The following is a 53,248-nucleotide window of genomic DNA, read 5'->3' on the forward strand; positions in this document are numbered from 1 at the left end:
GAGGGTTACCGACAACCACACCGTAGGAACCTTTATTGTGAAAGTCTCTCACTTGCATTTGTTTAAACTTGATCACATCGCCTAATCCTGCCTCACGTGCATTTCCCTTGGCTAATTCAACAGAGCGATGGTCGATGTCAGAACCAACGATGTCAAGCGATTGGTCGTAATTCGCTAAATCTTCAACTTCTTGTCGTGCCTCATCCCAACGATCTTTTCCGATCCAATCCCATTGTTCAGAAGCGAAATCCCGGTTAAAACCCGGTGCAATATTTTGACCAATCATCGCTGCTTCAATGGCAATCGTACCTGACCCACAAAATGGATCAGCAAAAGGACGCTCAGGATGCCATGTCGTCAATTGAATCATCGCTGCCGCAAGCGTTTCCTTTAACGGTGCTGCATTATGTAAAGCACGATAACCACGCTTATGTAGTCCTTCTCCACTCGTATCAATAGTCAATGTCGCCATGTCCTTTAATAAAGCAACCTCAATCCGATAAAGTGGCCCGTCCTCTACAAACCATTCTTTCTTATAACGTATTTTTAAACTTTCTACGACTGCTTTTTTAACAATTGCTTGACAATCAGAAACACTAAATAACGTTGACTTCACCGATCGTCCAAGCACAGGAAACTCCGCATCGGGCGGTAATAAATCTGCCCACGGAAGTGCCTTTGTCTTTTCAAATAGCTCATCAAACGTTGTTGCTTTAAATGACCCGACTTGAATTTTTACCCGATCAGCTGTGCGAAGCCATAAATTTGCACGCGGAATGGCTGATACGTCAGCCGTAAAGACAACACGTCCATTTTCCACCTTTACATCTTCAAAACCTAGATTCCGAACTTCTCGTGCAACAACTGCTTCTAATCCCATCGTTGCTGTTGCAATTAATGTGACTTTCTCCATCCCATACACCTCTCCTAACTGCCGAAACTACAGCCACTGTCCATCATTTAAATAAACGATCACAGAAAATAAAATGGCACCTACACCTATAGTAGAACTTAGCAAAATGACAGCAATACGTAATTGTGCTGACGCATAGTACAAATAAATCATCGTAATATAAGCGATCAGCGCAAATATAAGCAACAAACCCCCATCAAATAAAGCGCCTTGCACTGCAAATGCAACGACATTCAATAAAAAAAGAACGACCCCCACCCAGTATAGCATAAATGAACGTTTCATTTGCTTCGCCTCCTATGTTTATCATTAGCGGGATGCGCATATCTTAAACAAATTAAAGGCTTACCAAAATAAAAAACCCTCATGAAAGGGTTTTTCGTCGCTTGTAACGCCATCTTGCATCCAATCGATAAGCCATGTTCTGTTCCATCGTACTACAAACGGGGATGAGCCTCGTACTCAGGTGGTAACCATCTATCTACAATGAAACATAGTTGTTTCATCATTCATCTTGCTCTGTTCATTTCCAGGCAAGACAATGCCCCTACCATTGTTTGGGTTGCTCGCTCGAGGGGTTTACCGCGTTCCACTCTACTCGTTTCCAAGCAGACTACGTCACTGTGGCACTTTCAAAGCGTGTATGCCGTATCTTAAAAGACTTAGGCAAAACGCTTGCCGTTAGCCAGACATGCTGACTACTCTAGCTTATGAATTCGCTAGACACGAACACTACAAGCATCGCAGCTTGTGCGAGTATGGACTTTCCTCTACGCTTTTGGCGCAGCGATTACCTGAAAGGATGACTCGTTAAAGCGATCTTGTAATTATAACATAAAATTTCGCCTCCAGCAAGATGCGAGAAGCATCTTTGAGTGCTCATACGCCTTCCTCGTTAAATCGCCTCAATGGCTCGCGTAAAGCCAGTTTTGCCAGCGCATCTGCTTTTTTGTTCTGCTTACTTGGAATCCACTTAATAAAAAAAAGCTCACACTGATCGACTTGCTTCAAAATCACTTGCAAGTGTGTGCTGAAATGTTTATTTTTCACATAACGCTTTTCAACACTATCACAAACCAATTTAGCATCTGTACAAACACTTACTTGACGCCAGCCGTGATGGAGACAAGTTAACAACCCAATACGTAGTGCCATAAACTCTGCTTCATGGTTACTTGCGCTACCAATAAAATATCGGTCTTCCTTTGTTGTACCGTCCGCAAGCACATAAACAATACCAACACCAGAAGGACCAGGATCACCGCTACTTGCCCCATCCGTATACAAACGAATCATTTTATTAATCCAACTCACTCATTTTGCTTCCGAATACTTGTTTCTCCAAGTTAGATAACCGCTGTAAAATGTCATAATTTGTGTTACCTGTTGGAGAAGGACTCACTGATTGTGTCACGCGCCCAGATGAAGAACGCTCTGATCGCTTTCTTAAGTGTTCATTTTCTTGTTCTAATTGCGTAATTCTTTTTTGAAAAGCCTCATAGTCCTGAATAATTGCATCTAAAAACTTATCAACCTCATCCTGGTTATAACCGCGCATACCTACTTTAAAGTCTTGATCTAAAATGTCTTTTGCGCTAAGTCGTGTATCCAAGCTACCCATGATATCACCTCTTGTCTCCAATTTCATGTACATCTATTTTTTCAAAAATTGGCGGCAAAGTCAATTATAATCACTCGACAATGTCGACTTATATCTACACGCTTGTCCAAACGTACAACAGAGCGATAGGACGAAAAAGCTCGCCCTATCGATCATATGCTATCCCCAATATGGACGTTTAGAAGCTGGCTTAGTCGCCGGCTTTGCAGCTGGTTGCACATTTTCAGGTGCTGGCATGTTTGCCGCTGGTTTTGCTGCTGGCTTTGTCGCTGGTTGCACATTTGCTGGGGCATTGGCAGTTGGCATGACATTCGAAGGTGCAGGTACATTGGCTGCTGGCATCACGTTCGAAGGTGCATATGCTGACGGTGCCACTGGATAGCTTGGAGCTCCATACGATGGTGCTCCATACGATGGTGCAGATGGTGCTGGCTGCTCACAATATTGTTCATTTGTTACGTTTTCCTCCACGCTTTGTGTTTGTGGATATTGATGGACGTGTTTATAAACATGGTTTTTTATGTGCGTTGTATGCGTAGGATGGATTTCTGGTACGATATATTCTTGTGTACTTTCAACGACTTGATGTTTCGTCGGGTGTACAACAGCCGGCATTTGCTTTGATTGAACGGGAGCCGCTGGCCCCTTCCCATATTGCATAGGCGCAACAGGTGCCGAGCATACAGGTTTACATACAGGTCTAGGTGGCGGACAACAATGCTGCGGTTTCTTGCAAAACATAGTGTATTTTCCTCCTTTTTAGATGTGATTCACTAATACCTTATGTCAGCACTAGTCAACGTGTACTAATGAAATGACCCAATTTTGCCATAACATTAAAGATAAACATCTATCCACACTTTCACCAGGCAACGATATCTCCATGCAATCATGTTAAATGTTATGTATAATAAAAGGGATTCGTAAAATGTAACGGTCAGGGGGAGAATCATGAATTTAACGCAACGCACAAACGTCCCACTCGAACAAACATGGGACTTAAGCGATCTTTTCAAAGATGATCACAAGTGGGAACAGGCATTGCAATCTTTAGCACAAGATGTACACCAGTTATCCATCTGTCAAGGAACATTAGATCAAGGGGCAGAGACGTTACTCAGTGTCTTACAAACAGCAGAAACGATTCTTGAGAAATATGTGCTTGTTTCTCACTATTCCTCTTTACGTCTATCTGAAGACGGTACAAATGAACAAGCGCAAGCAAACGAAACCCGTACAGATCATGTAGGTGCGTCATTAAAGTCTCAATTGGCAAAAATTGAAGCAGATATTTCCGCGCTTCCAAACAAGAAGATCAATGAATTTCGTAAACAAGAACCTGGTTTAGCACGCTTTGACGTTTATTTAGATCAGCTTCTTCGTGATAAACCGTATGTTTTACCTTCAGAAACAGAGGAAATACTCGCAGCGCTCTCTCCAGTTTTATCTGCCCCGTACAGCACATATTCTGTGAGCAAAGCGGCTGATATGGCATTTCCTACTTTTACTGGCGCAGATGGCTTAGAAAAACCGCTCTCATTTGCTCGGTTTGAAGACCATTATGAAGAATCAAGCAATACAGGTGAACGTCGACGCGCTTATGATGCATTCGACCAAACGCTCCAACAGTATGAGCATACGTATGCGCAACTTTATGCCACAGAAGTACAAAAACAAGTCGTTTTGGCGCGATCACGTGGCTATGAATCTGCCACGGCGATGCTATTGCATGAACAAGACGTTACGATGGCAATGTACACCAATCAGCTTGATATCATTTATCATGAGCTTGCCCCAATTATGCAACGTTTCGCACGACTAAAAAAAGAAGTCCTCAACTTAGACGAACTTCATTTTTGTGATTTAAAAGCGCCACTTGACCCTGAATTCCAACCAGAAACAACTTACGAGGAAGCTTTTGATGCTGTCATGAAAGCACTTACGCCGCTTGGAACAGCGTATCAAGAAATGCTTGTGACCGCACGGGATGAGCGTTGGGTCGATCGCGCTGATAATATCGGAAAGAGTACAGGCGCATTTTGTGCCAGTCCTTATGGTTCGCATCCATACATCTTGCTCACGTGGACAAACAGCATGCGTGGTGCGTTTACATTGGCACACGAGCTTGGGCATGCTGGTCATTTCCACCTAGCCAATCAGCACCAGCCACTTAACGCAACGGAGTGTTCAATGTATGTTGTTGAAGCACCATCCACAATGAACGAACTATTTTTGGGGAACTATTTACTGAAACAAAGTGACGATCCTAGAATGAAACGTTGGGTCATTTTAGAGTTCCTTGGCACTTATTACCATAACTTTGTCACCCACCTTCTTGAGGGTGCATTCCAGCGTCGCATATATGCGCATGCCGAATCAGGAACCCCACTTACTGCAGCGCTCCTTCGTCAAGAAAAGCAAGCTGTATTACAGGGGTTCTGGGGGGATACTGTCACCATTGACGAGCGTGCTGGTCGCACGTGGATGAGGCAGCCCCATTATTATATGGGCTTGTACCCATACACGTATTCTGCTGGTTTAACCGCCGCAACAAAAGCTTACAAGCTGTATGAAGAACAAGGTCAACCTATCATGGATGCATGGCTCTCACTTTTAAAAACAGGCGGCAAAAAAAGCCCGCTTGACTTGTTGAATATCGTTGGGATAAATATGGAAGACCCACAAACCATTCGCGATGCAATCTCGTATGTGGATACACTTGTTACTGAGCTAGAAGCAAGCTACGCCTAAACCCTAAAGCCAAGCTCACTATTTATGAGCTTGGCTTTTCTTGTCTTGTTTTAATGCTTTATAACCAGCGCGTGTAAGTTGGTACATCTCGTCAACATAACCAGCGCTTTTCATCCCGTGAATGGTCTCTTTTGAAAGACTTGGAACAACCCGACCAATTTCACGGTTTAACTCAGCAATCGTGCCTTCTCGAAGCACGACAGGGTCAATTGATGATGCCACTTCAGACATCACCCCGTCACGTGAAAGCCAACGTTTTGTTCCGTGGACAAGTGAGGAAAAACGCTCTGACGTCTTTAACCATTCCGTTCGAATACGTGAAGTCTCTTCATCAGCACGAACCATCTTCTCGCGCAATCTTATTTTCTCCCTTTCTTCAATTTTTGTTTTGCTCAATAACTCCTCAAATATTTGCGTTTTCTCCGAGTCAAGTGCCTTTAACTTCCGCTCTTTCTCCTCAATTTTCTCGAAGTCAATGGCTTCAGCAGGTAAAGTCTTGTCGACAGAAAGACGTTGCGGCGCGTCTTTAATATATGCATCGAACTTCCTCATTTTCACTAGCAACAGCATGACAATGACCCCAACAAAAACAAGGGCACCAAGTACAGCTAGTCGATACCATGTTTCTTGCCATATCGCCAGAAATGTCACAAGCGCAACGGCTAAAATAGCTACAGTATATACTAAAAAGCGTTGTTGTCGTTTTTTCTTCATAAAAGATATCCCCCACTTTTTAAGACTTATGTTGTAAATTTTATCCGCTCCCAACGAGTTTGTCCATTTTTAAGACAAAGAAAAAAGACGGCAAAAACCGCCTTCACGCATGGTATGCATTGATCATCTGTAAAATCGTTTGTTCTTCCTGTTTTGGTTGTTCCCTCTTTTTTTCTACTTTTTCCACCGCGCACACACCCTCTCAGAGAATATCTTCTCGTATAATAAAAGTATATGCAGGTGTATTATAACAGTCAACCCTTTTTTGCATGATTGGTCAAAAACCTATTATATCTAAGTGAATTCAATCGCCAAATGATGTAAAACTACGTGTGATATAAGCAACGAGCCAAGTCATTTTTATCCTGTTGTAATACAGAGAAGGGTGCTTCACCAAACCACTCCAAAGCCATAGGTAACTCCTTGTTTATTGGTGCAATTTCCTTAAAAAAACGCTCATAATTGATGCAGCCACCGAAAAGCGACGTCATTCCCTCCCTTACACCACTTGCTGAAAAAACCTGCTCCGGTGCAAAGACAGCTAAGTCTGCACGAGCACGTACATTTTTTAAGTGCATATACACAATATGCGATTCGAGGTCTTTATACACTATGACTGGATCAGCCCCACTCTCCCAAATGTGCAACACATCGAAGTTTACCTTTAAATTAGGGTAGTCCACTTCCTCGATTAATCGCACCAATGACGCTGGTGTGTCTGCCAATGTGTGAGGGTGGGTTTCAATAACAAGCATCTGTCCATGTGCTTGTAATTGTTCACATGCCAAGCGCAATGTGTTTACTACTTGTTCGTACGTTGATGACGTCGCAGCTTGACTCGCGACGTCACCTGCAAATACACGAATTTTATCTGTTTGCCAACGTTTGGCTAAATCCGACAACTCGGCAACATGATCACACACTGCTTCTGTTGAGACATGAAAGGAGAGATAGTCACTAATCATGCTCACTGATAAACCGTACGACTGTATCCATAACGCATCATACTTTTCATGGCACGCCAAATTACGCGCGTGCGCACCCCATAATTCAATTCCCTCAAAATCATTTTTAGCAGCCCATGTAGCAATATTTTCGATCGATTGGAGATGATGTCTAAACGTGATCGTGCAAAGTGATATGCTCATTGCTCTTCTCCTCTCGCTCACCATCAGTTTCCGTCCAACGCAAAAAACACTCATACAATGCTTTTTTTATGTTTGTTTCACATTCAAATTGCTGTGTTAATTGTTCCGACAATGCGTGACGATGGTCCGCTGTATCCATTTTTGCCACTTTTAGGGCACGATATTGTACGGTTGTAAATCCTTTTACAAGACGTTCAATTTCATCACACCAATATGCAAACAATTGCTCGGACAAGCAACCCGCTTCTAAAAAGAAAGCAAGTGCATGCTCGTAGGCATATTTACGTATCGCCAAAATAGGTAGTTGTCTCAACGCCTCTTGCAGTTGTCCCATTGTTTCTTTTCGCGCCCCATTCGTATACACTTCGACAATGTGCGCCACCGCCTCCGTCAGAGGTTGGGATTGTGCTTTGAAGCATGTACGGAAATATGCATCAACCACTTCTCTGGTCGGCGCGTATATGTGGGACGCGTCAAAATAATACCCACCAGAGACAGACGGCGCAGCCACAGCTGCTAAAATCCGCTGCTTATTTAAACGTCCCTCAAAGCGAAAATCAGGATCAAACATCATCCACATATCGGGGTCTTCCGTTCTCTCAAGCATCACGTAATGCGGAAATGATTTTTGCCAAAACTTGTTTTCTCGCTCAGGCAACAGCGATAAATCAAGCATCACCATGACATGTCGGTGCGAAGGTTTTTCCATCACGAGCTTTTCCAAAACAACGATGTTCTCTTCCTTCGTTTTAGACTCACTGTACCATTTATGCAGTTCAATCCCGTATAAACGCTCATACCAGTCACAAAAAAATTGGTGATTAATTTGCTTAGAGTGATAACGCAGCACGTCATTTGCATCAACAGTAAAATCAGCATCCCAAACACCAAAGTAATATGGACGGTGGTCAATGCCTGCTTTTTTAATCACTTCACATACACAACTCACAAAACAATGGACTTTAATCATCTTTGTTGTCCATTTCCCGCTCACACGAACATAAGAAATGCGTGAGTGTGCCAATTGTACGAAAATCTTCTGGTGTCATCATATCATCCGGAATGACAAACGCATGCGTCATCTCTAGATGAAGCAACAACTCTAGTACAAGCACAGAGTCTATGCCTAAATCCTCATCCAAGCGCGTATCCTCCGTAAGCAATCCGTTGATTTGTATGCCCATCTCTTCTTTCACAACTTTGTTTAAAAGATTGATCACTTCTGTTTGTTTCATTGATACACCTCTGCCCATTGTTTACGATTGACTTTTCCGTTCTGTCCTCGTTCTATGCGTGGTACTTGAATAAATGTACTTGGCACTTGATAAGATGTTAAATGCCGCTGACAAAAAGACACAAGGGTGTCTTTTTGTACCTGTTTCTTTGCTGTGAAACACGCACATACCCGTTCACCCGCATGCGGATCTTGTTTCTTAAATACAATGACATCATCAACATCTGGATGGGTCCGTAAGACATTCTCTACCTCCCCAGGGTAAACGAGCAGTCCAGCCACATTAATGACATCATCTTTGCGCTCACAAAAACAAATCTCTCCTTTATGATTTATATAACCAATGTCCCTTGTATGCACCAGATGCTCATTGATACGGACAACAATTTCTTCTGGTTGCGCAACCGTGCCGCTCGTTACATGCACATGCGATAGCGGTCGTCCGACGACTTCGGCTGTCTCCACATGTGCGTGTAAACTAATACAGCCTACTTCCGAACAACCATATTGTTGCAACACCCGGGTCGCCCGCGCCTGTAAAAGTTGAAGCCAAGATGGGGGTAGAGAAGCGCCCGAGGTCATTACTGCCTCAAGCTGTTCATGATTTTGTTGAAATCGCGCCAGCGTATATAACAACGTTGGCCCTGCATATAACAAATATGATGACAACGACCGCAGCTTTTTCAACAAATATTTCGGATTCGTGTTCACGATGATGACGAGCATTGATGCACTTTTTAATGCCGCCAGCACCCCACTAATTAAGCCATAGGAATGTGTTGTCGGACATGCAACCACTGTCACATCCCACGGTTCACCAGCAAGGCGGTTTGTGTAATGAAGCAATTCTTCGTCAATGGATGCCCAAGAACGTTCAATCATTTTTGGTGCACCTGTTGTCCCAGAGCTAAACTGGATGAGTGTGCCAACTTGTCCATGTTGATTTCTGACGCAAGGAATCGCCTCATGAAATGTTTGATAAAACAAATAGTCACATCCTGCTTGCTCCGCCATGTTCACCGCTTGTGACTGGGGCATATGTGCATGAAGCGGCAACACCGAGCCGCCCTTTCGTTTTACATACAATACAAACGCAATCCACATACCAGTATGATCGGGACAAACTGCGATACGAAGCTGTTCACATCGTTTTAAAATTGGGTGTGCAGAAAACTGATTTTCGTAAGCTTCGATCATTTCTTGTGAGTAATATTCATCATTAACATAAAACATCTTTTCCCAACTCCTCACAAAGCGTATTACAAACAAGATGATGGCACTCTTTTTCCAGTAATTTGTTCTTTAATAACGACTCTGCCCCAATCAACGCAGCATCAGCACCAAGCTGATTCAGACGGCTTTCTTTCACAAATGGCTCGCGCGCATAGTCCGCCAATATCGTGCGTACTTGTTTCCAAAATGATGACTCATTTAAATAATGATGCGCCGCAAGCGCATGAGAGAGTTCTGTCAAATGAAAAACAAACAATGTATCCATCACAAGCATACGCAACGCTTCTACAGAAGACATCCAGTAAAAGTGGTCGACAATGCCATTAGCAAATACCTCATGTATCGTGGAAAAATCAGGCACAAGCGTCGGATCAGCAACATACTCATGATGATATTCAAGGCTCTCATGAAAATCTCGGAGCAACAAGCGAACTGGCCAACCATCTTTAACAATTAAAATCATGTTTTGCGCATGTGCTTCCACAGCAATGCCGTGATTAACAAGCAAATGCCACACAGGTAGCACTGCCACTTCCAAAAATTGTTTTACCCATTCATTTACGCCATACTTGACTAGCCATGGTGCAATAAATAGATCTCCATCTCCTTCTGTGAGCGCGAGCGCCGTAAATGGAATCGCTCTCTCGCCTGCCTTTACGTGCGTGCTTACACTTTCTCGCCAAATACAAGCAAGTTGCCCAGCGATCTCTTCTTGCCAAGGAGCATTCTGTGGTGCGTAACACACGCTCGCATACTCTGTTAAAATAGCCAATCGATTGCCCGTTCGCAAAAAAGGATCTCCCTGTATCACTTCTTGAAGCCATGCCGAAATAGGCGGTGCTGCACAAACTGTATGCGCAGGTAACGTCCGTACCGAAGATGTTTGTCTCATTTGCAGCGCTAGTTTTACATGTGCTTTCTTACTATTTGTCGCATTCATTAATGTTCTAACCGATTGTGTTGCTTGGTACGTATCCCCGAGGCAACCGAGGTCAATCACGTCTTTCGCTAAAAGCGCCTCCCCCAATTGCGTACATTTGAGTTTTTTCCACTGCCATGGATGAACAGGTAAAAATGTATATTCATCCAATTGTCCACCTTGTCGACATAAGGAAAGCACAAGGCTGCGCCACACCTCTCGCCCCATTTCTTCCTGCCAAAAACTTTGTTCTTCCTTTGGCAACACAAGGCGCATATCTTTTTTACGAATCGCTACCCAATGGAGAGGAAAGCTTTTCTGAAACTCAGGACCATAGGACACATGATCTTCAATTGTAAAACCAACGCGCGCTTTATAAGAAGGATGATATAAATGCCCTTCCTCAAGTGCCAACTCTAGTGCTTCGTAGGATAAATCGCGGCGCGACATTTGTTTTGGTAAATGTGCTTCATTATAGTCTGCTAACAAACGGGTACGCGTTAATTCTTCTGACAGCTGGGCAATATTCCCCGCTTTTGCCAGTGATGATAGCAACGCTTCTATTGTCACTTCTGCTTCCAAATGGCCCTCACTGATCATCGTCATCGCTTTTTCCGCTAAACGAATTCGCCCAAACGCCGTGCGCTTCCCAATGCAATGATACTCTTCTTCTGTTGCATGAATGATGAATAACGTTCGTCCATCAGGAAGCAACTTTTCTGTACAAGGAAATATCCCTTCAAACAACATTGCCTCGACGAGTTGACGGCGAATGCGTAATGCATTATGCGTCTCTTGTTGCTGTCGTCCCAACTTGGATGCCCCCTCTCCATTCAGCTACATTTGTTTCTTTCCATGGATTCGGTGTCATTGTATAAACTGCCTGTTCAAGCGGCGTCGTTAACTCGTCTATATCATGAAAGCACGTGAGTAAATTCGCTTTGAATGCAAGATTGTCTTTCTCAAACAAATGGGTGAGGAAACGTTTCCCTGCCCCAGACAGCGTTCGTTGTAATTGTTGCAACTGACATTTGAGTTCACCTAATAGAAAGGGCTCATCCGCAAATCCATCCGTTGCCAGTCGTTGAATGATCGAGAATGCTTGATTTTGGAATAAATAGTAGCCAAAACGATCGGCAATTAACGACTCCTCAAAAAACAACTCCGGTAAATCTGCTAGTGACGGTTCTTTTTGTAACAATTCCCCCCGATAAGACGATGCCAAATAATACCCTTGGTTATCACGGTAATAACTTGCACCCGGATAACCCGTCCGTATATCAAGTAAACTATTTTGCTGGTGCGCCTCAAGTGCCAATCCAAGTTCATCATATAATTGGATGAGCGGGAATATCGCTTGTTTAATATATAAGCGATACCAGTCAAGTGCAACCTCTTTTGTGCTTCGTCCTTCTTTTTGAGCCAAAGCCTTGATCAAGGATGCAAGTTTAGAATGATACGGCGGCAACGGCTCTTGGACAAGGGTCGCAACGAGAGAGATCCCTTTGTCGTGCGGTGGTGAAAATACATTTTTACGTAAAATCACTTCAAATCCACTTTCACGCATACCTGGCCAAGCGAGTGTCATGTAGGCAGGATCATGGATGATCTGAAAAGACGTACGTTGGTTGAACGACCTTGTTTTTTGCAACAAACGTGCCACCGCGACACCCGCCCGCAGTTCATTCATGCGACTAACACGAACAGAATTCGTCACTTTCACTGGAATAGAAAATTTGAACATCCACGCACTGTGTCGACTGTAAACCGTTCGAATAGATGAAGTCGCTGTAAATGGTTTGCCCAGAGGACCCATATATGTGAGCATCCCTTTATGTATCGCTTCTTGTACGTAGGATTGCTGCAATAACCATTGCGCTTGCAGTGGGTGCATCGGAACGACTGGACGTTGCGGGTCATAGGTCATATTAGGAACAAAGTCCGCCAGTTCCTGCCAAACAAGTGTTGTTGCTGGCACGTCTAGTGCCGTGTCTTGCCGAATCATACAAGCATCCACTTGAAAATAATGCAACTGAAACGCTCCCTTGAGCTCAGGAGCATAATATGTTTGTTGCCACATCGCCATTCCTTGCCTGCTTTTAGGTGTCGGATGCAACCAGTGACCAAATAATAACGCTTGTTCCGATTCGATAAATGATTGCTGCCAATCGTATAAACCTTCTCCTTCCCCACTTCTTTGCGACACGTAGTAAGCAATTGCCTGGTAACTTTCCATCAGACGCGTTAAGCATTCATCAAAGCAAGGAGCTTGTCCAAGTGTTAACGGACGATGTTGCATTTCTTGCAATAGTAAAATGACAGCCGCTAACTTTTCTACGAGAACCCAAGCTCCTCCCGACGCCTCACGTAACACTTGTCCAAAAGAATGCCTCCCCACAAGAGAATAGTGACACACGTCAATGACAAGTCGAGTAGACATCGATCGCAATGACAGTACAAGCACATGAGCACCTTTCATATACTTGTCATATGGGCATATTTCTCGCCATTGTGATAGGGTATACAGTTCTCCTGCATACACTTCACGTGAATAGCTATTTAAGAAAGCTTGAAACGTAGCATTTTCGGCAACTTGTTTCTCATTTGACATGGCTTTTCACAATCCCTTTCTGAAGCGAATGAATATGATAATCATTATCAATGGATCGGTATAAAAAAACGGGCGCTCCCCCGTTTTTTATACCGATATATGTTTATGAATGGTCAGGCTTTCGATAAGATTTATACCCAATTTGGTGATACACGTATTGTGTTCCATCTAAAATATATGAAGGTTTTGGCTTCCCTCGATTGGCACGATGTCCCGCCAAGTGCACGTCACACGTCTCCCACGCTTGCCAATCGGCTTCTGATTCCCAGCGAATCAACACGAGCAATTCTTCGTTTCCTTGTTTTTTCTTCCGCTTCTTCACAACTGATAAATCAATGAATCCTGGTTGTTCTTCGATGATGCCCTCTGCTGCAAATTTTTCAACCATCGCTTCACTATAACCTTCTTCAACAACCAACGTCTTCATTTGTAAAAACAATATGATCTCCCCCTATTTAAATGTACTTTTCTATCATAACGATAATGAGAATCATTTTCAACAGTTTTTTTTAGCAAATCTAGAAATACACGACAAAGAAGCTGTCGAACAGTCGCTAATACTTATTTTGTTTGACTTCTTTTGTTGAATAGGTTGGCTTCTCGGGAAAATACGCTATAATACAGAGTGGATTGAAAAATGCACAGATGGAGTGGACAAGATGATTGATATGGACATGAATATCGAAGTGAAACGACAAGAAATGATGATGCTTGCTGAAAAGCACGGCTTAAATGCTTCACAAACCGTTAAATGCTCCCAAGAATTAGACAGTTTACTAAACCATCTGCAAGAATATCGTGCATCATGTAATGAAAACACAAGGGAACTTTTATGCAGCTAGACATACAATAAATCAAAAAAGGGCGTCTCTAGTCAAGACGTCCTTCATTATGAGGAAATTTGTACTCTTTCCGTAGTAATACAAGAGCAGCGATGCTTTGTTTGCACCATGCGTTATCCTCATCCTTCTTCAAATCATCCATTTGCTTGCACCAAGCGGTTTGCAACGACGCAGCGTAGTCTGGCACCTCTTCTGTATAAGGCTTTACAGTCGAGTCAGGCACCCATGTCTTTTCTAAATATGCCAGTGCTTTCCGTTGGTGAAACAGCGGGACATCTATTTGCTTAGGATGATGCAAGTCACCTTGGTTTGGATGCCTCAGCACTGCGAGCACTTGAATGAGTGCACGCGCATTCTCTTCTTCAATCGTAAGGAGCTTACCAATATAACGACCTGTTTTATATTTTGCTTGCACAAGTTTCTCCATAAGTCACCTCTCATTGAAATAGCACAACAAACATTAGAATGATAAACAATATTGCACACAACAACGCAAGCGGAATGCTCCATTTTAACAGATGTTTATTTCCGCGCATGAAAGCCGTTAACGTGATTCCGCCAAATACGCCAGCTAATAAAAACAGTAAAAAAAGAGCACTCATCCAGACAACGTCTACAACAGCCATCCAATCACCTATGACAACCCTGGCACAAGCCAAATAAAGAGATGCCATAAAAATTCAGACGTGGGAATAAAAAAACGCTCAGAAAATTCCCTTAGTCCTGCATTCCCTGTAAATCCTTCTAACACAATGAGCGTAAAAGTGCCTGTTACTGTAATAATTGTGATAGATAATATGAGCGCCAATAACGCAATATAAGCCAATACGATTCGAATGAACCATTTAAGCCACGCAGGCTTTGCTCGGCTTTGGGGCTTCTCTGCTTCCATAAATACCAGTCTCCTTTGAGCTTTTTTCTCTATAATGATACTGTATCAAACAAACAGCCGATGCGGAAAGGAAAAATCCGAAAAAACAGCAACATTTTCAGTTTCCTAGCGTCAGTAGCCTTCCCAACCGTTTTATGGTAAAGTGAAAAAAGGCAGCTTTTTCTTCGTACGCCTCTGAACATCCTACATAATCTAAGCAAAATTTTATCCTAAGGGGGGAGAACATCATGCCTGGCTCATGGTTTATGCGATTTATTATTTTATGGGCATTCATCTTACTCGGACTCATGTTAATCGGTGGTTTCTTTATGTTCCGCAAGTTTTTAAAACGCCTCCCTAAAGCAGACGGAAAATCAACGTTAGACTGGCAAGAATATTATATTCAACAAGCATTACCTCTGTGGCAAGATGAACAGCGCACCCTTTTAAATGAACTTGTAGAACCTGTCCCACAGCTCTTCCGTGATGTCGCGAAAGAAAAAATTGCCGGGAAGATTAGTGAGCTCGCTTTAAAAGAAAAAGCCACGACCCTCACTTTGGACACAATCATTCGTGGTTACATTATCGCAACCCCAAAGCGTGATCACAAATTTCTCATCAAAAAATTAAACGAGAAAAACATTGATCTAACGCCTTACGAACATTTGCTCGACCGCACACAAAACAATCCCTCGCCTTAATGGTCAGACGAGGGATTGTTTTTATTTCGACTGTTGCTTTTGCATGGCCTTCATCATCTGATTAATTTTCTTTTGCGACGGGTTTTGCCCCATTTGCATCATCATCACACGTAACATTTGCTCATTAATCGGTGGATTCTTTTTCAAATAAGACATCATTGTCTTCCGTGCTACAAAGAAACCGATTGCGACCCCCGCAATTACCGCAAGCGTATAACCAATAATATGGATCCACATCTTTCTTGCCTCCTTCAACCATTGTTCCTATGTACATAATAAGAATCTCATCTATTATACCTTAAAATGGCATGTTTTAAAAGGCACAAAAGAAAAAACGCGCCTAATACACGCGTTCTTTCGCAAGTGGTTGCAACCAACCAAATCTTCCTTCCCTCACATTCACAGCAAAGAACAAACCATCCACACTCTTTAATAAGTCAAACATAACCGTCTCTGTGTATGTATCTCCCTCAGCAGAGACGAATACGACCCTCTCTTTTATTTTCAGTTGGCAACGATGTGCACGCCCTCTCTGTACGTACGTCGTATATACCCCTTCATCAATCTCATAACAATATCGACTGATCGTTTCATCCAATGCCAACTTCGGGATAGGTCTTGTAATATAATGGATCTGTTTTTCTAATTGCACCCGCTCATTCGCTGACGCATGAGAAAACTCCTCAAAAAGTTGAAACAATGTTGCTTCTTGCCCTAAATATGATGCAGCAACTGCTTGATCGAGTAAATAGAGTTCATAATGCCTCATCTACACATCCCTCCATCGCCCATCGGACTTTTCTTCCTATCCTAGAATGGAATGAGGTCACCCTCACTCATCTATTCTAAGACAACAAGCTTTTCTATCTATCATACCGATGTTGAAAGAAAGATGCTGTCTCTTTGTGAAAAAATATCACACTATTCACGTCGAAAAAGATATTTTTTCCAAGATCTGTACGCAAGACGTTGTCATCCCACACTATGACACTTACACAAGTCAAAATTCCTTAGAAAAACCGGCGACTGGATAATGGTCAGAGTAGTCGTTATACGTGTATTTCTTAAACCAAGACGTGACAGTCCACCAAGGTGATTTTACGTACAAGGATTGATTTTGCCAGTTTCGTGGCTGTGCATGGTCCTTTTCCACTAAAATATAATCTAAATGCTCGGATTCACCACCTGGATAATTGTACTGTGCAATCCCATTTGTCGCTGGATCCCACGTCGAAGCAAAACCTGTGTATTCACGTGGCGCAGTCACATTAAGTTGAGAGAGCATCTCCGTATATTCAGAAGATGACTTGACCACATTTAAATCGCCACCAATCCACAGTGCCTCTTCTATAGGGATGTCTTTTTCCGCGATAAAATCGCTTATTTCTTGCATTTGCGAACGTCGCACGGACCGCGCCTCGCCAGTGGCGCATCCCTCATCTTCAGATTGCATGTGCGTGCCAATGACATGATACATTTGCCCTTGCTTTTCAATCTTTACGTAAACAAACCCCTTATTTGCGTACCAATCCGACCCACAAGCTTCCTTATAAACGTACTGGATCTTTTCCAAAATGGGCCACTTACTCACAATCGATACACCGCCATCTTCTGGCGTAAGCGATGAATAGCTACCGCGGGTATCATCCCAACCTGATCGACCGCGTCCTAACACTGGTGTTTGGTCTGAATATTGATTTGAGATGTTGTTGAGCAATCGGTTAGAAGCGCCATTGTCAAACAGCTCACTAAAAATAATCACGTCATGACCGTCCATGTAGTGTGCGTCCGCGATCAAATCTGCCCGCTCTAGCTGCCCCCAGTTAGGAAATAAGCTACGCGGAAGAAAATACACGTTATGGGTCAGTATTTTGAAATCCTCTGGGTAAATACGTTCCTGAGCAGCAGAGACAGACGAAAAAACCGACAATATGAACACACAAACAAGTAGCTTGATGACTCTTCTCACACAATCGCCCCCTTTCATCCATTGTGCACCTACATGTGTTAATTTTCAGTTAAATTAAAGTGAAGTCTACTAAAAGATTTGTAAATATTTTTTTTAAATAGCGATCCCAAATCAAATAAAAAGCGCCCATCTCCTTAGAGATAGACGCTCACTGTGACCCAGTTTTAGCTTGCTTCTTCGAGTACAGGGGTTTCTTCTACTACAATTGTGCGAATCGGAATGTTCATGCTTCTCGTCTTCCCATAACCATTTTTGGCAACAACATGATAAGTGTACTCTTTGTCCGGTTCAAGACCTGTGTTGATCACCGTTCTATTCCGGAATGTGCCCACGAGCTCGCCATCACGGTATAATTCAAACTGATCCACATTCATAGCCGATACCGAAAGCATCGCGTAATCAGAATCAACGTGATACGTAGACACATTTACTCCTTGTGGCGGATAATGACGCGTACGCACATCAGCCACATAAGAATAGCCGCTGCTTAAGTCTCTTAAAATATCATATTTAATGTACGCATAGCCGCCATCACCAAAACCTGTTCCCCAACTATTACGGACAATAAACCACTCGTTCTCCTCATCATAACCTGTGACCACAACTGCATGTCCACCACGAGATTTTCTTTCTTCGACTGGCGGTGTAATGCCAGACTTCGGTGTAGCGTCAAAGTTTGGATAAACATTAATTGCTGCCATAACAGGATTGCCATTTGCAACCGCTTGTTTAATCTGATCTACCATCGTACGACCAGAGATATACCGGAAGCCATTGATTCTGTATGGCAATGCATTTTCCCGTTGTACTGGCGTATGTGGCTGCTGGAACTGGTCTGTGTTGTCACGATTCAAATCAAACGGACGCTCACTTTCTGGCGGCACACCGTACGTTCTCAAAATGTCAAATGCCGTGTAGAAGTGCATCCCGTCGTCTGGACCACTTGGATAGTAAATGAAACCTGGCGACAAATGCGTAATATCGCTCCCTCTTGCCTCTGTCGCTCTTCCAATATAGTACTCTCGTAAGCCAGTCGTCGCAAACGCAACACAAGTACCAAACGGACCTTGACTACGCACCGGCGCAAAATAAGGACGAAGGTCTACTTCTGAAGGCAACACCTGGATGCCATTTCCGTCTTGAGAAAAGGCACGCTTCTTTAATTCCTCTTCCGTTACAAATGCTTGTTCTGGAACATAAGGTTCCATGTCTTTCGTCGGAGGTGAATCTTTTAAACCGGTTCCATAAGTAGAGAAATCATTTGGATCAAATGGCTTCTCTTGCTCTGCCCGCGCCTGTCCTCCCTCGAACAGTACACCGCTGAGCGCAAGTAACATTACAATGAGCGCAACAAAGAAACGTTTCATCTTGATTCTCCTCTCCATTCTTTACAAAGACTGACACAGCCTATGTATTTTTTTAACGAAATGATACGATATTTCCTACTTCATTATACGTTTTATACTATGTAGTTTCAATAGTTTTTTGATAAACTTATTGGTATTTAATATTAAAATATTAAGATGATTTAGGGGTGCCTTCCTCGATGTATTGATTTATCAGGGTATGAAACGTAAAAAAGAGGGCAAGAAGCCCTCTGAGCATAAACTACATTATTGATGATTTGCATGTGACTTGATTTGTGGTACTCCATGACCATTAGGTTCGATCTCTGCATTTGCTTGCGGGCTAGTCATTACTTCACAGCAAAAATTATGAAGCCTATTATCGCCTTCATTAAACTTCCCCTCCTGAATTAGGGTGTTCGAGTTTTTCGCGGATAATCGACGCTAAAAATGCTCCATGACCTTTTTCAAACTGTTCCACGGCAGACAACAACAATTCCTTCCTAAAGTTTATTTGCCGTAACCGCTTTTCTGTGTCCTCTGTTATCCCGAAGCGTGTTGCCACCAAATAATCCGGCATATTTTATCGCCAAAACATGGATCTCCTTTAATTTTGTCGTTCCCTCTCCTTTTCGACTCAAAAAAACGGATTTTCCTCTCTTGTTTACCATTTTTCGTGCGACAAATAGTTACAGATTGTGTATGCCCGTTAGCAAAAATGATTGTTTTATGTCGCACGTGGAGCGTCAAAAATTGGTCAATCTCGATTTTCAAGCAAGACTACGGCTTTAGACAAGCTTTCCCCACGAACTTTTATCTCCCTTCAAGCCCCCGCACGCGCTTCACCTTTTAACTCCGCCAGATCAATAATCCTCCCACAACGCCGCGCAACTTCAGGATCATGCGTCACAATCACAATCGTTTTGCCACGCTCATGTAACTGTTTGAAAATCCGCATAATGTCGTCGCGGTTATCGCTATCAAGTGATCCTGTTGGCTCATCCGCTAAGATGAGTTCACATGGTTTTAAAAACATACGTGCCAAGGCAACGCGCTGCTGCTCTCCCCCAGAAAGTGTATAAATTTTTTGCTTTAAGGGCAGCGCAACCCCAACTTCCTTCAACGCCTCCAATTTTCTTTTTTGCTTCTCTTTCCTTGATAACTTTGAGTATATCAACGGAATTTCTAAATTCTCGTCGATCGTTCCATTATCAATGAGCGCGTAATGTTGAAACGAATAAGCAATTTTTTCGCGCAATAATTTCGTCACTTGACGAGAAAAGCGGGACGGGCGCGCATTGCCAAATAAAAGCACCTCCCCTTCATCCGCACGCTCAAGCAAACCAATAAGATTCAAAATCGTTGTCTTTCCTGAACCGCTTTCTCCTGTTAAAGCAACCATCTCTCCTTCAACAATCTTTAAATTGACCTGATCAAGAATCGTCGCGTCCCCGTAACGCTTTGTGACATGCTTCAGTTCACAAATTGTATTCATTGGTTATGCCCCTTTCTTTGTCACTTGTAGTTGGTTGCGGTTTTCCATGATTAAAAGCGCCAAAATGGAAGCGATGAGTTCGATGAGACTGATGCCCAAGATCGTAAGTAAAAACGGCAAATCAATTGCTTCCTCCACAACAGTAGCAAGCAATACTGCACCACCAATGACCGCACCCCACGTTAAAAACAACCACAGAAAATAACCGCGATACGTTTTGAGAATTCCTGTGCCAAATAAACGACGCACAACAAGACGTTTTTTATGTTTAGTGAAAAAAATGAGCGTGTTTTGTCCGATTAGCAGACAGAAGACAACAATGATCACACCTAGCATCACTAGCACAATATTTCGATCGCGAATGAGCTTCTGCAAATCTTGTTCGACTGCTTCCCTAATGGATTGAACCTCAATCCGTTTATCCAGTTGTAACTCGCGTAGTGCTGGGGCAATTGCTTGCAGTGTTTTTTCTTTATCATTGTCAATGAGCTTCATTTTTAATGGATCAAATAGCCCTCCTCCTCGCATCCCGCCACTATAGACAAACAAATGATTCTGATCCGTTTTCACATGAATAATTGGATCAACAATCATATGATCTTCATCAGGAAACACATCAGGGTTGATACTGAACACAGATTGATTCTCTTTCGTCCAAATGATTTCTAGTGATTGATCCTCATCTTCTACAAGATAAAAATCACGTCGTCCTTCTGACTCATAATAATTACGAATTTCTTGTTCGCGTTCTCGGTACTGCGCTGGCACTAACAATAGCCATTCACGATCATTTTCTGATATGACAATACGTTCCCCATGCTCATTTTCTATCGGAAACGCTTCTAAATAATTGACATTGACATTAATCGAGCGAATGCCAGCTGAATTTCGGTTTAATAAGATCATTTCTTCTTCATATTCACTCGCATCGATATACAGGGCACCGTGCTTATTTAAAACCGAATACAATGCATAAAGACGACGCCCATCTTCTTGCATTGCTAAATCGTCTTCTCTACCAGTACGAGCAGTTACATGCCCCATTGAAACAGTCATCGGTCCATAGTGATCATTGACCGCTTGCCATGTGTCTGCCTTACTTTTACTCTGCAAGATGGCGTTTTCTTTACCGTGGGACAACCTGAAATAATCTTGCAACGCAAGCAAACTCAAACTAATTAAAGCGATCGAACAAATGACTTTTAAACTTGTATTCAATATGAAGATGGCTGTCGTGTCTTTACGATATTTTAACATGTCACTCACTTTCAACCAGCGAATATAGCCATAGCAAACGGATGAACCTACAAGAAAAAGGAGAAAATCTCGCCCCACACTCGACCATGCACCTATCAAAAAAGTCCAAGGTGCTTGTAATGTAAACGCAAAAACGAGTGCCAAACTCACTGCAAAAACAAGCGCGATGCTCGCAAGACGAACGACATTCTGCCACCAAATACGGAGATTGGAAAACCCATATAATTTACTAATTCCAATGGTTTTCGTTGTGTGAAAAATCGTATACATAAACAATAGCAACGTAATCACAAACACAATCGCTTTTAGCGCCGACAACTTTGATAGATCATATAAAGCAAGATAAGATCGTTCTGCTTTCGCCTCATCTGCAGGTACTTGTAAATCAGCCACTGTATAAGTCACTGCGTCTTCATTTCCTTGTAAATGATCATTGAGTCTCTGAGCCAAAACTTGTAAAAACTTTTCTTTCGCTTCTTCACTAGCTTCCATAAAGTAATACCCATGAATAGGCACATGTACAAATGATTGCGAAAGTGGCTTCACCTTGATCGTCGTTTTATCATCAAAATAGCGAATACGCCCCACTTGTTCAACTTTTCCCGTTTCTTTTGACGATAGAAAGGATAGCCCAGTTTCAGACTCTTCCCCAGTTAGTAAGCGCCCATTACCAATATGTATATAGTCATCGAAATTTGTCTCTTGTGTGAGTAACACATACTTAATAACTTCAACAGGCGCTTCTTCATCAGGGGAATAATAGCGCGCCGGGCGAAACACATTGACACCAGTTTCCTTAGCACTATCTACAAGTAATGGGTAAAACGTTTCTACATCCGTAAGTGCCTCATCATTCGGAATCATAAACGGCGTTGTAAACGCATCTTCTAATGCACTGATTTGAATGAACTGTTCTTCTTGAATTTGCAAGTAAGCGAGATAAAAACTGAACATCAGGCTCACTGTTAACATCAATACAGTGATTTTACGCATGAAGATTGCCTCCTTACCATTCATATCACATTATCTGAAGGGAGGAAGCACAAGTTCCTCCCCATTAGCATAACTATTTAGAGTCGACAACTCGTATTCCAGGTCACCCGTGTCTGGCCATAATCAAAACGATTACCTACTTGTTTAGCGTGTGCCGTTTTTCCTGCAGCAGCACAAGAACTATTCGCTGTACGACCTCCTACTTTTGCCGATGCACCGTGAGTCTTACTAGGGTGGTCATATTTTGACTCTGCATACTTCCTCATACCCCAATCCGTCAGTCCTGATCGATACTTCCAAGTTCCACCGCCAACTTTCTCATCAATCCAAAACGGCGTGATCTCGTCATTACTCAATGGCTTCACATCAGTCAAGTCGACAAATCCTCCCGTCACACCATTCGCACTCGCCTCAGATACCGGGACAAACAAGGTTGCTGCTAACGCGACACTAAACAACGACTTCGACAACAAATTTCGCATAGACACTCGCTCCCTTGATAAAATTCCTCCTTTACTAGGAGGTAATTTTATTGTACAATCCAACAATAAACATAATCAATTGTTTTTTTTGTCGTTATAAAACTATATGAGTCGAATAGTAGCATATAATAAATTTATTTTGTTCCACTATGTTTAAATAGCTACCCTTCCATCACAAAGGGATAGCGAGCGCTTTCTTTTGATGATAAAAACAAAAAAGCAAACGGCGCGTCTACCACCGTTTGCTCCATACCCTTATTTTTAACCCATTACTGCTTTTGTCTTTGCAACGACATTTTCAACGGTAAAACCGAAGTGTTCAATGACTGCATCACCGGCACCAGACGCGCCAAATGTGTCTATTGCGATGACAGTACCTTCATCACCGGCATATTTTGCCCAGCCGAGTGAAGAGCCCATCTCAATCGCGACACGCGCCTTTACACTCTTCGGCAATACTGTTTCTTTATATGCATCTGACTGTGCTTCAAAGCGATCCCATGATGGCATGCTCACCACAGACACGTCAATACCTTCTGCTGCTAACGCTGCTTGTGCTTCTACCGCAAGTGACACTTCTGATCCTGTCGCAAGCAATAACGCTTGTGGTGTTTGTTTTGCCGGCGAGACGACATACGCACCTTTTTTCACACCTTCATAGGCGTGCTTATCCGTTCCTGGAAGCGTCTTGAGGTTTTGTCGGCTTAACACGAGCGCAGTCGGTGTATCTTCCGACTCGACCGCCAATTTCCAAGCTGCGGCTGTCTCGTTGCCGTCCGCCGGGCGAATGACAGAAAGTCCTGGCATCGCGCGGAACGACGCGAGTTGCTCCACCGGTTCATGGGTTGGACCATCTTCACCAACGGCCACACTGTCATGGGTCCATACATAGGTCACAGGCAAGTTCATCAACGCCGAGAGACGAACCGCAGGACGAAGGTAGTCAGAGAAGACAAAGAACGTCCCACCAAATACTTTTAATCCACCATGAAGCGCCATGCCATTCAGCGCACAACCCATCGCAAATTCGCGCACACCAAACCAAATGTTACGTCCATCATAGCGATCCCGACTAAAGTTGTCTTCGCCACTTAACGTTGTTTTATTTGAACCTGCCAAGTCCGCTGAGCCACCAAACAATTCTGGGACGTGCTTCGCAAGTGCGTTCAATGCCTCTCCGGATGAAGCACGCGTGGCAAGTGAGCTTCCCGTCTCATACACTGGTAAAGCTGCATCAAAGTCGGCTGGTAACTCTCCAGAAAATGCGCGCTCATACTGTGTGGCAAGCTCTGGATACGCTTGTTTATACGCCGCAAATTGTTCATTCCATGCTGCTTCCTGGTCAGCGCCTCTTGCTTTTACATCTTCGTAATAAGCTTGTACTTCTGCAGGAATATGGAATTCTTCTTCGTAGTGCCACTCATAAGCAGCTTTTGTTAACTTCACTTCGTCTGTTCCAAGCGGAGAACCGTGTGAGGCCGATTTAGCTGATTTATTCGGTGAGCCATAGCCAATTACTGTTTTCGCTTCAATTAACGTTGGGCGTTCGTCTGCTTTTGCTTGCTCAATCGCCGCACCAATCGCATCTAAGTCCATGCCTTCTTCAACGCGAATGACTTGCCAGCCATATGCTTTAAAACGGTCCTCTACACTTTCAGAAAATGACTCATGTAAATCACCATCTAAAGAAATGTCATTCGAATCATATAAAACGACAAGTTTGCCTAGCTTTAAATGTCCTGCTAATGACGCCGCTTCCGCCGACACACCTTCCATTAAATCGCCATCACCGCAAATGGCATACGTATAATGATCAACAATCTCATGACCGTCTTTATTATATTGTGCAGCTAAACGAGTCTCTGCCATCGCCATTCCAACAGCCATCGCAATTCCTTGTCCCAATGGACCTGTTGTTGCTTCAACCCCCGGTGTATGACCATATTCAGGATGTCCTGGCGTGCGACTCCCGAGTTGGCGGAAAGATTGTAGGTCTTCTAATGTCACATCGTAACCTGTCAAATGTAACAAGCTATATAACAGCATTGAGCCGTGTCCTGCAGATAAGACAAACCGGTCACGATTCGACCAATTCGGGTTTGCCGGGTTATGATTCATATACTTTGTCCACAAACTGAAGGCCATTGGTGCTGCACCCATTGGCATCCCCGGATGGCCAGAATTTGCTTTTTCGATACTATCAATTGATAATGTACGGATTGTATTCACCGCTAAATCTTCTACTCGCTTTGTCAAAGTTAACATCCTTTCTGTCCTACATGCTTCACTACATCATATAACTTCTTCACTTAATATACAAGTGACATCTCCGGTAACAAATTATCCCTCTGTTCGGTGCTTTTTTGCTTGTTCGTCTTTCAGTTTTTGCGGTGTCACGTCTTGTCCTGTTTCATCGACGACTTTTACTGTATGTAAATGGTCTTTAAACGACTGGCGGAATGTAGCGAGGTACGATTCTCTCAAGGCTTGACGTTCCTTCGTTTGTGCCTCCGTAAGCGTTCCAGCCTTTGCTAAACGTGATAACTCATTTAAACGTGCCAATTCTTTTTTTGATAACATATACCTTACCCCTTATTTTTTGTCTGGTGCATCGACCACTTCCCGATAACGCCTGTGCACCGTTGCTTTTGAACACTCAAAACCGAGCCCACGAAGCGTCACCGCAATCTCATGAAACGTCAGTCCTTTTTTACGCAAGCGAACAATCTCTTCTGTTGGTAGGTCTAGCAAACTTCTGCCCCCGCCTCGTTTGTCGCCAAGATTATCTTGTGGCCGGAAACCATTACGCACGGCTGCTTGCATCCCTCGCTTAATTTTTAAGTTATGGAGCTTCCGTTGATATTCTTCCACAATCGCAACAATTTCTAACACCATCTCATCCGCCTCTGATAAAGACAGTTCCCCTTGATCGCGAATGGTATACACTTTTACACCATACTTCTGTAGCTGATAGAGTAACGCGATTTTCGCTTTTCCTCGCCCTAGTCTCGTATCGTCCTGTAACAATAAATGCGTATAGCGGCGCGCGCGTGCATCTTCTAACAAATTCAACAGTCCATCACGTTCCAAACTGTAACCACTCGCACGATCCTCATACATAGATGCGATAGGCAACTGATGTTGTTTCGCAAGCATTTCTAACTCACTCGCTTGCCGCTTTAATGATCGCTGCTGATTTTCTTTCTCTGTGCTCACACGACAATAAACAGCCGCCACATCTCTCTGACTCTTCATCCTACCTCTCCTCAACGCCTCTATTAACGATGTAAATCATGAGCAAATGTCTGTTCTAACCGATTGTATGAGAGCGTTTAGAGAATGTCAAGTATTTTTAGAACTTACGTTTGCATTACGTACGTTCGATATGTTAAACTTGTGTAAGATTACTTTCATACATAGGAGGAACAATCATGCCTAAACTATCGACACGTCAAGAAGAAATTCTCGCATTTATCAAAACAGAGGTAAGAAAAAAAGGTTATCCACCATCTGTTCGTGAAATTGGCGAAGCGGTTGGACTCGCCTCTAGCTCCACCGTTCATGGTCATTTAGAACGACTTGAACGAAAAGGTTGCATTCGCCGCGATCCTACAAAACCCCGCGCAATTGAGATCTTAACATCTGAAGACCATGAAAGCGATCGCACGAACCAAAAACAAGACATCGCTCACTATATCCCGATTATCGGCAAAGTCACTGCAGGTCTCCCAATTACCGCCATTGAAAACATTGAAGACTACCTACCAGTCCCCGATCATTTAACAGGACAGGACGACACTTATGCCCTCGTTATTCAAGGAGACAGCATGATTAATGCCGGTATTTTAGAAGGCGATCACGTCATTGTACGACAACAACAAACAGCAAACAACGGCGACATTGTTGTTGCCATGACGGAAGAAAATGAAGCGACTGTCAAAAGATTTTTCCGAGAAAAAGATCACGTTCGCTTACAACCGGAAAATAACACAATGACACCAATAATACTCGATCGATGCATTATTCTAGGGAAAGTTGTTGGCGTTTTTCGAACCATTCACTGATGATTGTTTCATTGACGCCAGCTTACATGTCTATGAATCATGTCACATTGTGCATTTAACCCCCTCTAGCTGTCCAAGCAATTGTTGTCTATTAGCATAAGATAAAGCAGAGGGGGGTGACTAGCATGCCTCAAAATGCGAAACGAAAGTGTGCTTGTCAAACAAGTAAGCAACATACACGCCGTGTTGGTGTAAAAAAACCATTGTTTTCGAGGAACGTTCAGACACAGGAACATCGACACACATGTAAAGAATGCGAGAACAACCAGCATGAATCTTAGACACAGATGGTAGACGGAAAAAGAGGGAGACTACCTTCCCTCTTTTTCCAGCATTTCTCGTCTTCGAACATGCGAACCCATTACTTTCAACATACTAGCCGTCACAAGAAACAATAAACCAGAAATAAGAAACACCGACGACATACCGAGATAACCAGCAAGGATCCCACCCGACACTGGGCCCAACACATTGCCTAAAAAACGAAAACTTTGATTATAACCAAGTACTTCTCCTTGCATGGATGACGGAACAACTTGTCGAATGAATGCCGTCGTACATGGAATTAGTCCTCCTACAGCTAATCCAAACAAAAAGCGGAGTACGAGTAACTGCCAAAAAGCATTGACAAACGCCTGGGGGATAAACAACAAACCCGCTAAAACAAGCAACAGTAAAATAACTTTTTCATGCCCAACCCGATCACCAAACTTGCCCCATCTCCGAGTGCTAAACAAATTCCCTAAACCCGTCACAGAAAACGCTATACCTGCTAGAAACGCCATATTCCCCGGAGAGTGAATCAACTCTGCCACATACAATGACAGTAGTGGCTGGACACTAAATAGACCCATTTGGATCATGAGAGAAATGACCATCATTAATAGCAACATCGGATGTGTGACAATATAGGAAAGAACTTCTTTTGCTTTGTAGTGGCGTTTCCGTTCTCCCGATTCCTCGTGCAACACTTCCTTCACGCCAATCATAACAAGCAATGTTGTCAAAAATAATACACTTGATGTAAGAACGAATGTATACTGCATTCCAACTGCATCTGCAATTAGTCCACCGAATAAAGGACCGAGCAGTCCACCTGATACTTGCCCCGTCATTAACGTTCCTAATGTCTGACCAGCAATACGCTTATCACTTTGGGCTGCAATTAAAGCCATAGATGCCGGTATAAAGCCTGTAGCTAGCCCCATAAAGAGACGCAAAATAAACAAGCTGCCGACTGATTCGACATGCCCCATAAAAAACACGGAAATGGCGATGCCAAAACCAGTCCCAATCAATATTTTCTTCCGTCCATATCGATCACCAATTCTTCCCCATAATGGTGACACAAGAAATGCTACAAAAAAAGAAATGCCAAAGACCCACCCTGCAAAGCGTTGCACTTCTTCTGGTTCATAATGACCAAAAGAATCAATATACAAAGAAAGAAAAGGCAAAATCATCGTCATGCTCGCACCAACAAAAAAGCACGCGATCCACATAATCACGATATTTCGTTTTTCTACTTCAATAAGACCACCTTCGTTTCTCCGCATAGAACTGTTCGTTTACATCTTCAACGACTCAACTGACGCCACCTATTGTTTCGGTACACTAAATATAACACCGTTCCTCATTGAAAGCAACCGACAGGCTTACGCTCTCATATGCGATAGGCAAGAAAATAAAGACAATGGTTCCTCCTCAACACACATCAAATTTGTCACCGTCACACCGAGGAGACGAACACCTTCTGAAAGTTGACCTATCTCTTCCCACAGCTCACAAACATAGCGAAACATCAATAATTTGTCATCCATTCCCTCTGCCACACTGACTCTTTTTGTATATGTCTCAAAAGAGCGGTAACGGACTTTTAATACCACTGTCTTCCCTTTTTTTCGTACCCGCCCTAATGCAACGTGAACTTCTTGACATAACTTCTTCAGTGCCTCTCGTACTTCTCCCTCTGCAACAAGCGCCCGAGGATATGTATGTTCTTTTCCTACAGATTGACGTTCGCGATGAATACATACAGGTCGATGGTCAATCCCGCGAACACGTCGATAGTACGTCACACCAGCTTTACCAAAGTGGTAGATGAGATCCAATTGTTCCATTGCATACAAATCTGCCCCAGTATAAATATGAAGATCATGCATTTTTGCCGCTGTCTTCGGACCGACCCCTGGAAATTTTTCTACTTTCAAACTGTGGATGAATGCCATTGCTTTCGTAGGAGGAACAACCGTTAGCCCGGAAGGTTTTTTCATGTCTGAAGCAATTTTGGCAAGAAACTTATTGTAAGATACACCTGCTGAACTTGACAATTGTAGCTCACGCCAAATTGCCCGTTGGATATGTTGGGCAATTTGCGTGGCACAACAGGCATGCTTATTTTCCGTCACATCTAAATACGCTTCATCAATAGACATCGGCTCGATCATATCGGTGTAACGTTTCATGATCGATTGAATTTGTGCCGAAGCTTTCTGATATGCCGCATAGTTTCCCTCAATAAAAATACCTTCTGGACAACGTTGATACGCCTCATACGCACTCATGGCAGAACGCACACCATATTGCCGAGCAATATAATTTGCCGTTGAGACAATACCTTTGCCGCCTGTTTTTCGTGGGTGCTTTGCAATAATCACTGGCTTCCCTCGCAATGAAGGCCGCTCGCGCTCTTCAACTGAAGAAAAGAAAGCGTCCATATCAATATGAATGATTTTTCTACTTTCATCATTTCGAGGCTCTGGTAACTCAATAACACGTGAAAAAGTTGACATATATACCTCCACACAACAGATCGTATGTTCTTATATTACAGAACGAACGATCCCTTGTCAAGCACACAAAAAAGACCTTCCACAACGGATGGCCTTTTCCATTTATGTCTTCATATTTTAAAATTGAACTTAATAATCCCTGCTTCCTTCGCTGAAATGAATCCAATCATAATAAGCGGACCAACCACAAAACCAAGGACACCAAACAACATCAGCCCGAGATACATCGAAATGAGTGTCGCAAGTGGAGACAATCCAATGTGGATACTCATCACTTTTGGCTCTAATGTCCGTCGAATAATGAGCAATACGGCTGCCAATATAAACAGCTTCGTTGCCATCGCTACGTCACCAGTTAATAGCTGAACAATTCCCCAAGGCGCTAATACAATGATTGAACCAATAATGGGGATCAAGTCAATCACCCAGATGAGTAACGCCGCAAGCAACGCAACTTCTGGTGCAGCCCATAACAAAAACAGGAAAGAAACGAGAAAAATCGGGATGCTTACGAGAAATTGTGCCTTTAAAAAACCTAAAATAACATGTGACAGCCGCGTAAACATAAACGATACTTTTTCTCTTGACCGCTCAGTCAACATCCCATAAAATAATACTTTTAGTTTCGGCATCTCTAGTAAGAATAAAAATAATCCAATCAAATAAACAAGAAATGACACCAAATATCCCGGAATACTCGACACAACTGTTGCAACCCGAGCAATGAGATTTAAATCATTTACATACGCACCAAGATTGTTTAATACTTGGGTCACTTCTTGATTCAATGCCTGGACAAATTCTGTTGGGATGCTATCATTGGCCCGAAGATCATGTTGAAAGTTAAGCCAGCCTTGATTAATTTCTCGAATATAATGAGGTAGGTTTTCAACTAAACGCGTGCCTTGTGTCACAACTGTGGTTGTCAAAAAATATGTGCCAATTGCCAGCAAGAAAATAAATATCCCAAAAACGAGCAACACAGATATGGAATAACTCACTTTTAAACGTTGGTGAAGTAGTTTCACACCTGGAAGCAATAACAATGCTGTTAAATATGCCGCAATCAACGGCAATGAAATTGGTAGTATTAAAAAACAAGCAACAACCAACAAAACGATTACAAGCACGATCTTGACCATTCTTTTACTCATAAAGTTCGTCAACGGAAACCCTCTTTCATTTTTTATCCCGCGTATGATGATGTGGCAAAGTAGAGAATCATCATGTTGGTTTTAAGACGACCATATATGTTCCTATTTGTATGACAACCTCTATTATAACATGCTTATAAACACAAAAGTCATATTCACCCGACGAAACAGCCATGGAAAACGTTTTTCCCATGGCTGCTGTCTTTTATGGAAATGCCTACGCGAAGCAAAACAGAGGTTAATATGAACTTAAAAACTGATCTCGTTCCCATGCATGTACTTGGGTCCGAAATTGATCCCATTCTACTTCTTTTGCTTCCATAAAATGCTCGAATGCATGATTGCCAAGTGCCTGAACGAGCACTGAATCTTTTTCTAGCTCATTTAATGCATCTTTTAACGTTGAAGGCAACGCTTCAATTCCTGACTGCACTCGTTCAGATTTGTTCATGTCATAAATATTGCCACTTGTTTGTGACGGTGGCGTCAGCTTCCGCTTCACCCCATCCAAACCTGCTGCAAGCATTAATGCCATTGCCAAGTAAGGATTTGCAGATGGGTCAGGACTCCGAACTTCGATCCGTGTTGACACGCCACGCGAAGAAGGAATGCGGACAAGTGGTGAGCGGTTACGTAGTGACCAAGCGATGTACACAGGTGCCTCATAGCCGGGAACTAGTCGTTTATAAGAATTAACAATCGGATTCGTAATCGCCGTAAATCCTTTCGCATGGTCTAAAATACCACCTAAAAATTGCATCGCTGTCGTGCTCAGTTGTGTTTCTGATTGTTGGTCATAAAACGCATTCCCTTTCTCATTAAAAAGCGACATGTTCAAATGCATACCCGAACCATTCACACCAAATAACGGTTTTGGCATAAATGTCGCATGTAAGCCATGTTTGCGCGCAATCGTTTTGACAACCAATTTAAATGTTTGAATGTTATCACATGTGGTGATCGCATCTGCATATTTAAAATCTATTTCATGCTGTCCCGGTGCCACTTCATGATGAGACGCCTCAATTTCAAAACCCATATCCTCCAATTCTAGGACAATGTCACGGCGACAATTTTCCCCTAAGTCTGTCGGTGCAAGGTCGAAATAGCCACCTTTGTCATTTAATTCTAACGTTGGCTCACCTTTTTCGTCATTCTTAAATAAAAAGAACTCTGGCTCAGGACCAATATTAAAACTTGTAAACCCAAGCTCGCGTGCTTCTTTTAACACGCGCTTTAAAATCCCACGTGGATCCCCTTCAAACGGTGTTGGCTCCTCACCTGGCTTTCCAGGTTGATAGACATCACAAATTAAACGAGCGACTTTTCCTTTTTCCTGCGTCCATGGAAATACAACCCACGTGTCTAAATCTGGGTACAAATACATGTCTGACTCTTCAATCCGGACAAATCCTTCAATTGAAGAACCATCGAACATCATTTTGTTGTCAAGCGCCTTTTCGATTTGGCTTACCGGAATTTCTACATTTTTAATCGTACCGAGCAAATCTGTGAATTGAAGACGAATAAAGCGAACATTCTCCTCTTTAGCAATACGAACAATGTCTTCCTTTGTATACTTTGACATACGTCCTCTCCTCTCACCCTTATCATGCTTTTTTTATATTAGAAAAAGGGCAGCGCCCTCTATTCTCCCGTAGTTATCGTTAAAAATCGTGTTTCTACACCTGAAAGTATCGTACTAAAAGAAAAATTGGAAGTCAAGCAAAATGATATGCCTCCAAGAAGGTTCTTACGATTCTGAGGAAAAAAAGGTCTTCACAATCGCTTGTATGACGGCAAGTTTCACGTGTTCGTACGTGAGACCTCCTTGAACGTAAACGGTGTACGGCGGTCGGAGCGGTCCATCTGCAGTTAATTCAATGCTTGCTCCTTGAACAAATGTCCCAGCAGCCATAATGACATCATCTGCATACCCTGGCATCGGACTTGGTTGAGGTACCACATGCCCATTGACAGGTGAAGCCTGCTGAATCGCCTGACAAAATGTGACCATCTGCGCAGCTGTATCAAAGTGCACTGCTTGAATCAAATCCGTTCGTACACTAGAAGAACAAGGCGTCGTGCGCAAACCGAGTTTTTCGAGTAATGCAGCCGTCAATACGGCCCCTTTCAATGCTTGTGAGACAACATGCGGTGCGAGAAAAAATCCTTGATACATGTCCAAAAGGGTATGTAAACTTGCTCCTCCTTCAGCACCAATACCTGGTGCCGCCAAACGATATGAAGCAAGCTCCACGAGGTCCGTACGCCCAATGACATAGCCGCCTGTTTTCGCAATGCCACCTCCTGGGTTTTTAATTAAAGAACCCGCAATCAAGTCAGCCCCAACATGACATGGCTCTTCTGTCTCTACAAATTCACCATAACAGTTATCAACAAAGACAATCACATCTTGCTTTAAACTTTTTACATACGCAATCATGTCTCCAATTTCGGCCACTGTGAAAGATGGACGATCGCCATAACCTCTTGAGCGCTGAATGCCTACCACCTTTGTGTTCGGACAAATCGCACGCGCAATCGCTTCTCGGTCAATCGCCTCATTTTTCAATGCGATTGCATCATAAGATACACCGTAATCTTTTAAAGAACCTTTCCCGTTTCCACGTATACCAACAATCTCTTCAAGCGTGTCGTATGGTTTGCCGGTAATATATAATAACGCATCGCCTGGACGAAGGACACCAAACAATGCGGTCGCAATCGCATGCGTCCCGGAAACAATTTGTCCGCGGACAAGCCCAGCTTCTCCACCAAATACATCTGCATAAATGGCTTCTAGTGTATCTCGCCCAACGTCGTCATAACCATAACCTGTAGATGGCGTGAAATGAAAATCAGATACTTGGTGTGCACGAAATGCATCAAGCACGCGTTTTTGGTTGACCAGTGCAGTCGCTTCAATTTGTCCGTGCTCATATTGGAGCGTTGCCTCTACTTGGTCAAGTAATTCTTGTACCTCATTTGTAAATAAACGTTTTTCCTTCAATGAAATTCAACCCACTTTATTGTCCAAAACGATATTTTCTTCCTACAACTTATCGTACCATGATTTTGTCAAAAAGTCGCTTTCTCTGCAAAAAAAGGTTCGTATTATCGACTTGATAAGTCAAAATCTTCTAACCTTAGTTGTTGCAACGCTTGCTTTGTGTAATCATTTTGCTTCATGATTCGAACTGCCTGAAGACGAATGGCCTCCTCCATTAAATTGCGGATATAGCGGCCGTTGCTGAATGTATGGGCTTCTTCTTCAATGACACGCTTAATATGTGCGCGTACCCCCTTATATGCACTCTCTACTAATACATAATCGCGTTCTTTCGCCATATTACGCAACATGTCCATTAATTGATCCACTGTATAGTTTGGGAAAGTCACCGCAATAGGAAACCGCGAAGGCAAGCCGGGATTGAGTGACATGAAATAGTCCATTTCTTCACAGTAACCAGCAATGATTAATACAAACTCATTGGCTTTGTCTTCCATTCCTTTTACAAGTGTATCAATCGCTTCTTTACCAAAATCTTTCTCTCCGCCACGTGACAATGCATACGCCTCGTCGATAAAAAGGACACCGCCATTCGCCTGTTTGAGTACTTCACGTGTTTTTTGTGCAGTATGTCCAATGTACTCCCCAACCAAATCAGCCCGTTCTACTTCTAAGAAATGCCCTTTTGAAAGCACCTTCATATCATGCAAAAAAGATGCAATCAACCTAGCAATAGATGTTTTCCCCGTTCCTGGATTCCCTTTGAACACCATATGGAGTACTTGTTTTGTAACAAGTAAACCATGCTCTTTTCGACGCTCATTCACATAAATCCACGCGTATAACTCTTTAATAAGCGATTTAATCTCAGACAAACCGATAAAAGCTGAGAGCTTCTTTTCAAACCGAGCCAGCACCTCATGCTTCTCTTTTTCGTCTTCAGATACAAACCAATCTGTGCTCACTCGTTTGGTTGGCGCTTTATTCAAGACCACATTAATCCGTGCGCCCTCTCTCGCCTTTAGTGGATGGGTCACTCGCCTCCACCTCCTCGAACGACTCGTGCGCCCCACTGCTTACTTATAACAGTATACGCAAGCACAGTCCAAAACGTGACAAAAGCCTAGAAAACGTGCTCAAAAACATTTTGTGTGACAGAAGCGCTTTCATTCGACATGAATTAGACAAAATTAAACATTCTATTACTTAGTCAAGCATGTTAATATAAATAGTGGCACAAATAAGTTAACGGGAGATGATTTGCATATGAAATTTAAGCGTATTTTTACAGGCATTTTAGCAAGTAGTATGTTGTTGACAACGGGATTTACATTTGCGACGCCTACATATGCAGCAACAAAGGGCATCACACAAGAAACAAATGAGCATGATAAAGATAATACTGTTGTTTCTCATGTCTTGACTGAAGATTATATTTTAAAAGCTTCTGGAACTGGATGGGGAGATTATGCAGAATTTACAGCTACACAGTCAGCCATTCGCATCCAAGCCTCTACAAGTTTAATCCCTGATGGTCCTGAGTACACAACTGCATGGTTTTTAATGGAGCTCCATGAAGAGGCAAATTGGTGGTTAGAGTACACGGGGCAAATTTTAGTGGAAAACGGTGGCACTTATGATTATACGTGGCTAGTAACACCGGGTAAAACCTACAAATTAGTCGCTGCAAGCCTCACCCACGATGAACCATTCGAATCAGGATCAAGTACAGATATTTCAGGGACTATCAACATTGATTACGTAAAGAAAGCCGACCCTAACAATCCAAAAAACGAATAAAGGTCGATTAATATTTCTCATTTGATACTGAGGGAGAGCGTTCTCTCTCAGTATCACTCTTTTATGAGCGATTTAATCTCAGACAAATCGATAAAAGCTGAGAGCTTCTTTTCACACCGAGCAAGCACCTCATGCTTCTCTTTTTCATCTTTAGATACGAACCAATCTGTGCTCCGTTTCTGCGCCCTCTCTCGCCTTTAGTGGATGGGTCACTCGCCTCCACCTCCTCGAACGACTCGTGCGCCCCACTGCTTACTTATAACAGTATACGCAAGCACAGTCCAAAACGTGACAAAAGCCGAGAAAACGTGCTCAAAAACATTTTGCCTCACACGCTTCACTGCATATACCACGCAAGTGCTGCAGCCTCCAGTTGTTGCACATGTTCATGTTTACCTGAAATATATGCAGTGATATTTGTAGGGTGCATTGCCGCAAGAATCCGTTTTAATTCGCCATACGCGTGCGCTTCCTTCGGGTGTGCACGTAAATAATCGCGTACTGCTAAATGGCGGCATACGTCCCTGCTGCCTGTTTCAAACACGTGTACGTGATGTGTACGCTGATCCCCACCCTTTTGAAAATAGCGTCGCCCCTCGATCCCGTTCTCTCCTTTTGCCTCATAGCCAATTTGCTTCATCGCTTCATTTAACTCGTCTACACGCACAATTGGTTCGTGCACCTCTATTAATACATCAATCACCGGCTTTGCTAACAGTCCGGGTACAGCTGTGCTTCCAATATGGTGACATGCAACGATGTGATTTGCAAAAATATGTTTTAATCGTACTGCTTCACATACAAATTGATCTATCCATGCTGTTTGATAAGGTGTGACGATCACTTGCCTCATATTCTTTTCTCCTTATGCTGTGATATAAACACCAAAAAAAAGCCACTGACATGGCTCCTTTCACGCTCAACCAACTGTCCAAGGATGATGCAAGCGCTTAAAAGTACTATACCACATTGTGTGAATGTGTGTAAATAGATAGACACTTTGTTCAATCAATATTTGGAAACACCATATGCGGCTTTGTTTCTCGATAGTAAGCAAGCCGATCTTCCCGCGTACCTGTATGAAATTCAAACTTATGTCCGTCTGGGTCTGTAAAGTAAATGGACTTTTTATCACGCGCGTCGCGTGGTCGCCCGGAAAGCACAGTCGCCCCTGCCACAAGCAATCGCTCATACAACTGGTCTAACTCTTTTTCTGCGACCGAAAACGCAACATGTGTATAAGATGCACGAATCTCTTGACGCGGGATGTCTTTTTCCTCATTTAAAGCAAACCACATCCCATTTACATCAAAATAGGCTGTTTGATGCCCTTTTACTAACAATGTCGCCGAAAATACTTGCTCATAAAAATCAATTGAACGATGTAAGTCACTTACTGAAAAACAAAAATGATTTAGCCCTTGAATCGCCATCCGATGATCTCCTTTTATATAATGAATCACTTTTCACCACGCGATTGATGTTGTGAAGAGGTGAGCGCCTGTCCAAGTTTTACCCGTTTCAACTGCGCGACAATGATCACGCTAATGACACACAACAAAAACCATGAACTAATTTTACCGATGTGTACAAGCGACCATGTCGCCTCTTGATTCGGGTATTGCCATGCACCGTAGAATGTCGTAATATTTTCGGCAATCCAAATAAAAAACCCGATCAACAAAAACGACACCGTCAGTGGCATACGAAAGACCTTCCCATTCACACGGAAAAATACGACCGTCCGCAAAAACACAAGAATAAGTAATCCTTTCAGTAGCCAACGAGCATCCCAAACGAAGTGATGCGTAAAGAAATTTGCATAAATCAATACACATAAACTAACTGCATACAACGACCGTGGCCAGCCTGTCATTCGCAAGTCAAAGCGTCGCCATGCTTGACAAATATAACTTGCCACACTCGCATACATGAACCCACTATAAAGCGGCACCCCAAAAATCATACTATACGCCTCTTCTGGATACACCCAAGAGCCCATATGCACTTTGTAAATCTCAAGTCCTAAACCAATGAGATGAAACAGACAAATCACTTTCAGTTCATCCAACGTCTCTAACTTAAAATAAAGCATCGCGCCTTGCGCAAGCAAACACACGATCAAGATCAAATCGTAACGTGGTAAAAATGGGACACTGAACCATTGGCTGAATGCTAAAGTAAGAAAAATAATGACAGGAAACACACAGGAAAGTGCCTGTCCGTAACCAAAATATAGAAATGTCTTCACGATGTTGTGTTCCCTTCATCTCTACTCTTCCCGATCAAACCGTAAAAAAAGAGCTTTGTAATATCTTCAGTAAGCGGCAAAATCTTCTGATAGACTTCTTGTTGCCGCACACAGTCCCTCATCATTTCAAAATAAAAAAGAATGGCCTCATCTGAAATGGTCGGATCAATATAGCCATACGCTCTCCCCTCAGCTAACAAGACATGCCAGTGCTTCATGATTTTCTCTTGCATAAAAGTTTCTAACTGCCCTCCCGGCTTGACATATTCTTTCATCATATAATGATAAAACTCTTCATTAATTTTTTGTGAAATCTCTATTTTGTAAGCCATCATTTGCTTCATTTTTTCTGGGAATGCTTGATCACTGTAAACAATGTCCACAAACATTTGCGCTGATTCTTCCATCATTGCTAAGATCACTTCATAAACAAGACGATGTTTATTTTTGAAATAATTATAGATGGTTACTTGTGACACGCGCGCCTCTTGCGCAATTTCTGTGATTGCCACTTTTTGCACACCATATGCCATGAATAACTTCTTCGCAGCCGCAATAATTTGTTGTTCTTTTTTTGCTCTCCTTCGGGCAAATCCATCCATCCTTCACTCACCTCCATCTTATTGTAAGGAAAAACGCCCTGAAAAACAACGAAAAACTTGACTCATAACTACTTGCCACCGACATACATATTGTATATTATGAAGTATATATAGTTAAAAAGTTCATAACAAAGGAGGGCGCAAACATGCCCGTATTGGAAACGAAAGACTTAACAAAACAATTTGGCACAACCCACGCATTAAATGGCGTTAATATGCAAGTTGAGCATGGGGAAGTCTACGGATTTATCGGACCTAATGGTGCGGGAAAGTCAACAACCATTCGTATTTTACTCGGGATGTTAAAAGCTTCTTCAGGAGAAGCGACCATCTTTGGGAAGAATGTTTGGAAAGATGCCGTGGATATTCATAGACGTATCTCCTATGTGCCTGGTGATGTCAATTTATGGCCAAATCTAACTGGCGGCGAAGTAATCGATTTTTTATTAAAGCTACGTGGCAAAGCACGGACAACTCGCGTGCAACAACTTATTGAACAGTTTCAGTTAGACCCTACAAAGAAATGTCGTACTTATTCAAAAGGAAATCGGCAAAAGGTCGCTTTAATTACGGCATTTGCCGCAGACAGTGATTTGTATTTGCTCGATGAACCAACATCCGGTCTTGATCCGTTGATGGAACGTGTCTTTCAAGATTGTGTTCAATCTGCCAAGCAAGAAGGCAAAAGTATCTTACTCTCCTCTCATATTTTGTCCGAAGTTGAACGTTTGTGTGACCGTGTCGCCATTATTCGCCAAGGGCAAGTCATTGAATCCGGTACCCTGGCCCAATTACGGCATTTGACACGCATTCATGTGACGGTCGAGACGCAAGAGCAAATACCCGCATTGCATGAACAAAGTGGTGTTTATGAGATTGACGCCCACGGCCACACAGCATCCTTTTATGCGGATGAAACTGCGCTGGATACGGTCATGCGCTACATCAGCTCATTTGGTATTTTGAAGCTGCAAAGCACGCCACTGACATTGGAAGACTTATTTATGCGGCACTACAACGATGCAGGAGAGGAGTGATCGTCATGTGGACAGAAAATTTCCATGCAACTGGCCGTCTCATGCGCTTCATCTTGCGTCGCGACAGGCTCCGCATCCCTATTTGGCTTGTTTCAATCATCGCAATTACTTTCCTCACCGCTTCTTCCCTTGCACAATTATATCCTTCTGACGAGGAACGCCAGGTCATTGCAGAGACGATGAATAATCCAGCGATGATTGCAATGGTTGGACCGGGGTATGGACTGGATCATTATACAGAAGGTGCGATGATGGCCCATCAAATGTTGCTCTTTACAGCAGTTGTTGTCGCGATCATGAATATTTTGCTTGTCGCTCGTCATACCCGCACCGAAGAGGAAGAAGGTAGAACCGAACTTCTCCGCTCGCTCCCAGTCGGTCGACTGGCGAATGTGAGCGCCACACTCATCGTGCTACTACTCACAAATATCGTCTTAGCCAGCGGCGTTAGCCTCAGCTTACTTTCGTTACAAATTGATAGTATGGATGCAGCTGGGTCCTGGATTTATGGGAGCGCACTCGGTGCAACTGGCTTTTTCTTCGCCGCGGTCACAATCATCTTTGCACAGCTATGTGAGAGTAGTCGAGGAACAATTGGCTTCCCATTTGCCGTGCTAGGTGCCGCCTTTTTACTACGTGCCATCGGTGATGTTTCAAATGAGACGTTGTCGCTTTTCTCTCCACTCGGTTGGACTGTAGCGGTTAAGGCTTTCGTCGTAAATCAGTGGTGGCCAGTTTTGCTACTAGGTGGCATCGCCGTCACGTTGGCTGTTTTCGCGCTATTCTTGTATACGGCGCGTGATTTCCAAGCCGGTTTCTTTCCGACACGGCGTGGAAGAAGAACGGCTTCACGTTTCTTAACTGGACCATTCGGTCTCGCTTTTAAACTCCAACGTACAGCGATAATCTCATGGTTCATTGGCATGTTGATTCTCGGTGTTTCTTACGGTTCCATTTTTGGCGATTTAGAAAGCTTTTTTGAGAGCAATGAAATGATCTCGGAGTTACTCCCGATCACAAGCGAGTTTTCATTATCTGAATCCTTTTTGGCAAAGATCATGTCGCTGATCGCGATCTTCTCGACCATCCCTGGTATTTTATTTGCAACAAAGCTCAAGTCAGAGGAAAATCAAGCCCGCAATGAACCGTTACTGACACATGCGATCTCCCGTTTGAAGTTAATGGCTACGTATAGCACGCTAGGTCTTGTCGGTAGCGTCATGATGTTAGGTGCCGCAACATTCGGTTTGATCATCAGTATGCAAGCGGTCGTCGATGATCCGATTACGACCAGCACCATCATCCAATCTGCGGCTGTTTACGTACCGGCGATGTGGCTCGTTATCGCCCTCTCCATTAGCATCATCGGTGTGCGCCCACAACTGTCATCGCTTATTTGGTTATACATTGGCTTCTCATTCTTTGTGGTCTATTTAGGCGACTTACTGAATGTCCCAGAATGGATCCAGTCGCTCTCACCATTTGGTCATGTTCCGCAAGTCCCGCTCGCAGATGTGAGCTTTCTATCAATCCTCACGCTTTCTGCCATTTGTCTCATACTCATTACCACGGGACATATCGCTTACCGGAGACGTGACTTAGCTGGGTAACACCATTCAAGTAAAAAACCGAGCAAATTGTCTGCTCGGTTTTTCGTTTTATTCTTCTGATCCATTATTTAATTGAATATTTTTTTGTGGGGCAAAGGTTGAAATCGCATGCTTATAGACGAGTTGTTGTCGTCCTTCTGTTTCAATCATGACGGTAAAATTATCGAATCCTTTAATGTGCCCACGTAATTGAAACCCATTTAACAAAAATACGGTAACGGGTACATTTTCTTTTCTCAATTGATTCAAAAACTGGTCTTGAATGTTCACTGATGCTTTCATACGGAAAACCCCTCTCTCTGTATATACAATCATCTGTATGAACTTATTCGTGCTCGTAAGACAATTTTCCTTCTATAAAAGCAAATATTTTTTCAAAGACCCGCGCTGGCTCGTCTTCATCCATATGAAACCACACTGCTTCACTCCGGTTCCGAAACCAGGTCAATTGTCGCTTTGCATAGCGCCGAGAGTTTTGCTTCAACTGGGCAACTGCTTCTGCCAAAGATACTTCGCCATCTAAATACTGATACAATTCTTTATAGCCGATCGCCTGGATCGACTGCCCGCGGATGCCTTCTTCATGTAATTGTCTCACTTCTTCTAACAATCCCGCCGTCATCATCTCATCGACGCGCTTATTAATCCGTTCATACAACCGCTCCCGTGCCATCGTCAAACCGATCATGATCACTCGCTCCGTTGCGGGTGCTTGTTCTTGTGCGGAATACGGTTTTCCTGTCACATGAATAACTTCCAGCGCGCGAATAACCCGCCGCGAATTATTCGGATGAATGCGTTGTGCGGCCGCCATGTCTTGCTCAGCTAAACACGCATGTAACGCTGCTTCCCCGTGTGCCTTAGCGTATGCCTCCATCCGTGCCCGGAAATCTGGATCACTACTCGCCTCATTAAAATCAAGTGCATGCGTGATCGCTTGCACGTATAGCCCTGTTCCACCGACAAGAATCGGTCGCTTTCCACGTTCACGAATATCATCGATCACCGCCCGCGCTTTTTCTTGAAACGAAGCGACCGTCCACGACTCACTTGGCTCCAGTACATCAATCAAATGGTGCGGTACTCCGTGCATCTCTTCAAATCGTACTTTCGCTGTACCAATGTCCATTCTTTTATATACTTGCATTGCATCACCACTGACGACTTCGCCTGCAAATCTCTGCGCCAATTGAATCCCTAGTGCTGTTTTTCCAACTGCGGTTGGTCCAACGACCGCAATCAATGTTTTTGTCATACATAAACTTCCTTTCTATACCTTTAAAACACCATACTGAAAAGACGCACGCAAACGACGACGGATCGTATATCCATAACGAGCAAACTGCTCGCTTCCTCTATGATCTTTTAATACAATGGCCCGCCGCGCCACACGTCTAGCTTCTGTCATCATCACATCATCCAACGGGGCTCCATGCGCAAAGGCGCGTAATCCCGCAATGCCGGGGGAAGCGACCGCTACTTGAAACATCGGGTCAAAATAAATGACATCAATGCTGCGATCAGGGCACTGCTGCAAGTAAGATGTGCTATTAGCGCAAACAACTTCAATTGTTCGCATCGCCTTCGTAAAATCATCCAAATGATCACCATCTGTCCACGACTGTAACCCTTCACGCACAATGAAGGCAACACGCGGATCGGCTTCTACACCAATCACACGTCCCTTTGGTCCCACCGCAAGTTGTGCCATGACTGCGTCGGCAGCCATGCCAAGTGTCCCATCTAAAAAAGAATCGCCCGCCCGTAAATCAGCGGCCTCAATGAGTGGATCGCGCTTCGTGTGACGCCATTGCTTGTAACGAACAAGGGCCGCATTTGGGTGATAAAAGAACGGTTCGTGGACACCTTGCTTATGTAATGACAATTTCTCCGCTCCAACAACCAATACTTCTGAATCGACCTGTTCAAAAAGTGACTGGAGAGAACGGTCCTCTCGTGGAACAAGAGGAACCGCCAATGTCTCAGCATATTTTTTTGCTTGTGCAATAAACGTGTGCGCTTGCTTACGTGCTGTTGTCACAATCATCTTCGGTGCTCCTCTACATGACCCGTTTAAACATTTTTTCTAATTCATAGGTTGAAAAATGGATGACCACTGGACGTCCGTGCGGGCACGTAAATGGTTCTTCACAACGTTGCAATGTTTCAAGCAGCTGCATCATTTCATCATCTCGTAAATGATGATTCGCTTTGATCGCCGCTTTACAACTCATCAGGATGGCTGCTTCCTCACGTAAATCAGCAATACTTACTTGTTTTTGCGATAGAAGTTGTGCGACCATTTCACGAATCAGTGACTCGATTTCCGCACTTGGAAACCAAACAGGGTGTGCGCGTACAATAAATGTATTTTTCCCAAAAGCCGTTAAAAACACGCCGACCGCTTCTAGTTTTTCGATTGACTCTGTAATGACTAACGTCTCTCGGTTTGTGAATTCCATTGTTAACGGCGCGAGCATCGCTTGCGTTTCAGGTGCGACTTCCGCTAGTTTGGCGCGAAAATATTCATATTTAATTCGTTCCTGCGCAGCATGCTGATCAATTAAATACATTCCTTGTTCATTTTGGGCAATAATGTATGTCCCGTGAACTTGGCCAACGGGATAAAGCGTTGGCAATAACGACGTAGCTCGGTCTGGTTGAGCCAACTGTTCATCGGTCGTCACCGCAATCTCTTGATCAGCATTCTCTTTGTCTTCCTCTAGCAACGGTGTTTTAGCTTGTTGCACTTGCTCTGCCACCGGTAAGGGTGTGCTTTCATATAGAGAAGCTGTTTCTTGCACCGCACGAGGTATTTCTGGCTGCGACTCGTATGCAAGTTGCTGCTCCTGTTGCGGAGGGGCAGAAAACGACAATGACAACTGCTTTTCTCCTGCTTGTTTCTTTTCTAGTGACTGCTTTGTCGGTTCCGGAATGAGCGCCTCGGCCCGTAACGCTTGTTTAATGCTCGTCGTAATCACTTCTGACAACGCTTCTTCCTTACTCAACCGTACTTCTAATTTTGCTGGATGCACATTTACATCAATGAGGATCGGATCCATTTTAAGTTGAATGACCGCAATTGGGTAACGACCAATTGGTAGAAGGGTATGAAACCCTTGTTGAATCGCCTGTGCCAATTTGAAATTGCGAATGTAACGCCCATTAATAAACAGCGACATATACTGCCGACTCGCTCGCGTCAACATCGGTCTCGCAATATAGCCAGTAATCTCATAATCAAGTGATGTGCCGTCAATCTTGATCATTTCATGCGCTGTGTTGCGACCATACACTTGGGCAATCACTTGCCGCAAATCGCCATTGCCACTCGTTTGTAAAATCGTTTTCCCGTCACTCACGTACTGAAAAGAAATCCCCGGATAGGCCAACGCCATCCGATTAATAACGTCACTGATATGACCCGCTTCCGTCGAAACGGTTTTCAAATATTTTAATCGTGCCGGTGTGTTATAAAACAAATCCGTTACGCAAATGGTTGTGCCACGCCGTGCTTCCGCAGGGCCGCGTTTCACCTCTTTGCCTCCTTCAAGCACAATACCCGCACCTGCGCCCCCTGTACTTGACTGCAGCTCGACACGGGCAACCGAAGCAATACTCGGCAACGCCTCACCTCTAAAGCCAAGCGTACGAATGGTGAATAAGTCACGATCAGACTGGATTTTCGACGTGGCATGCCGGGCAAACGCCAAGCCAATCTCTTCAGCTGCAATACCTATACCATTGTCAACAATGCGAATAGATTGCAGTCCACCTTCTTCAATCTCAACTAAAATGTGCGTACTCTCGGCATCAATCGCATTTTCTACTAGTTCCTTTACAATTGAAGCGGGACGCTCGACCACTTCGCCAGCGGCGATTTTATTCGATAGCGTTGCGTCAAGTTGCTGAATGTGTGCCATCGGTTCCCTCCTATTTCCGTTGGTTTCTTAATTGCTTTTGCCAAGCTTGAATATGTTCAAGTGCCTGAAACGGCGTAACATGTAGCAAATCAACCTCACAAATCTTATCAAGTACCGCTTTCTCACCAGATTTGACCGTTCGTGTTTCTTTCCGTGCTATTTCTTCATCTGTTTGAAAAAGTGGCAATTGCACCGGTGTATACTCGGTTACCTCTTCTGTAACAGCTGCCACTTCTTTTGTCGCCAATGCCGGTTGCTCAAATGTTTGCAAAAGCGTACGTGCTCTCTCTGTCACTGCATCGGGTAGTCCCGCAAGCTTGGCAACGTATACACCGTAACTCCGGTCAGCAGCGCCTTCAATGACTTGATGTAAAAACACAACGTCTTCATCTTTTTCGGCAACCGCAACATGGACATTTCGTAAGGTCGGCAAAGACTCTGCGAGCGTCGTTAGCTCGTGATAATGCGTTGAAAACAACGTCTTCGCACCAATGTGTTCGTCGATATACTCAATAATCGCTTGGGCAAGTGCCATCCCATCATACGTTGATGTCCCGCGCCCGATTTCATCAAGAATAATTAAGCTTTGTTTTGTAGCTTTCATCAGTGCATCTTTTGTTTCGAGCATCTCGACCATGAACGTACTTTGCCCACTCGCTAAGTCATCTGCCGCACCAATACGGGTAAAAATTTGGTCAAAAATTGGGAGTGCCGCACTTGTTGCCGGTACGAAACTACCAATTTGCGTCATCACAACCGTTAACGCTAACTGACGCATATATGTACTTTTTCCGCCCATGTTCGGACCAGTAATTAATAACATATCCCGCGAGCCCGTTAAATCAATATCATTTTGCACGTAGCTCCCTCGCTGAATGACCGTCTCAACAACTGGATGACGCCCGCCTTCAATCGTCACATCACGTGTATCATTGAGATGTGGGCACACATATTGATTCGCCTCCGCGACGACGGCAAAGCTTGCCAACACGTCCATTTCACTCACATGATGGGCAAATCGCTGTAAATGCGGTAAATACTCCGCTACTTCTTTTCGCACATTTGTAAATAACTCGTATTCAAGCTCAACCATCTTTTCTTCCGCCCCAAGAATGAGCGCTTCTTTCTCTTTCAATTCTGGTGTTACGTACCGTTCGGCATTCGTTAATGTTTGTTTACGCTCATAACGCCCTTCTGGAATGAGGTGTGTATTCGCTCGCGTCACTTCAATATAATAGCCAAACACTTTGTTGTACCCGACTTTTAAAGAACGAATCCCCGTCTGCTCCCGCTCCTTTTGCTCTAACGCAGAGATCCACTTTTTTCCGTCGCGACTTGCAGCCCGGTACTGATCTAACTTTTCAGAGAAGCCCGTAACGATTAAACCACCGTCTGTCACAGACGTTGGCGCGTCTTCGGAAATGCTTGAATCAAGTAATGTAACGAGCGTTTGAAATGACTCAACCTCACCAAACCACCGGGTGAGAAAAGACGTGTCAATCCGCGCTGCTTGTTGTTGTAACTCGGGAATCTTCATTAATGATCGCTTTAATTGTACGAGCTCACGCGCATTCACATGTCCACATGACACGCGTGCAGCAAGACGCTCAATATCATACACTTCTTTCAATGCATCTCGCAAAGCTTCACGCTCAAAATAATGATCAAGAAATAATTGCACCGTTTGCTGACGTGCTTCGATTGTTGACTGGCGCATAAGGGGTCGTTCTAGCCATTTGCGTAAAAGACGCCCGCCCATCGCAGTCATCGTTTGATCGAGTACAAACAACAATGAACCACGTTTCTTCTTATCTCGCAATGTTTCGGTCAGTTCCAAGTTTCGTTTCGCATGTTCATCCATTTTCAAATAAGCATCCGCCGGTACATATACGACTTGCTGCAAATGATTGAGCGCTTGTTTCTCAGTTGCCAATAAATAATGGAGCAAGCGCGCAAACGCCGCATGTAAAACGGGCTCATCAATATGTGCTATAAGCGCATCATATGCTGCTATCTTCTCCGCCTTCTCTTCAATCGACACAACGACGTGCGCTTGCTTTTGCAGTTGTTCTTGCAGTCTAGCAGGAAAATCTGGCGGCAAAACCGCTTCTCGAGCCTGACTCGCCACAATCTCTTCATATAGCTCGTCCCAATCACCCGTTCCAGGCGTCACAGACACTTCCCCGGTTGACACATCACAACGCAACAGTCCATATGCCTTTGCGTTATCTAATGCCACCGACACAATATAATGGTTTTCTTTCGCCCCTATTTGCTTATCATTCATCCATGTTCCCGGCGTTAACACTTTCGTTACTTCGCGCTTGACAACACCTTTGACTGATTTTGGATTTTCTACTTGCTCACAAATCGCGATCTTATAGCCTTTTTCAATTAACGTCGCCATATAGCCATCCGCTGAATGGTGCGGGACACCACACATCGGAATTGCGTCCTCACCTTTTCCGCGACTTGTTAAAGTAATCTCCAACTCACTAGCTGCTCGCTTTGCATCCTCATAAAAAAGCTCATAAAAATCTCCTAACCGAAAAAAGAGAAATGCATCTTCATGTTGGCTCTTAATCTTTAAATATTGTTTCATCATCGGTGTTTGTGCTTGTTGTCCCATACTAACCTCCGATATCATTATCCTGTTTCTTACTCTATCATGCCATACACTGAAGAAGAGGGCAACATGATGAAAGCCCGTTTTTTTCACCCTCTACGCTGTGATCGCATATAGTATTGTGGACAATAAGGGATACTTTAATAAATGACCATTGGAGATGACTCTTAAATAATAGAGTTCATACTCATATATTTATATCCGCTGATGAACCGTATCTTTATTAGGAATAACCAACGTGTTCTGTCCTAAAAAACGAAAAGGAGGAGTGTACATGTCACAACCAACCATGCCGAATTTCACACCCAATTTGAACTTAAGTCGGGATGATGTCATTAATTTACTGTTATCTTCTGTCGCGATGGAAGAAATGGGCTTAGCACACATTATTAATGCAGAAGGAGAAAAAATCCAATACGCCTTAGGGACCTTGAATGGTTCGACTGGACCACCGGCAACATTGGAAGAGATTTTAGCTATAAATGAAAGTGTCGTTTGTATGATGGACACCATTTTCAAAAAAGAAATGATCCTAGACTCGAAGATGAAAAAAGCCATTACATTTCCAGAAGCCGTAAGTGGGCCGCCTGGACCGACCGGGGTTCCAGGTGGGGTAGATGTGATCAATGGACTCCAAGGACCCATTGTCACATTAACGATTGGCAATATCCCCGGAGGAATTGAAAATATTAATGGCATCACCGCAGCCGCCGATGGTAGTTTGGTATTAGACGCAGAAGATGTCGGCGCATTTCCGTATGAACTTGTCCCATCTACACAAGATTTGAATGTCCTCACTGATTCCGGAGTATATACTTCGGATGGAAGTGGAGGAGGACCAACCAATGGACCCGTAGGGGCAACATCACCCATTTGGACATTATATGTATCGTTGATCACACCAGGACCTGGATCACAAATTGTTGTGTTACAGCTATTTATTACTAATCCGAGCTTATACATTCGTAGTTCACAACCAGGAGCTGTCATGTGGAACAACTGGATTGAAATTGCAGCAACTGGACCGATCGGACCTACCGGACCTACCGGACCTACCGGACCGATCGGACCTACAGGACCGACTGGACCGACTGGACCGACTGGACCTACCGGACCGATCGGACCTACAGGACCGACTGGACCTACCGGACCTACCGGACCTTCTGGACCTACCGGACCCACTGGACCTACCGGACCTACCGGACCCACTGGACCCACTGGATCCATTGGACCAACTGGACCGACTGGACCTACCGGACCTACCGGATCTACCGGACCTACCGGACCTACCGGACCGACTGGACCTACCGGACCTACCGGACCTTCTGGACCTACCGGACCCACTGGACCTACCGGACCGACTGGACCTACCGGACCGACTGGACCTACCGGACCTACCGGACCTACCGGACCTACCGGACCTACCGGACCGACTGGATCGATTGGAGCTACCGGACCTTCTGGACCCACTGGACCTACCGGACCGACTGGATCGATTGGAGCTACCGGACCTTCTGGACCGACTGGACCGACTGGGCCTACCGGACCTACCGGACCCACTGGACCGACTGGACCTACCGGACCTTCTGGACCTACCGGACCTACCGGACCTACCGGACCTACCGGACCGACTGGACCCACTGGACCTTCTGGACCTTCTGGACCTACCGGACCTACCGGACCTACCGGACCTACCGGACCTACCGGGCCTACCGGACCGACTGGACCTTCTGGACCCACTGGACCGACTGGGACGACTGGACCTACCGGGCCTACCGGACCTACCGGGCCTACCGGACCGACTGGACCGACTGGACCGACTGGACCTACCGGGCCTACCGGACCGACTGGACCTACGGGAGATCTAAATACCGTCATTAATTCACGCATCTCCCTAACGTCAGGTGCCGCTGGTCTCACGAACGGAACAGCTGTGAGCTTTAATAACAATGACATCAACAATGGTGGAACGTTTATCACCTGGCCAGGAGTAGGAGGAAACACAGATATTGATTTAACAGAAGGTGTCTATTTCATCAACTGGATCATCAATGGCGCACCAGCTACACCACCTGGCGATATACAGTTTGAATTACAGCTTGGCGGGGCGCCGGTTTCTGGGAGTGGCTCGGCTATCACAAATGCACCTGCTCAACGCTATCTTTCTGGAAACATTATTATCGACACTACAGGTGGGAACTTAACGCTTGTGAACACTGGTGCTACCATCAATATAAACTCATTTGCAGGGCGCTACTCAGCTGTTGTGAGTATTACCAGATTATCATGATCATTTTTAAAAGAAAGGAGGGATACAAATGTCACAGGCAAACATGCCAAATTTCACACCTGATATTAACTTAAGTCGAGACGATGTCGTCAGTCTATTATTTGCATCCATTGCAATGGAGGAAATGGGCTTAGCACACATCATTAACGCAGAAGGAGAAAAGATCCAATATGTTTTAGGTACTTTAGAAGGCATTACCGGACCAACAGCAACATTGCAAGAAATTTTAGATGTAAATGAAAGCGTTGCCGACATACTGGATACAATTTTCAAAAAAGAAATTATATTGGAGTCGAAAATGAAAGCAACCACCGCCATTCCATCATTTCTAGGACCGACTGGACCGACCGGACCGACTGGTGGCGTCGCCTCAGTAAACGGCATCCCAGGTCCTGTCGTTACTTTAACGATCGGAGATATTCCAGGTGGCATCGCAAATATAAATGGGGTAACTCCGGATGTCAATGGCAACCTTGTTCTAAATGCAGAAGATATTGGCGCGTTTCCACATACAATTGTAGACTCTGAATCGAACCTGAATGGTTTTATTGTCGAAGGGGTTTATAGTTCAGATGGCACTGGTGGAGGACCGTTAAATGGCCCACCACCTCCAGGTACCATTGGCCCAGTATGGACATTGTATGTATCATTAATTACACCTGGTCCTGGATCCCAAATGGTTGTTTTACAACTATTACTCTCTAATCCAAGTATCTATTTACGTAGTTCACAACCTGGCGCTGCAACATGGAATAATTGGGTTGAAATATCTGCCACAGGTCCAATCGGACCGACGGGTTTTATCGGACCTTCTGGACCTACCGGATCTACCGGACCTTCTGGACCGATTGGACTTTCTGGACCGATTGGAACGATCGGACCTACCGGACCTTCTGGATCTTTTGGACCTACTGGTCCTACTGGTCCGACTGGATCTTCTGGACTTACTGGGGTCACGGGACCTTCTGGGCCTTCTGGGACCACTGGGCCTTCTGGAACCGCTGGACCTTCTGGTCCTACCGGAACCACTGGACCTTCTGGGCCTTCTGGGACCACTGGACCTTTTGGGTTTACTGGATCGACTGGCCCTATCGGCACCACTGGACCTTCTGGTCCTACCGGACCTTCTGGACCTTCTGGACCTTCTGGAGCCACTGGACCTTCTGGACCTTCTGGACCTATCGGGCCTTCTGGATCTACTGGATCTACTGGTTCTACTGGTCCTACTGGTCCTACCGGACCTTCTGGTCCTACTGGTCCTACCGGATCTTCTGGACCGACTGGAGTCACTGGTCCTACCGGACCTTCTGGATCTACTGGTCCTACCGGACCTACCGGAACGACTGGTCCTACCGGACCTACCGGACCTACCGGACCTTCTGGTCCTACTGGTCCTACTGGACCTACCGGACCTACCGGACCTACCGGACCTTCTGGTCCTACTGGACCTACTGGATCAACTGGAGCCACCGGACCTACCGGTCCTACTGGTCCTACTGGAACGACTGGTCCTACCGGAACGACTGGTCCTACCGGAACGACTGGTCCTACTGGTCCTACTGGTCCTACCGGACCTACTGGACCTACTGGTCCTACTGGTCCTACTGGTCCTACTGGGTCAACGACAACAATGTTTAATTTTACTAGAGCAAATCAAGAGGCAACCCAACTCATTGGCATTGGCTCTGACGTACCGTTAGACACTGATCTTGTTGATAATGGTGCTCCTTTTATCACGCCATCAGGTAGTGGCCTCAGTTTAGAACCCGGAGCATATCTCGTTGATTGGGGAATAAATGGATCACCAAATCCATCTCCAGGAAATGTGCAATTTGGGTTACACTTCGGCGGAGATGTTCCAGGTAGCGTTGCTGTTTCAAATGGCATTAGTAATACGCATTTTCTCTCTTCTGCCATCGTTATTGAAGTCTCAACGACAGATGTGCTGACAATTAGAAACTTCGCAGGAGCTGTCACCCTATCAACTGACCAAGGCCGACTCGCTGCTGAACTCAGTGTGATCAAGTTAAGATGATCGCGATGACCAATCATATCGAGAAAAGAAAGGAGGAATATGTATGTCTCAACCAAATATGCCCAATTTCACACCAAGCATTACGATAGACCGTGAAGATGTTGTCAATCTTTTGCTAGCTTCCATTGCAATGGAAGAAATGGGGTTATCCCATATCATTAACGCAGAGGGAGAAAAAATTCAATACGCTCTAGGGACATTAAACGGGACGACTGGCCCGGTATCGTTACAAGATATTTTAACTGTAAATGAAAGTGTATCAGACTTACTTGATACGATCTTTAAAAAAGAATTAATATTAGAATCAAAATTAAAATCTGCCGCAAATATCCCAACCGTCCCTGGACCGACTGGGCCTGTCGGTCCAACTGGTGGCATAGAAACGATTAATGGACAAATGGGGGATGTTCTTTTAACGATCACAGACATTCCCGGGGGAATCGAAAATATTAATGGTGTCACGGCAGATGTGGATGGCAACGTTTCACTAAATGCTGAAGATGTTGGTGCACTTCCATATGGTGTCACTGCTTCTGATTCTGATTTAGACAGCTTCATTACACCCGGTGTGTACAGTTCAGATGGAAGCGCGGGTGGACCTTCTTTTACACCGTTAGGGCAACCTGTAACCATTGGACCCATTTGGACAGTGTATGTCTCAGTCATCACAACCGCACCAATTGTAGTATTGCAACTTTTAATTACGAATCCTACAATTTATCTCCGTAGCTCTCAACCAGGTGCAGCAACTTGGAATGATTGGGTACAAATCAATCAACCTGGGGCGACTGGGGAGACTGGACCTACTGGATCGATTGGACCTACTGGACCTACTGGACCTACTGGACCTACCGGACCTACTGGACCTACTGGACCTACTGGACCTACTGGACCTACTGGACCTACTGGACCTACTGGACCTACTGGACCTACTGGATCGACTGGACCTAC

At 44.0% G+C, this 53,248-nt stretch carries 51 protein-coding genes and 1 other RNA gene (1 of these 52 only partly in view); 10 read left to right on the plus strand and 42 right to left on the minus strand.

Going from position 1 to position 53,248, the window contains the following annotated elements; genetic code table 11:
• From BLT29_RS04240 to BLT29_RS13460, 6 genes are all read right to left on the minus strand, one after another.
• Window positions 1-913, minus strand: partial view of a THUMP domain-containing class I SAM-dependent RNA methyltransferase gene (locus BLT29_RS04240; RefSeq protein ID WP_090775072.1) — the 5' portion only. Its footprint begins 221 nt before the window's first position; the window shows 913 of its 1,134 coding nt (coding positions 1-913); the start codon lies at window positions 911-913; the stop codon falls past the left edge of the window.
• A 27-nt stretch (window positions 914-940) separates the two neighbouring features.
• Window positions 941-1,198 carry a hypothetical protein gene (locus BLT29_RS04245; protein ID WP_090775073.1) on the minus strand — a complete coding sequence of 86 codons (258 nt, stop codon included), beginning with the start codon at window positions 1,196-1,198 and terminating at the stop codon, window positions 941-943.
• Between the two features lie 123 nt (window positions 1,199-1,321).
• Window positions 1,322-1,715: RNase P RNA component class B (gene rnpB, locus BLT29_RS04250), an RNA gene on the minus strand.
• A 77-nt stretch (window positions 1,716-1,792) separates the two neighbouring features.
• Window positions 1,793-2,227, minus strand: a complete 435-nt coding sequence (locus BLT29_RS04255; protein WP_245701059.1) for a ribonuclease HI family protein — start codon at window positions 2,225-2,227, stop codon at window positions 1,793-1,795.
• The gene (gene gpsB / locus BLT29_RS04260; RefSeq protein WP_176763795.1) at window positions 2,214-2,534 is read right to left on the minus strand and encodes a cell division regulator GpsB; all 321 of its coding nucleotides are present in this window, start codon (window positions 2,532-2,534) and stop codon (window positions 2,214-2,216) included. The genes BLT29_RS04255 and gpsB overlap by 14 nt, the downstream gene beginning before the upstream one ends.
• A gap of 159 nt (window positions 2,535-2,693) precedes the next feature.
• Window positions 2,694-3,275 (minus strand): spore coat protein, encoded by a 582-nt coding sequence (locus BLT29_RS13460; RefSeq protein ID WP_245701061.1) that lies wholly within the window; start codon window positions 3,273-3,275, stop codon window positions 2,694-2,696.
• Between the two features lie 210 nt (window positions 3,276-3,485).
• Between BLT29_RS13460 and pepF the strand changes: the two genes are divergently transcribed.
• Entirely contained in the window at window positions 3,486-5,285 is a 1,800-nt protein-coding gene (gene pepF / locus BLT29_RS04270; RefSeq protein ID WP_090775074.1) for an oligoendopeptidase F, read from the plus strand.
• Between the two features lie 18 nt (window positions 5,286-5,303).
• Here pepF and BLT29_RS04275 read toward each other — a convergent pair whose 3' ends face one another.
• The 8 genes from BLT29_RS04275 to BLT29_RS04310 form a co-directional block, all read right to left on the minus strand.
• Window positions 5,304-5,999, minus strand: a complete 696-nt coding sequence (locus tag BLT29_RS04275) for a hypothetical protein (RefSeq protein WP_090775075.1) — start codon at window positions 5,997-5,999, stop codon at window positions 5,304-5,306.
• Between the two features lie 326 nt (window positions 6,000-6,325).
• On the minus strand, window positions 6,326-7,147 hold the full coding sequence (locus BLT29_RS04280) for a sugar phosphate isomerase/epimerase family protein (protein WP_090775076.1): 822 nt from the start codon (window positions 7,145-7,147) through the stop codon (window positions 6,326-6,328).
• A complete protein-coding gene (locus BLT29_RS04285) occupies window positions 7,116-8,117 on the minus strand; it encodes a DUF6005 family protein (RefSeq protein ID WP_090775077.1) in 1,002 nt (333 codons plus the stop codon). Before BLT29_RS04285 ends, BLT29_RS04280 begins: the two co-directional genes overlap by 32 nt.
• Window positions 8,110-8,382: a phosphopantetheine-binding protein gene (locus BLT29_RS04290; RefSeq protein ID WP_090775078.1), complete on the minus strand. Its 273-nt coding sequence runs from the start codon at window positions 8,380-8,382 to the stop codon at window positions 8,110-8,112. The genes BLT29_RS04285 and BLT29_RS04290 overlap by 8 nt, the downstream gene beginning before the upstream one ends.
• A complete protein-coding gene (locus BLT29_RS04295) occupies window positions 8,379-9,614 on the minus strand; it encodes an AMP-binding protein (RefSeq protein ID WP_090775079.1) in 1,236 nt (411 codons plus the stop codon). The genes BLT29_RS04290 and BLT29_RS04295 overlap by 4 nt, the downstream gene beginning before the upstream one ends.
• Complete coding sequence (locus tag BLT29_RS04300) at window positions 9,601-11,346, minus strand: IucA/IucC family protein (protein WP_090775080.1); 1,746 nt, start codon at window positions 11,344-11,346, stop codon at window positions 9,601-9,603. Before BLT29_RS04300 ends, BLT29_RS04295 begins: the two co-directional genes overlap by 14 nt.
• A complete protein-coding gene (locus tag BLT29_RS04305; RefSeq protein ID WP_090775081.1) occupies window positions 11,318-13,144 on the minus strand; it encodes an IucA/IucC family protein in 1,827 nt (608 codons plus the stop codon). Before BLT29_RS04305 ends, BLT29_RS04300 begins: the two co-directional genes overlap by 29 nt.
• 103 nt (window positions 13,145-13,247) lie before the next feature.
• On the minus strand, window positions 13,248-13,583 hold the full coding sequence (locus BLT29_RS04310) for an antibiotic biosynthesis monooxygenase family protein (protein WP_090775082.1): 336 nt from the start codon (window positions 13,581-13,583) through the stop codon (window positions 13,248-13,250).
• Between the two features lie 220 nt (window positions 13,584-13,803).
• Between BLT29_RS04310 and BLT29_RS04315 the strand changes: the two genes are divergently transcribed.
• Complete coding sequence (locus BLT29_RS04315; RefSeq protein ID WP_141769843.1) at window positions 13,804-13,986, plus strand: aspartyl-phosphate phosphatase Spo0E family protein; 183 nt, start codon at window positions 13,804-13,806, stop codon at window positions 13,984-13,986.
• Window positions 13,987-14,014: 28 nt separating this feature from the next.
• Here BLT29_RS04315 and kapB read toward each other — a convergent pair whose 3' ends face one another.
• Genes kapB through BLT29_RS04330 form a run of 3 tightly spaced genes read right to left on the minus strand, consistent with a single transcriptional unit; the run spans window position 14,015 to window position 14,878 of the window.
• The gene (gene kapB / locus BLT29_RS04320; protein ID WP_090775083.1) at window positions 14,015-14,413 is read right to left on the minus strand and encodes a kinase-associated lipoprotein KapB; all 399 of its coding nucleotides are present in this window, start codon (window positions 14,411-14,413) and stop codon (window positions 14,015-14,017) included.
• Window positions 14,414-14,423: 10 nt separating this feature from the next.
• Entirely contained in the window at window positions 14,424-14,612 is a 189-nt protein-coding gene (locus BLT29_RS04325) for a hypothetical protein (RefSeq protein ID WP_090775084.1), read from the minus strand.
• Window positions 14,613-14,620: 8 nt separating this feature from the next.
• Window positions 14,621-14,878 (minus strand): hypothetical protein, encoded by a 258-nt coding sequence (locus BLT29_RS04330; protein ID WP_090775085.1) that lies wholly within the window; start codon window positions 14,876-14,878, stop codon window positions 14,621-14,623.
• 227 nt (window positions 14,879-15,105) lie between these two features.
• Between BLT29_RS04330 and BLT29_RS04335 the strand changes: the two genes are divergently transcribed.
• Window positions 15,106-15,558, plus strand: coding sequence for a DUF2621 domain-containing protein (locus BLT29_RS04335; RefSeq protein ID WP_090775086.1), 453 nt, complete (start codon window positions 15,106-15,108; stop codon window positions 15,556-15,558).
• A 21-nt stretch (window positions 15,559-15,579) separates the two neighbouring features.
• Here the strand turns inward: BLT29_RS04335 and BLT29_RS04340 are convergent, their stop codons facing one another.
• From BLT29_RS04340 to BLT29_RS04390, 10 genes are all read right to left on the minus strand, one after another.
• Window positions 15,580-15,795, minus strand: a complete 216-nt coding sequence (locus BLT29_RS04340; protein WP_090775087.1) for a YneF family protein — start codon at window positions 15,793-15,795, stop codon at window positions 15,580-15,582.
• Between the two features lie 103 nt (window positions 15,796-15,898).
• The gene (gene sirA, locus BLT29_RS04345) at window positions 15,899-16,327 is read right to left on the minus strand and encodes a sporulation inhibitor of replication protein SirA (RefSeq protein ID WP_090775088.1); all 429 of its coding nucleotides are present in this window, start codon (window positions 16,325-16,327) and stop codon (window positions 15,899-15,901) included.
• A 231-nt stretch (window positions 16,328-16,558) separates the two neighbouring features.
• Window positions 16,559-17,545: a sphingomyelin phosphodiesterase gene (gene sph / locus BLT29_RS04350; RefSeq protein ID WP_090775089.1), complete on the minus strand. Its 987-nt coding sequence runs from the start codon at window positions 17,543-17,545 to the stop codon at window positions 16,559-16,561.
• A gap of 146 nt (window positions 17,546-17,691) precedes the next feature.
• The gene (locus tag BLT29_RS04355; RefSeq protein ID WP_176763796.1) at window positions 17,692-18,894 is read right to left on the minus strand and encodes a C1 family peptidase; all 1,203 of its coding nucleotides are present in this window, start codon (window positions 18,892-18,894) and stop codon (window positions 17,692-17,694) included.
• Between the two features lie 802 nt (window positions 18,895-19,696).
• Window positions 19,697-20,368, minus strand: coding sequence for an ABC transporter ATP-binding protein (locus tag BLT29_RS04365; protein ID WP_090775092.1), 672 nt, complete (start codon window positions 20,366-20,368; stop codon window positions 19,697-19,699).
• A gap of 3 nt (window positions 20,369-20,371) precedes the next feature.
• Window positions 20,372-22,618 (minus strand): DUF1430 domain-containing protein, encoded by a 2,247-nt coding sequence (locus tag BLT29_RS04370; RefSeq protein WP_176763797.1) that lies wholly within the window; start codon window positions 22,616-22,618, stop codon window positions 20,372-20,374.
• A gap of 77 nt (window positions 22,619-22,695) precedes the next feature.
• Complete coding sequence (locus tag BLT29_RS04375; protein ID WP_090775094.1) at window positions 22,696-23,100, minus strand: lactococcin 972 family bacteriocin; 405 nt, start codon at window positions 23,098-23,100, stop codon at window positions 22,696-22,698.
• A gap of 261 nt (window positions 23,101-23,361) precedes the next feature.
• The gene (gene tkt, locus BLT29_RS04380; RefSeq protein ID WP_176763798.1) at window positions 23,362-25,356 is read right to left on the minus strand and encodes a transketolase; all 1,995 of its coding nucleotides are present in this window, start codon (window positions 25,354-25,356) and stop codon (window positions 23,362-23,364) included.
• Window positions 25,357-25,440: 84 nt separating this feature from the next.
• Window positions 25,441-25,680 carry a DUF896 domain-containing protein gene (locus tag BLT29_RS04385; protein WP_090775096.1) on the minus strand — a complete coding sequence of 80 codons (240 nt, stop codon included), beginning with the start codon at window positions 25,678-25,680 and terminating at the stop codon, window positions 25,441-25,443.
• Between the two features lie 12 nt (window positions 25,681-25,692).
• On the minus strand, window positions 25,693-26,355 hold the full coding sequence (locus BLT29_RS04390; RefSeq protein WP_090775097.1) for a YneB family resolvase-like protein: 663 nt from the start codon (window positions 26,353-26,355) through the stop codon (window positions 25,693-25,695).
• 176 nt (window positions 26,356-26,531) lie between these two features.
• On the opposite strand from BLT29_RS04390, the gene lexA reads away from it, so the two are divergent.
• Window positions 26,532-27,164 carry a transcriptional repressor LexA gene (gene lexA, locus BLT29_RS04395; protein WP_090775098.1) on the plus strand — a complete coding sequence of 211 codons (633 nt, stop codon included), beginning with the start codon at window positions 26,532-26,534 and terminating at the stop codon, window positions 27,162-27,164.
• 311 nt (window positions 27,165-27,475) lie between these two features.
• Here lexA and BLT29_RS04400 read toward each other — a convergent pair whose 3' ends face one another.
• The 6 genes from BLT29_RS04400 to BLT29_RS04425 form a co-directional block, all read right to left on the minus strand.
• A complete protein-coding gene (locus BLT29_RS04400; protein ID WP_245701065.1) occupies window positions 27,476-28,720 on the minus strand; it encodes an MFS transporter in 1,245 nt (414 codons plus the stop codon).
• A gap of 99 nt (window positions 28,721-28,819) precedes the next feature.
• Window positions 28,820-29,956 (minus strand): DNA polymerase IV, encoded by a 1,137-nt coding sequence (gene dinB / locus BLT29_RS04405; protein ID WP_090775099.1) that lies wholly within the window; start codon window positions 29,954-29,956, stop codon window positions 28,820-28,822.
• A 110-nt stretch (window positions 29,957-30,066) separates the two neighbouring features.
• The gene (gene ytvI / locus BLT29_RS04410) at window positions 30,067-31,122 is read right to left on the minus strand and encodes a sporulation integral membrane protein YtvI (RefSeq protein WP_090775100.1); all 1,056 of its coding nucleotides are present in this window, start codon (window positions 31,120-31,122) and stop codon (window positions 30,067-30,069) included.
• Window positions 31,123-31,348: 226 nt separating this feature from the next.
• Window positions 31,349-32,698 carry a type I glutamate--ammonia ligase gene (gene glnA, locus BLT29_RS04415; RefSeq protein ID WP_090775101.1) on the minus strand — a complete coding sequence of 450 codons (1,350 nt, stop codon included), beginning with the start codon at window positions 32,696-32,698 and terminating at the stop codon, window positions 31,349-31,351.
• A gap of 165 nt (window positions 32,699-32,863) precedes the next feature.
• On the minus strand, window positions 32,864-34,123 hold the full coding sequence (locus tag BLT29_RS04420; protein ID WP_090775102.1) for a methionine gamma-lyase family protein: 1,260 nt from the start codon (window positions 34,121-34,123) through the stop codon (window positions 32,864-32,866).
• A gap of 104 nt (window positions 34,124-34,227) precedes the next feature.
• A complete protein-coding gene (locus BLT29_RS04425; protein ID WP_090775103.1) occupies window positions 34,228-35,160 on the minus strand; it encodes an AAA family ATPase in 933 nt (310 codons plus the stop codon).
• 229 nt (window positions 35,161-35,389) lie between these two features.
• Here BLT29_RS04425 and BLT29_RS04430 point away from each other — a divergent pair, with 229 nt between their 5' ends.
• Window positions 35,390-35,923: a hypothetical protein gene (locus BLT29_RS04430; protein WP_090775104.1), complete on the plus strand. Its 534-nt coding sequence runs from the start codon at window positions 35,390-35,392 to the stop codon at window positions 35,921-35,923.
• A 337-nt stretch (window positions 35,924-36,260) separates the two neighbouring features.
• On the opposite strand, the gene BLT29_RS04435 is transcribed toward BLT29_RS04430, so the two are convergent.
• From BLT29_RS04435 to BLT29_RS04450, 4 genes are all read right to left on the minus strand, one after another.
• Entirely contained in the window at window positions 36,261-36,776 is a 516-nt protein-coding gene (locus BLT29_RS04435; RefSeq protein WP_090775105.1) for a GrpB family protein, read from the minus strand.
• A 151-nt stretch (window positions 36,777-36,927) separates the two neighbouring features.
• A complete protein-coding gene (fosB, locus tag BLT29_RS04440; RefSeq protein WP_090775106.1) occupies window positions 36,928-37,356 on the minus strand; it encodes a metallothiol transferase FosB in 429 nt (142 codons plus the stop codon).
• 26 nt (window positions 37,357-37,382) lie between these two features.
• A complete protein-coding gene (locus tag BLT29_RS04445) occupies window positions 37,383-38,174 on the minus strand; it encodes a DUF817 domain-containing protein (RefSeq protein ID WP_437182621.1) in 792 nt (263 codons plus the stop codon).
• Window positions 38,171-38,776 (minus strand): TetR/AcrR family transcriptional regulator, encoded by a 606-nt coding sequence (locus BLT29_RS04450; protein WP_090775108.1) that lies wholly within the window; start codon window positions 38,774-38,776, stop codon window positions 38,171-38,173. The genes BLT29_RS04445 and BLT29_RS04450 overlap by 4 nt, the downstream gene beginning before the upstream one ends.
• Window positions 38,777-38,922: 146 nt before the next feature.
• Here BLT29_RS04450 and BLT29_RS04455 point away from each other — a divergent pair, with 146 nt between their 5' ends.
• Window positions 38,923-39,813 carry an ABC transporter ATP-binding protein gene (locus BLT29_RS04455; protein WP_090775109.1) on the plus strand — a complete coding sequence of 297 codons (891 nt, stop codon included), beginning with the start codon at window positions 38,923-38,925 and terminating at the stop codon, window positions 39,811-39,813.
• A gap of 5 nt (window positions 39,814-39,818) precedes the next feature.
• Window positions 39,819-41,423: an ABC transporter permease gene (locus BLT29_RS04460; RefSeq protein WP_090775110.1), complete on the plus strand. Its 1,605-nt coding sequence runs from the start codon at window positions 39,819-39,821 to the stop codon at window positions 41,421-41,423.
• 48 nt (window positions 41,424-41,471) lie between these two features.
• Here BLT29_RS04460 and hfq read toward each other — a convergent pair whose 3' ends face one another.
• Genes hfq through mutS form a run of 5 tightly spaced genes read right to left on the minus strand, consistent with a single transcriptional unit; the run spans window position 41,472 to window position 47,975 of the window.
• The gene (hfq, locus tag BLT29_RS04465; RefSeq protein WP_090775111.1) at window positions 41,472-41,705 is read right to left on the minus strand and encodes an RNA chaperone Hfq; all 234 of its coding nucleotides are present in this window, start codon (window positions 41,703-41,705) and stop codon (window positions 41,472-41,474) included.
• Window positions 41,706-41,748: 43 nt separating this feature from the next.
• Entirely contained in the window at window positions 41,749-42,678 is a 930-nt protein-coding gene (gene miaA / locus BLT29_RS04470) for a tRNA (adenosine(37)-N6)-dimethylallyltransferase MiaA (protein WP_090775112.1), read from the minus strand.
• Window positions 42,679-42,693: 15 nt separating this feature from the next.
• Window positions 42,694-43,470, minus strand: a complete 777-nt coding sequence (locus BLT29_RS04475) for a class I SAM-dependent methyltransferase (RefSeq protein WP_090775113.1) — start codon at window positions 43,468-43,470, stop codon at window positions 42,694-42,696.
• A gap of 13 nt (window positions 43,471-43,483) precedes the next feature.
• The gene (gene mutL, locus BLT29_RS04480; protein WP_090775114.1) at window positions 43,484-45,346 is read right to left on the minus strand and encodes a DNA mismatch repair endonuclease MutL; all 1,863 of its coding nucleotides are present in this window, start codon (window positions 45,344-45,346) and stop codon (window positions 43,484-43,486) included.
• A 10-nt stretch (window positions 45,347-45,356) separates the two neighbouring features.
• Window positions 45,357-47,975 carry a DNA mismatch repair protein MutS gene (gene mutS / locus BLT29_RS04485; RefSeq protein WP_090775115.1) on the minus strand — a complete coding sequence of 873 codons (2,619 nt, stop codon included), beginning with the start codon at window positions 47,973-47,975 and terminating at the stop codon, window positions 45,357-45,359.
• Window positions 47,976-48,246: 271 nt separating this feature from the next.
• Here mutS and BLT29_RS13840 point away from each other — a divergent pair, with 271 nt between their 5' ends.
• The 3 genes from BLT29_RS13840 to BLT29_RS13470 all read left to right on the plus strand — a co-directional run.
• Window positions 48,247-50,262, plus strand: coding sequence for a pyocin knob domain-containing protein (locus BLT29_RS13840; protein ID WP_281241401.1), 2,016 nt, complete (start codon window positions 48,247-48,249; stop codon window positions 50,260-50,262).
• Between the two features lie 28 nt (window positions 50,263-50,290).
• A complete protein-coding gene (locus BLT29_RS14065) occupies window positions 50,291-52,297 on the plus strand; it encodes an alpha-helical endospore appendage domain-containing protein (RefSeq protein ID WP_437182622.1) in 2,007 nt (668 codons plus the stop codon).
• Window positions 52,298-52,340: 43 nt separating this feature from the next.
• A partial coding sequence (locus BLT29_RS13470) for a pyocin knob domain-containing protein (protein WP_218123997.1) occupies window positions 52,341-53,248 on the plus strand: 908 nt, incomplete at its 3' end.

It is taken from the genome of Shouchella lonarensis (genome assembly GCF_900096965.1).
In the GTDB taxonomy this organism is placed as follows: domain Bacteria; phylum Bacillota; class Bacilli; order Bacillales; family Bacillaceae_D; genus Shouchella; species Shouchella lonarensis.

Coding starts and splice junctions, on each gene's coding strand:
- BLT29_RS04245 (WP_090775073.1), bottom strand. CDS start 1,198: ATGAAACGTTCATTTATGCTATACTGGGTGGGGGTCGTTCTTTTTTTA.
- gpsB (WP_176763795.1), bottom strand. CDS start 2,534: ATGGGTAGCTTGGATACACGACTTAGCGCAAAAGACATTTTAGATCAA.
- BLT29_RS13460 (WP_245701061.1), bottom strand. CDS start 3,275: ATGTTTTGCAAGAAACCGCAGCATTGTTGTCCGCCACCTAGACCTGTA.
- pepF (WP_090775074.1), top strand. CDS start 3,486: ATGAATTTAACGCAACGCACAAACGTCCCACTCGAACAAACATGGGAC.
- BLT29_RS04275 (WP_090775075.1), bottom strand. CDS start 5,999: ATGAAGAAAAAACGACAACAACGCTTTTTAGTATATACTGTAGCTATT.
- BLT29_RS04280 (WP_090775076.1), bottom strand. CDS start 7,147: ATGAGCATATCACTTTGCACGATCACGTTTAGACATCATCTCCAATCG.
- BLT29_RS04285 (WP_090775077.1), bottom strand. CDS start 8,117: ATGATTAAAGTCCATTGTTTTGTGAGTTGTGTATGTGAAGTGATTAAA.
- BLT29_RS04290 (WP_090775078.1), bottom strand. CDS start 8,382: ATGAAACAAACAGAAGTGATCAATCTTTTAAACAAAGTTGTGAAAGAA.
- BLT29_RS04295 (WP_090775079.1), bottom strand. CDS start 9,614: ATGTTTTATGTTAATGATGAATATTACTCACAAGAAATGATCGAAGCT.
- BLT29_RS04305 (WP_090775081.1), bottom strand. CDS start 13,144: ATGTCAAATGAGAAACAAGTTGCCGAAAATGCTACGTTTCAAGCTTTC.
- BLT29_RS04315 (WP_141769843.1), top strand. CDS start 13,804: ATGATTGATATGGACATGAATATCGAAGTGAAACGACAAGAAATGATG.
- kapB (WP_090775083.1), bottom strand. CDS start 14,413: ATGGAGAAACTTGTGCAAGCAAAATATAAAACAGGTCGTTATATTGGT.
- BLT29_RS04325 (WP_090775084.1), bottom strand. CDS start 14,612: ATGGCTGTTGTAGACGTTGTCTGGATGAGTGCTCTTTTTTTACTGTTT.
- BLT29_RS04330 (WP_090775085.1), bottom strand. CDS start 14,878: ATGGAAGCAGAGAAGCCCCAAAGCCGAGCAAAGCCTGCGTGGCTTAAA.
- BLT29_RS04335 (WP_090775086.1), top strand. CDS start 15,106: ATGCCTGGCTCATGGTTTATGCGATTTATTATTTTATGGGCATTCATC.
- BLT29_RS04340 (WP_090775087.1), bottom strand. CDS start 15,795: ATGTGGATCCATATTATTGGTTATACGCTTGCGGTAATTGCGGGGGTC.
- sirA (WP_090775088.1), bottom strand. CDS start 16,327: ATGAGGCATTATGAACTCTATTTACTCGATCAAGCAGTTGCTGCATCA.
- sph (WP_090775089.1), bottom strand. CDS start 17,545: ATGAAAGGGGGCGATTGTGTGAGAAGAGTCATCAAGCTACTTGTTTGT.
- BLT29_RS04355 (WP_176763796.1), bottom strand. CDS start 18,894: ATGAAACGTTTCTTTGTTGCGCTCATTGTAATGTTACTTGCGCTCAGC.
- BLT29_RS04365 (WP_090775092.1), bottom strand. CDS start 20,368: ATGAATACAATTTGTGAACTGAAGCATGTCACAAAGCGTTACGGGGAC.
- BLT29_RS04370 (WP_176763797.1), bottom strand. CDS start 22,618: ATGCGTAAAATCACTGTATTGATGTTAACAGTGAGCCTGATGTTCAGT.
- BLT29_RS04375 (WP_090775094.1), bottom strand. CDS start 23,100: ATGCGAAATTTGTTGTCGAAGTCGTTGTTTAGTGTCGCGTTAGCAGCA.
- BLT29_RS04385 (WP_090775096.1), bottom strand. CDS start 25,680: ATGTTATCAAAAAAAGAATTGGCACGTTTAAATGAGTTATCACGTTTA.
- BLT29_RS04390 (WP_090775097.1), bottom strand. CDS start 26,355: ATGAAGAGTCAGAGAGATGTGGCGGCTGTTTATTGTCGTGTGAGCACA.
- lexA (WP_090775098.1), top strand. CDS start 26,532: ATGCCTAAACTATCGACACGTCAAGAAGAAATTCTCGCATTTATCAAA.
- BLT29_RS04400 (WP_245701065.1), bottom strand. CDS start 28,720: ATGCGGAGAAACGAAGGTGGTCTTATTGAAGTAGAAAAACGAAATATC.
- dinB (WP_090775099.1), bottom strand. CDS start 29,956: ATGTCAACTTTTTCACGTGTTATTGAGTTACCAGAGCCTCGAAATGAT.
- glnA (WP_090775101.1), bottom strand. CDS start 32,698: ATGTCAAAGTATACAAAGGAAGACATTGTTCGTATTGCTAAAGAGGAG.
- BLT29_RS04430 (WP_090775104.1), top strand. CDS start 35,390: ATGAAATTTAAGCGTATTTTTACAGGCATTTTAGCAAGTAGTATGTTG.
- BLT29_RS04435 (WP_090775105.1), bottom strand. CDS start 36,776: ATGAGGCAAGTGATCGTCACACCTTATCAAACAGCATGGATAGATCAA.
- fosB (WP_090775106.1), bottom strand. CDS start 37,356: ATGGCGATTCAAGGGCTAAATCATTTTTGTTTTTCAGTAAGTGACTTA.
- BLT29_RS04450 (WP_090775108.1), bottom strand. CDS start 38,776: ATGGATGGATTTGCCCGAAGGAGAGCAAAAAAAGAACAACAAATTATT.
- BLT29_RS04455 (WP_090775109.1), top strand. CDS start 38,923: ATGCCCGTATTGGAAACGAAAGACTTAACAAAACAATTTGGCACAACC.
- BLT29_RS04460 (WP_090775110.1), top strand. CDS start 39,819: ATGTGGACAGAAAATTTCCATGCAACTGGCCGTCTCATGCGCTTCATC.
- hfq (WP_090775111.1), bottom strand. CDS start 41,705: ATGAAAGCATCAGTGAACATTCAAGACCAGTTTTTGAATCAATTGAGA.
- miaA (WP_090775112.1), bottom strand. CDS start 42,678: ATGACAAAAACATTGATTGCGGTCGTTGGACCAACCGCAGTTGGAAAA.
- BLT29_RS04475 (WP_090775113.1), bottom strand. CDS start 43,470: ATGATTGTGACAACAGCACGTAAGCAAGCGCACACGTTTATTGCACAA.
- mutL (WP_090775114.1), bottom strand. CDS start 45,346: ATGGCACACATTCAGCAACTTGACGCAACGCTATCGAATAAAATCGCC.
- mutS (WP_090775115.1), bottom strand. CDS start 47,975: ATGGGACAACAAGCACAAACACCGATGATGAAACAATATTTAAAGATT.
- BLT29_RS13840 (WP_281241401.1), top strand. CDS start 48,247: ATGTCACAACCAACCATGCCGAATTTCACACCCAATTTGAACTTAAGT.
- BLT29_RS14065 (WP_437182622.1), top strand. CDS start 50,291: ATGTCACAGGCAAACATGCCAAATTTCACACCTGATATTAACTTAAGT.